Genomic DNA, 45,535 nt, shown 5'->3' on the forward strand with positions numbered 1-45,535 from the left:
AATAAACTTGGCACACTATTGAGTTCTCAAACAACAGGCACATCCGGCCTACTCGGAAAAACCATTCCCAACCGGGAACTTTCTTTTCTTTTCGCACCGCTGTGGTGTTTTACCAGCATATTCCATCTTTTTGTTTTCCGCAATTCGGCGTATTCCGCGAAATTTGCTCGAAACAATCAGATGAAGCCACACGAAAACGAAGCTTTTTCACAGCACAGCCGTGAACAGCTTTTGTTTTTGTGTGGTTTGGCCACCGTCCCGGGATCTCCGGAAGACCTAGCTTCCGGCGCCCCAACCGCGGCGACTCCAATTACTTTACACACCCCCGGGCACCGGTGCAAGCCGGCTTCGGTGTGACATCCTGCACCCGGCAGAGTCGGCTCCCATGCAGTCCCACGGGGTGCGTTAACAGCAGGAGGCCGGCTCCCCAAGGGAACCGGCCTCTCACCTGAACTTACTACTGACCTGTGACTACTGCGGTCGCCAGGTTTCGCTTGCCGCGGCGCAGCAGCAGGTACTTGCCGTGCAGAAGCTCCGACTCGGAGATTGCCGCGTCGATCTCGGCGACCTTGCGGTTGTTCACGTAGGCGCCGCCTTCGGTGATCGTCCGGCGCGCTTCAGAGTTGGTCTTCGACAGCCCGGTAGCCACCAGGAGGTCAATAATCCCAAGACCGCCGGCGCCAACTTCAGCCCGGGGCAGCTCGGCAGTGGCCGCTGTGAGGGTGGCCTCGTCAAGTTCCTCAAGCGATCCCTGACCGAACAGGGCAGCCGAGGCCGCAATGACCTTGTCGGTCGCCTCGGTTCCGTGGACCAGGGAGGTCACGTCGTAGGCCAGGGCGCGCTGGGCTTCCCGCTTATGCGGGGCTTCCTTCACGGACCGCTCGAGTTCCTCGATTTCTGCCTTGGTGCGGAAGGTGAAGACCTTCAGCCGGTCGATCACGTCGGCGTCGGCAGTATTGAGCCAGAACTGGAACATCGCGTACGGGCTCGTCATGGACCCGTCCAGCCAGACGGCATTGCCTTCGCTCTTGCCGAACTTGGTGCCGTCTGAGTTGGTGATCAGCGGGGTGCCCAGTGCGTGCACTGTGGCGCCTTCCACCTTTCGCACCAGTTCAGTGCCGGAGGTGAGGTTGCCCCACTGGTCCGATCCGCCGGTTTCCAGCACGCAGTTGTACTGGCGGAAGAGCTGGAGGTAGTCCATGCCCTGCAGCACCTGGTAGCTGAACTCGGCGTAGCTGATGCCTTCATCGGAGTTCAGGCGGGAGGCAACGATCTCCTTCTTGATCATCGTGCCCACCCGGAAGTGCTTGCCGATATCGCGGAGGAAGTCGATGGCGCTCATCGGCGCCGTCCAGTCCAGGTTGTTCACCATGCGGGCGGAGTTCTCGCCCTCGAAGCTGAGGAAACGCTGCACCTGTCCCTGCAGGTACCCGACCCACTCGCCCACAGTCTCTTTGGTATTCATGGTGCGTTCCGCCGTCGGGCGCGGGTCGCCGACGAGGCCGGTGGAGCCACCCACGAGGGCGAGCGGGCGGTGCCCGGCAAGCTGCAGGCGGCGCATGGTCAGGAGCTGCACGAGGTTGCCGAGGTGGAGGCTGGGCGCGGTGGGATCGAAGCCGCAGTAATAGGTGACCGGATCCCCTGAGAGCAGCTGTTCAAGTTCCGCTTCATCGGTGGACATCTTGATCAGTCCACGCCATTTCAGTTCCTGCCAGATGTTGGCAAAGGTCGGATCGTTCTGCTGGGCGGCAAGGCCCTCGGAGGTCTGGGTATTCTGTGGCACGCCTTCTAAATTATCAGGATTCGGTGCCGTCGATGCCCGCCGGGATGCCGTGCTCCGCAATAAGTCTCAGACGCTGTGTGGGACGGGTCATGGCGACGTACAGATCCCCCACCTTTCCGGCAGCTGCGGTAAGCAGTTCAGACGGTTCAAGGATGACGACGGCGTCGAACTCCAGCCCCTTGGCTTCGCGCGGCGAAATCACCACGATGTCCTGGCTGAGCCCGCCGGCACCGGTCCCCACCCGGTCCCCGTACCGGGCGGTGACTTCGCTGCGGACGGTTTCAAGCCGGTGGTCTTCGGTGATGACAGCCAGCAGGCCGCCCTCGATTGCTGCGAGGTCCTCCGGAAGGGTCTCCAGCAGCCGCGGCAGCAGGCCGCCTTCGGCAACGTTGTCCAGGAAGGGCGCCCACTGTCCCTCGCGGACGGCCTTGGGTGCGGAGACAACCAGTCCGGCCGCGTTGGCCATGCGGACAGCTGCCTCTGCAATCTGCGCCGGGGTGCGGTAGTTGACCGTCAGCTCTTCCAGCGTCCACCGCTCCCCCACGAACGGGTCCAGTGCCTGCTGCCAGGAGGTGGCACCGGCTGCGGAGGAGGTCTGTGCGATGTCGCCAACCACGGTGAAGGACTTCAGCGGGCAGCGGCGCATCAGCAGCCGCCACTGCATGGCGGAGAGTTCCTGTGCCTCGTCCACCACCACATGCCCGAACGCCCAGGTGCGGTCCACTGCTGCGCGGTCCGCGGCGGTGAGGCGCTGCTCCGTGGCCATGTTGTGGTTGGCCAGGTCCTCGGCGGAGAGGATGCCGTGGGCACCGGAGTCTTCCAGGAACCCTTCGGTGTTTTCGATGGCGCGCTCGGCGTTGGCCAGGTCCCGCTTGCGGGCTTCTTCCAGCGCGGCGCTGTCCCGCCCGGCAGACGCGTCCAGTTCACCGAGCAGTTCCGCGGCTTCGTCCAGCAGCGGGACGTCGGCTTCGGTCCAGGGCGCGTCCGGGCTGCGGCGCAGGGCATCGCGTTCGGCATCGGTCAGTTCCGGGGCGGCAGCCTCCAGCTGGCCGGGCTTGCTGAAGAGTTCGCTGATGAGCTTCTCCGGCGTCATCGGCATCCAGCACAGGTTCAGGGCTACCCGCACGTCGCGGGAGCTGCGCACGTCTTCGGCCAGGTACGCGCGGTCGGTGCTGTTGCCGGCTCCGGCCGACTCCTCCAGGATTTCGGTCATCTGGTCGGTGAGTTCGCGCAGCAGGATCTTTACGAACGTCACACGGGCCTCGTTGTGCGGCTTGCCGGTGGCGCGGGCACGGTCCCGGGCACGGGACACCTGCTTGGGCGTCAGAGTGACCCAGGTGCCCTCGATGTTGAGCCGGCGCGGCTCGGTGAAGTTCCGCTGGCGGTTCGCGACGGCGCGGGCAACGACGTCGGCCATTGCCAGGCGGCCCTTGATCTCCGCCGCTGCGGGAGTCTCCTCGCCGGTGGCTGCGATGCCGGGCATCAGCTGGCCGAGGCTGGACATCACGACGCCGGTCTCACCGAGGGAGGGCAGCACACGTTCGATGTAGCGGATGAAAGCGTTGGAGGGGCCCACCAGGAGCACACCGGCGGACTTCAGCCGTTCCCGGTGGGTGTAAAGCAGGTAGGCGGCGCGGTGAAGGGCGACGGCGGTCTTGCCGGTGCCCGGTCCGCCCTGAACCACCAGGGTTCCCGGCAGCGGTGCCCGGATGATCCGGTCCTGCTCGGCCTGGATGGTGCCGACGATATCCGACATCTGCCCGGTCCGCTTGGAATTCAGGGCGGCGAGCAGCGCCCCTTCGCCCTGCAGGTCCTGGCCTTCTTCCAGCATCGAGTAGTCCAGCACGTCGTCTTCCAGGCCCTGGACCTCTCGGCCCTTGAGCATCAGGTGCCGGCGGCGGCGCACGCCCTGCCGCTCGAACGCAGTCGCCTGGTAGAAGGTGCCCGCTTCGGGAGCACGCCAGTCCACCATGAGCCGCTGCAGGTCCGCAGTGGACAGGCCGATGCGGCCGATATACCGGGTTTCGCCGTCGTCGAGGTCCAGCCGGCCGAAGACCAGGCGGTCGTCCACAGCCATGAGCTGCGCCAACCGGTCTTCGTACATGGTGGCGAACGCGTCGCGTTCGGAGCGGTTCTGGTGCGACCCCGCGGAGTGGCTGCGGCGTACCTGGGCCAGCTGCTCACGTTTTTCCTCGCGCAGCTCATCAAGCCGGTGGTACAAGCCAGCCACGTATTGGCGCTCGTTTTCCAGCTCCGTATGGGCCGAAGACACTTCAGGCATATTCGCGTTCCCTCTCGCAAAGGCAGACCGTCAAGTTTACCCCGCTTCGGCACATTTTGTATGCCCTGTCCAGAGTGCGGCCCTGCGGCGGACTGCCGGGGGCCAAAAGGCTAGTACGTGCGCAGCGAATGGACGTTGTAGCCGGCCAGGTTTTCGCGTCCGCCGAGCCCGTCCAGTTCAAGCACGACGCCGATGCCGGCAACGCTGGAACCGGCGCGTTCGATCAGCCGGGCCGTAGCGCCGAGAGTGCCTCCGGTCGCCAGGACATCGTCCAGGACCAGGACCCGGGAGCCGTGCGGGATGTCACCGATGTGCACTTCGAGGCTGTTCGTGGCGTACTCCATGGAGTACGTCTCGTTGTACGTGGGGCGGGGCAGTTTGCCGGGCTTGCGGACGGTGATGACACCGTGTCCGGAGGCGTAGGCTGCGGCAGCGGCCAGCAGGAAGCCGCGGGCTTCGACGCCGGCAACGTAGTCGAAAGTGCCGTCGAACTCGGCCAGCAGGGCATCGACCATGCCGCGCAGCGCCGGTCCGTTAGCGAAGACCGGAGTCAGGTCGCGGAACGTCACCCCCGGCGTCGGGTAATTCGGCACCACTGCGCAGAGGCGGTCAATGGTTTCACGGATGGATTCCGCCGGTACTGCTGAACCGGCAAGGGGGGCTGAAGCTTCGTCTTTCACCCATCCACCTTACCGGGCCGGCGGCCCGGCCGCCCTGTCCCGGACCGCTGCAGGACTGCGCCGCTGGTCACAGGTGTGCCCCACCTAGGCCGTTTTGGCGCTGGCACCGGCCGGCCGGCGGCGTTGGACGGCAGGACGGTATTTGGACACGGTCGGCTCGTCCGTGAGCCAGAAACGCCAGGGATAGGCCTCTCCCCCGCCTTCGCCGCTGACGCCCACCCGCGGGCCGCGCGAGATCCGGGCCGGGTCAGCGGGTTCGTGCGGCAGCTCGAGCCGCAGCGGTCCTGCGAAGACGTCGGCGCCGTTCAGTTCCCGGTCGATGCCGAGGGCCTGGGCCAGGCGGGCCGGCCCCCTGGCCAGGTCCAGGTCCGTTTTGGGTTCCTTTCGGCGCACGCGTGCAACCGGGTGCCCTTCCACGATTTCGCCGGCCCGGAGCAGCAGCCCGGTGGCCTGACCCGGTTCGCCGCAGACAACGTTGGCGCAATAGTGCATCCCGTAGGTGAAGTAGACGTAGAGGTGCCCGGCGGGTCCGAACATGGTGGCATTGCGCGCGGACTGGCCGCGAAAGGCGTGCGAGCCGGGGTCGGCTTCCCCCAGGTAGGCCTCAACCTCTGTGATCCGGACGGCTACCTGGCCTTCGGGTGAATCCCGGTGGAGCACGGCGCCCAGAAGCCAGGGAGCTGCTTCGGTAGCGGGGACGGCTAGGCGGCTGCGGGGGTTGGAAACGTCCATTCCCTCACCGTAACAAGGGCTGCCGGGCGGCCGAAAAACTCAGAGGGCAGCGCGGTAGAGAGCTTCCAGTGCCCGCAGCCGGTGGGAATTAGGGTGCGGTGTGTCGCCTTCCAGCCGTATCGCCGCCGAATCCAGGGCCAGGTGCCAGGCGGCCATCAGCGCTGCGGTGTCTTCGACCGTGCCGCCCTCCACCCGCTGCCGGACGTGCAGTTTCACCAGCCCGCCGTCGTCGCGCACTTCGGTGACCGCTTCCTCGCCGACGCCCAGGTTCCCGCTGGACGCCTCAAGGGCAGCGCTGACGTCCTCCGCCGTTCCCCGGTACCAGCGCTCGAATTCAAGGCCTTTGCCGTCGGGATTCTCCACCACTTTGCCCATCGTGGGGCTGACATCGAATTCCCGTGAATAGGCATCCCGCAGCGCTTCCCAGTCTCCCTGCTCCGCTTCGGGCGGCGGCTCTCCGGCGGCCACGGCAGCGAACGCGTCCATGATGCCCTGCCAGCCGGCGCTGCCTTCGGCCAGGAAATCGGATGTATCCGAATGCGCACGGAAAGCCAGCAGCGCACCGCCGTCGGACTCCAGGACCTGCCAGTCCAGGACAGATTCCTCGCCAAGTTCGTCATCCCAGGTGATCTGGAGGCTGGATCGGGGGTTGAACTGCAGAACGGTGCCGGAGACACCGCTGCCCCCCTTTTCGAGGGTGTACTCCTTGCCCAGCTCCCAGTCGGGATGAATGGGGCCCAGCCACTGCTCCACTTTCTGCGGGTTGGTCAGGACGTCCCAGATGTGGGCGGTGGGGTAATCGAGCTGCTTGTCGAACGCCAGCACCCACCCGTCGGTCACCTTTTCGATCCGGCCTTCTGTAACCGGCCGGGATGCGCTGCTGCTGGACGGTGATGGGCTTTCAGCCATGGCCCGGCCTTCCTGGACGTGGGATGCGGACCATCTCAGGCTAGCGGGGGCGGCCGCCGGACGGGAGGGGGTGCACGCAGCTTGTCCCGGAGGTGCCGAAGAGTGCCTACAGTTCGTACCGGTGGCGGATATGCCGGTTTCCCGGATCGGCCTGCCAGAACTCGATCTCCCGCGGCGCCAGCGCGTAGAGCTGCCAGGACGGGTTCTCCGTACCGTCAGCTCCCGGGCGTTCGTCCCAGTCCCGGGCCGAGGCTTCGGCGCTGAGCTGCACCACGTTTCCGGCCACCCGGACCTGGCGGCCCTGCGCATACCAGTAGAAGTTCATAGCGGCGCGGGGGTTCTGCTCGAGTTCGCGCCCCTTCCGGGAGGAACGTGACGTGGCGAAATGCCAGCCGTCGGCGTCGAGGTCCTTCAGGATGAGCATGCGCGAGGAAAGGTTCCCTGCGGTATCGGCCGTGGCGAGGGAGAAGGCATGCGGCTGGGGCACACCGGCGGCCAGGGCTTCCTCCAGCCAGCTCAGGAACAGCTCGGCGGGGTCCTCCGGTGCCAGCTCAGGGTCGAAGCCGGGCAGTTTATCGGCGAAGTCGGGAAGGGCCCGCAGCGTGCTGCGCAGGTTCGGGTTCGGCATGGCTCCACGCTAACGCCCTTCGGGGAAACGAAAGGCCAGTTACGGCTGGTTTGAGGGCTCAAACCAGCCGTAACTGGCCTCTCGACGGGGTGGGTTAGGCGGAGAAGGCGCGGGCGGCGTCGAGCTGCTTCTTCAGCTCGGCCAGCTGCGACTCAACGGCTGAACGCGCGGTGCCGCCCTGCGAGCTGCGGCTGTTCAGCGACCCCTCGGTGGAGAGCACGGTGCGGACTTCCGGGGTGAGGTGCTCCGAGATCCCGGCATAGTCTTCGTCGCTCAGGTCCCAGAGTTCGACGCCGCGGGATTCGGCCAGCTTCACGGCGGCACCGGAGAGTTCGTGCGCCTCGCGGAACGGAACCCCCTGCCGGACCAGCCATTCGGCGATGTCCGTGGCCAGCGCAAAGCCCTGCGGAGCCAGGGACTGCATGCGCTCGGTGTTGAAGACAAGGGTCGCAATCATGCCGGAGACGGCCGGGAGCAGCAGCTCCAGCGTGTCCGTGGCGTCGAAGACCGGTTCCTTGTCTTCCTGCAGGTCCCTGTTGTACGCCAGGGGCAGGCCCTTGAGGGTTGCCAGCAGCCCGGTCAGGTCACCGATCAGGCGGCCGGCCTTGCCGCGGGCCAGTTCGGCCACGTCCGGGTTCTTCTTCTGCGGCATGATCGAGGAGCCGGTGGAGAAGGCGTCGTCGAGCGTGACGAAGGAGAATTCCTTGGTGGCCCAGAGGATGATTTCCTCGCTGATCCGGGACAGGTCGACGCCGATCATGGCGGCGACCCAGGCGAACTCGGCGTAAACGTCACGAGAGGCCGTGCCGTCGATCGAGTTCCAGGCCGCGGAGTCGAACCCGAGGTCCGCGGCGACGGCGTTGGGGTCCAGGCCCAGGGAGGACCCGGCCAGTGCACCGGAACCGTACGGGGACACGGCGGCGCGCTTGTCCCAGTCGGCCAGGCGCTGCACGTCGCGCAGCAGCGCCCAGGCGTGGGCCAGCAGGTGGTGGCTGAGCAGGACCGGCTGGGCGTGCTGCAGGTGGGTGCGGCCGGGCATGGCCACCCCGAGGTGCTTTTCGGCCTGCTCCACCAGGGAATCCACGGTGGCCAGCACGCCGGCGGCGATGATCCGGGCGTGGTCGCGCAGGTACATACGGCCCAGGGTGGCGATCTGGTCGTTGCGGGACCGGCCGGCGCGGAGTTTTCCGCCCAGCTGCGGTCCGGCGCGTTCGATCAGCCCGCGTTCCAGGGAGCCGTGGACGTCCTCGTCGGAGTCCGCGGGGAGGTAGGCGCCGGAGCGCACATCGGCGTCGAGCGCGTCCAGTGCCTCCAGCATGCCGGCCAGCTCGGCGTCGTCGAGCAGGCCTGCCTTGTGCAGCACCCGGGCGTGCGCCCGGGAGCCGGCGATGTCATAGCCGGCAAGCCGCCAGTCGAAGTGGGTGGACTTGCTCAGGGCTGCCAGTGCGTCGGCCGGACCGCCGGCGAAGCGGCCGCCCCACAGTGCACCCTGGACCGTGGAGCCGCCGGCTCCAGGCGTTTCGATTGACGGCTTGCCGTTGACCATGTGTCTTACTTTCCTTCTGCCAGGCGCAGGTCGCGGGCGGAGGCGACCTTGGAGGACATGCCGAACAGCTCGATGAACCCGCGGGCCATCGACTGGTCGAAGGTGTCGCCGGTGTCGTAGGTGGCCAGGTTGAAGTCGTACAGCGAGGACTCGGAGCGGCGGCCGGTGACGGTGGCGCGGCCGGCGTGCAGGTCCATCCGGATTTCGCCGGAGACGTACTTCTGGGTGTCTTCGATGAAGGCGTCCAGGGAGTTCTTCAGCGGGGAGAACCACTGGCCGTCGTAGACCAGCTCGGTCCAGCGCTGGCCAACGGTCTTCTTGAAGCGGGCCTGCTCGCGCTCGATGGTGACGTTCTCGAGTTCCTTGTGCGCGGCGATCAGGGCCATGGCACCGGGTGCTTCGTAGATTTCCCGGCTCTTGATGCCCACGAGGCGGTCTTCGACGATGTCGATCCGGCCGATGCCCTGGGCGCCGGCGCGGCGGTTCATTTCCTCGATGGCCTGCAGCGGGGTGACGGGCTTGCCGTCGATCGCTACCGGAACGCCTTCCTTGAAGGTGATGACCACTTCGTCAGCGGCAATGCCGGAGGCGGGGTCGGAGGTGTATTCGTACACGTCCGGGGTGGGGCCGTTCCAGATGTCTTCCAGGAAGCCGGTTTCCACGGCGCGTCCCCAGACGTTGGCGTCGATGGAGAACGGGTTCTTCTTGGTGGTGACGATCGGCAGGCTCTTTTCCTCGGCGAAGGCAATGGCCTTGTCGCGGGTCAGGGCCAGGTCGCGGACCGGGGCGATGCACTTCAGGTCCGGGCCCAGGGTCTGGATGCCGACCTCGAAGCGGACCTGGTCGTTGCCCTTGCCGGTGCAGCCGTGGGAAACGGTGGTGGCACCGAATTCGCGGGCAGCGGCGACCAGGTGCTTGACGATCACCGGGCGGGACAGCGCGGAAACCAGCGGGTAGGAATCCATGTAAAGGGCGTTGGCCTTCAGGGCCGGCATGGCGTACTCGGCGGCGAATTCGTCGCGGGCGTCAGCCACGTAGGCTTCCACGGCGCCGCAGTCGAGGGCACGCTGGCGGATGGTCTCCAGGGATTCTCCGCCCTGTCCGACGTCGACCGCCACGGCGATGACCTCGGCGCCGGTTGCCTCGGCAATCCAGCCGATGGCTACAGACGTATCCAGGCCACCGGAGTAGGCCAGAACAATACGTTCGCTCACGAATGTGCTCCTCTTGCGATTGGTGCAGCGCGCACGCTGCGGGTTGGTTGTAAAAGTGGGGGAAAACCTGGTGTGGAACGTCTGCCGGCCCAGGTTCTACAGTATGCGATTGTCAGGGGCCTGCCCGCTGGCGGTTGCCTCGTCCGCGATGGAGAGGAAGCGCGCTGCCAGCTCCGCGCCGCCATCGGGCTCCCGGGTCACCAGCAGCACGGTGTCATCCCCTGCCAGGGTGCCCAGGATGGACGGCATCACGGAGTGGTCGATGGCCAGGGCCAGGAAGTTCGCGGCGCCGGGCGGGGTGCGCAGCACCACGATGTTCCCGGACGCTTCCGCGGTGACCAGCAGCTCGCCGCACAGGCGGGCCAGCCGCGCGTCAAGCACTTCCTGGGTGACCCCGGACTGCGGGGTGCGTTTGCCGCCTTCGGCGGGCACGGCATAGACCAGCACTCCGTCCTTGCCGCGCATGCGCACGGCGCCGAGCTCCACCAGGTCGCGTGAGAGCGTGGCCTGGTTGACCTGCACGCCGTCGTCGGCCAGGAGGGTGGCCAGTTCCGCCTGGGACCGCACCGACAACCCGGTCAGCAGCGCACGGATGCGTGCCTGCCGGGCGGTCTTGGTGGTGGGCATGGTCATGCCGCTTCCTCCGGGATCCCGGTCAGGCCGGACCTCGCCATGAGCCAGACCATCAGTGCCTTCTGGGCGTGCAGCCGGTTCTCCGCTTCGTCCCACACCACTGACTGCGGGCCGTCGATCACGTCGGCGGAAATCTCGTAGCCGCGGTAGGCGGGCAGGCAGTGGAGCACGACGGCGTCGTCCGCGGCCTGTGCCATGGCGTCACTGTCCACGGCGTAGTCGCGGAACAGCTCCTGCCGTTCGGCCTTCTCGTCTTCCTGGCCCATGGAGACCCAGGTGTCCGTGGCGACGACGTCCGCGCCGGCCAGTGCTTCGGCTGCGTCCGTGGTGATCAGTACGGATCCGCCGGTTTCCTCGGCTCGGGCCGCAGCGGCGTCGACGATTTCCGGGTTTGGCAGGTAGCCCACCGGTCCGGCGACGCGCACGTGCATTCCGGCGGTGACGCCGGCCAGCAGGTAGGAGTTGGCCATGTTGTTGGCGCAGTCGCCCAGGTAGGTCAGGGTGAGGCCGGCCAGCGTGCCCTTGTGCTCGCGGATGGTCATCAGGTCCGCGAGCAGCTGGCACGGGTGGTAGTCATCGGAGAGCGCGTTGATGACCGGAACGGAGGAGTTCGCGGCCATTTCCTCCAGCCCGGACTGGGCGTAGGTGCGCCAGACGATGGTGGAGACCATGCGTTCCATGACCTTGGCAGTGTCCGTAATGGACTCCTTGTGGCCCAGCTGGGATTCTCCCGCGCCGATGATCAGCGGCACGCCGCCGAGGTCGGAGATGCCGGCGGCAAAGGAGATGCGGGTGCGGGTGGAGGTCTTGTCGAAGATTACCGCCACGGTCTGGCGGCCGGAACCTTCACCGGCGTAGGGCTGGTATTTCCAGCGGTCCTTTTTCAGGGCGTCTGCAAGGTCCAGGACCTCGGCCTGTTCGGCCTGGGTCAGGTCGGTGTCAACGAGGAAGTGGCGGGTCATGGCTGTCCAATCGTCGTGGCCGCGGCGGCCTGCAGGATGGCGGGAAGCTTGTCCAGGAAGGTTGCGGCCTGGCCGGTGGTGAGGATCAGCGGCGGCGCCAGGCGCAGGGTCGCCGGTCCGGTGGCGTTGATGATGAAACCGGCATCCAGCGCTGCCTGGACGGCGGCCGGGGCTGCGCCGCCAAGTTCCGGTCCCAGATCGATGCCGATCAGCAGGCCGTCGCCGCGGACTTCGGTGACGCCGTCGACGGCGCGCAGGCCCTCGCGGAGGAAGTCGCCGGTGGCGCGCACGTTTGCCAGCACGTCGCCGGTTTCAATGGCTGTCAGCGTCGCCAGTGCGGCGGCGGTGGCCACGGGATTTCCGCCGAACGTGGTTCCGTGCTGGCCGGGGGTCAGCAGGGCGGATACGTCCGGGCCGAAGGTGATCAGCCCGCCGATCGGGAAGCCGCTGCCCAGGCCCTTGGCCACGGTCATGGCGTCGGGCAGCACGCCCTCGGACGCGAACCAGCGTCCGGTGCGGCCGATTCCGGTCTGGACTTCGTCGAAGACCAGCAGCGCACCGGCGTCGCGCGTGATCTGCCGTGCCGCTTCGAGGTAACCGGCGGGCGGCACCTGGACCCCGGCTTCGCCCTGGATGGGTTCGATGAACACCGCGGCTACGGTGTCATCCACCGCGGCGCGCAGGGCATCAACGTCGCCGTACGGGATGTGCTCGACGCCGCCGGGCAGCGGTTCGAACGGCTCGCGGTAGGCGGGCTTGGCGGTCAGTGCGAGGGCTCCCATGGTGCGGCCGTGGAAGGCGCGGTCCATCGCGATGATCCGGGTGCGGTTGCCCGCGGAGTTGCGCCGGGCCAGCTTGAAGGCAGCTTCGATCGCTTCGGTCCCGGAGTTGGAGAAGAAGACCTTGGAACCGGCCGGTGCCTGCGCCAGCTGCAGCAGCTTCTCCGCGAGGGCCACCTGCGTGGGGCTGGTGAAGAAGTTGGAGATGTGTCCCAGGGTGTTCAGCTGGCTGGCGATCACGGAGGTGACAAAGGGGTGGGCGTGGCCGAGTGCGTTGACGGCAATGCCGCCGAGCAGGTCGAGGTAGGCGTTGCCGTCGGCGTCCCAGACGGTGCAGCCGTTGCCGCGCACCAGGACGCGCTGCGGGGTCCCGAACACGTTCATGAGTGAGTCGGTGTAGCGGGCCAGCCATTCGCTGCCGGACCCGGCGGCGTCTACCACTGCCGCGGCGGGCAGCATCTCTGAGGAGGCGGGATTGCTCATGCTTCTGCTCCGTCCGGAATGATCTGGGTGCCGATGCCGGCCGTGGTGAAGACTTCCAGCAGCATGGAGTGCGCCATGCGCCCGTCCACGACGGCGGCGCGGTCCACTCCCCCGTCCACGGCAGCCAGGCAGGCTTCCATCTTGGGGATCATGCCGGATTCAAGGGAGGGCAGCATTTCGCGCAGTTCACCTGCGGTAAGGGCGGACATCAGCGAGGACTTATCCGGCCAGTTGGCGTAGAGGCCCTCGACGTCGGTCAGCACCACCAGGCGGCAGGCGCCCAGCGCCACGGCAAGCGCGGCAGCAGCGGTGTCGGCATTGACGTTGAGCACCTGGCCGGTGGGGTTGCCGTCGGCGCCGATTTCCGGGGCGACCGTGGAGATCACCGGGATCCGGCCTGCTTCGATGAGGTCCAGGATGGCGCCGGGGTTCACGCCCACGACTTCGCCGACCAGGCCCAGGTCCACTTCCTCGCCGTCGATGACGGTTCCGGTGCGGACGGCCTGCAGCAGACCGCCGTCTTCTCCGGAGAGGCCAACGGCGTAGGGGCCGTGGGAGTTGACCAGGCCCACCAGCTCGCGGCCCACCTGTCCGGTGAGCACCATGCGGACGGCGTCCATGGCTTCGGGGGTGGTGACGCGCAGCCCGCCCTTGAACTCGGATTCGATGCCGAGCCGGTCCAGCAGGGCGCTGATCTGCGGTCCGCCGCCGTGCACCACTACGGGGTGGACGCCCACGTGGTGGAGGAAAACGATGTCCTCGGCGAACGCCTGCCGCAGTTCGTCGTTGATCATGGCGTTGCCGCCGTACTTGATCACGATCGTGCTGCCGGCGAAGCGCTGGATCCAGGGCAGTGCCTCGATCAGGGTGGCGGCCTTGTCCTGTGCCGCTGCCTGGTCCTGCTGGGTGGCTGTGCTCATGCTGTTTCGTCCCGCCTAGCTGCTGTACGCCGAGTTTTCGTGGACGTAGTCCGTGGTCAGGTCGTTCGTCCAGATGGTCGCGGACTCGGTGCCGGCGGCGAGGTCGATTTCAACGCTCACGGCCCGGCCGGTGAGGTCCACGCCTTCGCGCGGATCTCCGATGCCGCCGCCTCGGCAGACCTGGACGCCGTTGATGGAGACGTTGATGTTCTCCGGTTCGAAGGCGGCGTCGGTGGTGCCAACGGCGGAGAGTACCCGGCCCCAGTTCGGATCGTTGCCGAAGATCGCGGTCTTGAAGAGGTTGGAGCGGGCGACGGCCCGGGAGGCGTTCTCGGCGTCGGCCACCGTGACGGCGTTGACCGTGGTGACCGCGATGTCGTGGCTGGCGCCTTCGGCGTCGGTGATCAGCTGCTGGGCCAGGGAGTGGCAGACCTCGGTGAGTCCCCGGGTGAACTCTTCGGTGCCCGGGGTGGTGCCGGATGCGCCGGAGGCCATCAGGATCACGGTGTCGTTGGTGGACATGCAGCCGTCGGAGTCGGTGCGGTCGAAGGTGACGGCTGTAGCGGCGCGCAGCGCGGTATCCAGTGCGGCGGCGTCGAGATCGGCGTCGGTGGTCAGGACCACCAGCATGGTGGCCAGGCCCGGCGCCAGCATGCCGGCGCCCTTGGCCATGCCGCCGATGCTGTAGCCGGAGCCGGTGAAGACAGCCTGCTTGGAGACAGTGTCCGTGGTCATGATCGCTTCGGCAGCCAGCGCACCGCCGTCGGCGTCCAGTGCGGCAACGGCGGCTTCGGCGCCCGGGAGGATCTTGTCCATGGGCAGCTGTTCGCCGATCAGGCCGGTGGAGCAGACCAGGACGTCGTTCGCCGAAATGCCGAGCAGGTCAGCGACTTTTTCGGCCGTGGCGTGGGTGTTCTGGAAGCCCTGCGGCCCGGTGCAGGCGTTGGCTCCGCCGGAGTTCAGGAACACGGCGTCGGCCCGGCCGTCCGAGATGGCCTGGCGTGACCAGTGCACGGGGGCTGCGGCGACGCGGTTGCGGGTGAAGACCGCTGCTGCTGCCTTGGCCGGTCCGTCATTGACTACCAGGGCGACGTCGCGTCCCCCGGAGGCCTTCAGACCGGCGGTGATGCCGGCGGCGCGGAACCCGGCCGGTACGGTGATGCCGGCTGCTGCGTTGGTGCTCATTACGGTGCTACTCCCTGCAGGGTGAGCCCGGCGCTCTCTTCGAGGCCCAGGGCGATGTTCATGGACTGGACGGCGCCGCCGGCGGTGCCCTTGGTGAGGTTGTCGATCACGGCGGAGACAATCACGCGGCCGGCGTGCGGATCGTAGGCGAGCTGCAGGGCGGCGTAGTTGGATCCGGCCACCATCTTGGTGGCAGGCCACTGGCCTTCGGGCAGTACACGGACGAACGGTTCATTGGCGTAGGCCGTCTCCCAGGCCCTGCGCAGCGCGGCGGCGTCGACGCCGGGGCGGACCTTCGCCGTCGCGGTGGTGAGGATGCCGCGGGCCATGGGGGCCAGCGTCGGGGTGAAGGAAATGGAGACCTGCTCCCCCGCTGCGGCGGAGAGGCCCTGTTCGATTTCGGGGGTGTGCCGGTGTCCGCCGCCAACGCCGTAGGGGCTCATGCCGCCCATCACTTCTGATCCGAGCAGGTGCGGCTTCGCGGCCTTGCCCGCTCCGGAGGTGCCGGACGCTGCGACGATGACGACGTCGTCGGGCTCCAGCAGGCCGGCTGCGAAACCGGGGGTGAGCGCCAGCAGCGAGGACGTGGGATAGCAGCCGGGAACTGCGATCCGGCGTGCGCCGCGGAGCAGGTCGCGGTGCCCGGGCAGCTCGGGCAGGCCGTAGGGCCAGGAGCCGGCGTGCGGGGAGCCGTAGAACTTTTCCCACGCCGCGGGGTCGGTGAGCCGGTGGTCGGCGCCGGCGTCGATTACCAGGGTTTCTTCGGGCAGCTGGGCGGCGATCTCGGCGCTGGCGCCGTGCGGCAGGGCGAGGAAGACGACGTCGTGTCCGGCAAGGTTTTCGACGGTGGTGTCCACCAGGATGCGGTCGGCCAGGGAATGCAGGTGGGGCTGGAGTTCGCCGAGCCGGGAACCGGCGTTGCTGTGGGCGGTGATGGCTCCAATTTTCACGCCGGGGTGGCCGGCGAGCAGGCGCAGGACCTCGCCGCCGGCATAGCCGCTGGCACCTGATACAGCTACGGAAATCGTCATGCCATCCACCCTACAGCAGTTTTATGCATGAGGCTTCATAATTATGCAATGTGACTTCGGGGGGCCTGGCCCCGTGCCTCCCGGCCGCTGCCGCCCTACGATGGGTTCGCGAACCCGTTTACCGCAGCCCATCCACCGGAAGAGGCATTCCATGCATAAGGCCATTGTCGTCCCGAAGGCGGGCGGACCCGAAATCCTGCGCTATGAAGACGTGGATCTTCCGGTTCCCGGCCCCAACGAGCTGCTGGTCAAGGTCGCGGCTGCTGGCGTGAACTTCATTGACACCTACCAGCGCAGCGGCGTCTACAAGATGAACTACCCCTTCATTCCCGGTTCCGAGGCCGCGGGAACCGTAGTTCAGGCGGGCATCGATGTGGCGGCATTCAGCGACGGAGACCGGGTGGCGACCGCGGAAGGCGGCGGCGCCTACGCCGAATACATGCTGCTGGACGCCTCCAAGGCCCTGCCCGTGCCTCGCGATGTCAGCAGCGAGGTAGCTGCTGCACTTCCGCTGCAGGGCATGACGGCGCATTACCTGTGCAACTCCACGTACCCGGTCCAGTCCGGGGAAACCGTCCTGACCCACGCCGGTGCCGGCGGCGTCGGTCTGCTGCTGACCCAGCTGCTGAAGGCCAAGGGCGCCACCGTGATCACCACTGTCTCCACTGATGACAAGGAGGCGCTCGCCTCAGCCGCCGGGGCGGACCACGTGCTGCGCTACGACGGGTTCGCCGACCGGGTGCGGGAACTGACCGATGGGCGCGGCGTGGACGTGGTGTTCGACGGCGTCGGCAAGGCTACATTCGACGGCTCCCTGGCCAGCCTGCGCCCGCGCGGCATGATGGTGCTGTTCGGCGGCGCGTCGGGCCAGGTGCCCCCGTTCGACATCCAGCGGCTCAACGCCCTGGGCTCGCTGTACCTGACCCGGCCGACCATAAGGGATTACCTGCTCAGCGCGGAGGAACGGCAGTGGCGTGCCCGCGAACTGTTCGAAATGGTGGAGGCCGGGACCCTGGACGTGCGGATCGGCGCAACCTATCCCCTTGCCGAAGCTGCCCGCGCGCACGAAGACCTGGAAGGCCGCAAGACGACCGGCAAGGTGCTGCTGGTTCCGTAGGGTTTGCGCTGCCGCTTAGGACTTCTGCTGCCAATTTGCGCTTCTGCTGCCGGTTCCAAGGGGCAGCAAAAGTGCGAACCAGTCGAATTTTCCCGAACTCACACCGAAATGGCCCTGCCGCGAGACACGAAACCCTCCGCACGTTCCAGCCCACGGGCAAGCGCCTGGCGGGAACCCTGGCGTTGCTGGGAGTAGTCGTCGTCCCGGCAGCTCTTTACGTCAGCTCGATTCCGGAGCACGGTTGGATAGCGACCGGGTATCTGCTGATTGGCATGGGGCTGACCGCCCCGCTCCTGGTGGCGAATCGGAAACCAGTTCGGCAGATCCCGTGGACAACCGTCCTTACTGAAAGGCGGCAGGATTATGCAGCCTGACCCGGCACAGGAAGCCCTGGCCCAGCGCATCCGGGCGAGCCTTGCCTCACATCCGGACATCCGGGAGAAACGTATGTTCGGGGGCGTGTCCTTTATGGTGGACGGTCAGCTCGCGGTAGCTGCCGGCAAGGACGGAGACCTGCTGGTGCGGGTTGACCCGGCGCAGTACCAGGATCTGCTGACTGCCGGCGGGCAGCCTGCCTACATGGGAGTGGGCCGCCCGATGGGCGAGGGCTGGATGAACGTGCCCATGGAAATTATTACGGACGACGAGGCGCTGGCCTGGTGGATCGCCGTCGGACGCACGTCCCGGAACGTCTAGCGCTCCGCGGAAAGGGAAAGCTCCTGCCGCAGGTCGGTGTCTTCGGTATGCCGGACCGCCTGAATCCCCAGTGCCTGGGCAGCGTCGATGTTGGCTGCATTGTCATCGATGAAGACCACGTCCTCCGGGGCAGCGCCAAGGTCCGCCAGCACATGCTTGTAGATCCGGGAATCAGGCTTCACCATTCCCAGCCGGCCGCTGAAGTACAGCTTCCGGAAGTACGTCACCCAGGGCGCGCCTGCCTCGTACCGAAAAGACATTTCCGCCGGCATGTTCGACAGCAGGGCCAGCTGCGCACCCTCGTCAGCCAGGTCCTGCAGCACCTGCATGGTGCGGGGATTGACGCGGGACCACTGCCGGGCATCCAGCTCTTCGAGCCGCGCCACCTCATCGGCTTCGGCGTCCCGTCCAAGCACCCCCGCCCAGTACGCCGCAGGACTCAGCGCGCCGCCGTCGAACTCCAGCCGGGTGGCCCAGTAAGGACTCGATGCGTTCTGCAGGTCCAGTCCAGTGGCCTCGCGCAGCGCGTCCCAGTCCGCTTGGAGGGGCGCCGCGGAGATCACCATGCCGTAGTCGAAGAGGTACCAGGTGCCGGGGCGGGAGAGAGTGCTCACGCACCACAAGCTAGCAAAAAGCAGCAGGTCCCGCCCGGAAACCGGACGGGACCTGCTGCGTCGCTCGTTGCGTTACCGCTGCACGGCACCAAAACGCTCGGCAGCCAGCGCGACGGCGGCGGCCCGGGATTCGGAGGCCTCATCGGCGGTCAGCGTGCGGTCCGGCGCCCGGAAGCGAAGGGCGAAGGCCAGGGACTTGTGCCCCGGTTCGATGCCCTTGCCCGTATAGACGTCGAACAGTGCGATGTCTTCTAGCAGCTCGCCGGCACCCTCGCGCAGGGTTTCCAGCACAGCTTCGGCCGGGATCTCCGAGGCCACGATCAGCGCCACGTCCTGCGTCGTGGCCGGGAAGGTGGAGATTTCCTTCGCCACGATCACGTCCGGTGCGGCGTCGAAGAGGGCATCGGCGTTGAGCTCCAGTGCCACCGTGCGGGCCGGCATGTCCCGGGCTGCGAGCAGCTTCGGGTGCAGTTCGCCCGCGTAGCCGACGGTTTCACCGCTGCGCAGCGAGATCTTGGCGGTGCGGCCCGGGTGGAAGGCCTGGTGCTCGCCCTGGCTGATGACCAGTTCGACGCCGAGCACGTCGCCCATGAGCCGGGCGGTGTCGACGGCGTCGGCCCAGTCCCAGGTGCGTGGGGTGTGGCCCGCGCCGGCCGGTGACTCATGGCCGGTGAACAGCACACCGATGTGCAGCGGCTGGTCCGGAATGCCGTTGTACAGGCCGTCCAGGACCTCCTCGGACGGCTTGATGCCCAGCGGCGGAATCGACTCCGTGCCGTTCTGCTCCCCGGGGAGGAACACGAGTGCGGATTCGAAGAGCGCCAGGTCGCGGAAGCCGCGCGAAAGGTTCCGCTTGGCGACGTCGAACAGGCCCGGCAGCACCGAGGTGCGCAGGCAGCCGAACTCGGCAGACAGCGGGTTGGCCAGCTTGACCGCCGGGCGCTCTTCGCCGGCAACCGGGGTGCCGAAGGTGTTGTTGTCCGCTTCGGTGACGAAGGGGTAGGACAGCACTTCGGTGAGGCCCGACGCCGCGAGGGACTGGAGCAGGCGGCGCCGCTGCTGCTGGATGCGGGTCAGGCCGCGTCCGGGAGGAGCCACCGGAAGGGTGGAGGGAATCTTGTCGTAGCCCACCAGCCGGATGATCTCCTCGGTCAGGTCCTCACGGGTTTCCAGGTCGGTCCGCCAGCTCGGAGGAAGAACCCGGTAGCCGCCGTCGGCCTTTTCAACGTCCGCACCCAGGTCGGTGAGGGTGCCGGTGATCTGTTCTTCGGTGAAGTCCAGGCCGATCAGCTTGGCCGGGAAGTCCGCAGGCAGGAAGATGCTGCGGGTTTCCGGGGCGGTGCCGGCGTCGGTGATGGACTCGTCGGCGATGCCGCCGGCCAGTTCCACCAGCAGATCGACGGCGCGCTGGGCAGCGATGTCCGCGACGTACCAGTCAACGCCGCGTTCGAAGCGCTTGGAGGCTTCGGACGGGAGCTTGTGGCGGCGGCGCGAGCGGCCAATCGAGACTTCCTCGAAGTGTGCTGCCTCGATGAGCACGTTTTGCGTGGCGTCGGAGACCTCGGTGGCGGCCCCGCCCATCACGCCGGCGATGCCAATGGCACCGGAGCCGTCAGTGATCAGGAGGTCCTCGGGGTCCAGGGTGCGGACCTTGTCATCCAGGGTCTTCAGCGTCTCGCCCGGGTTGGCGCGGCGGACAGTGATTTCGCCGGTGAGCTTGTCCAGGTCGTAGAAGTGCAGCGGCTGGCCGAGCTCGAGCATCACGTAGTTGGAGATGTCCACGACCAGGGAGATGGAACGCATTCCGGCCAGGCGCAGGCGTGAGGACATCCACGGCGGCGTCGGGCGGGTCGGGTCCACGCCGCGGACGGTGCGGGCGACGAAGCGGTCGCATCCGGCCTTGCCGTAGATCGGGGCTTCGTCGGCCAGGCGCACCGGGAACCCGGCGCCGTCGGCTTCCGGAACCTCCACCGTGGCGGCGGGGTCGGTGAACTTGGTGCCGGTTGCGTGGGCGTACTCGCGGGCAGCGCCGCGGATGGAGAAGACGTAGCCGCGGTCCGGGGTGACATTGATTTCCGCGGCCTGGTCGTAGAGACCGAGCAGCTCCATCGCGTCCGTGCCGACCTCGGGATCGAGTCCCAGGGTGGAGAGCACCAGGATGCCGTCGTGGTCTTCGCCAATGCCGAGTTCACGCACGGAGGCGATCATGCCGGCGGAGACGTGGCCGTAGGTCTTGCGCGGGCTGATCCGGAAGTCCCCGGGCAGCACGGCGCCGGGCAGGGTAACAACTACCTTGTCCCCTACCTCGAAGTTGTGCGCACCGCAGACGATGCCCTGCACGCCGGACGGGTCAATGCCGTCGCCGGTGAGTGTCTGCTCGGCGCCCTCGGGCACCACACGGACGGAGCACCAGTTGATGGTCTTGCCGTTCTTCTGCGGCTCGGGCTCCTTGGAGAGCACCTGGCCTACAACGATTGGGCCGGAGAGTTCGTCGGTGGGACGGTGGACGTCCTCTTCCTCCAGGCCAACCTTGACCAGCTCTGCCATGACGTCTTCGGCGGTTGCGTCCGCCGGAACCTGGGCATACTCGCGCAGCCAGGAAAGTGGGATTCTCACTTAGATCTCCATCCCGAAGTGTTCGCTGAAACGTACGTCGCCTTCGATCATGTCCCGCATGTCGGATACTTCGTTGCGGAACATGAGGGCACGTTCAATGCCCATGCCAAAGGCAAAACCTGAATAGACCTCGGGGTCGATTCCCGCGGCGCGCAGCACGTTGGGGTTGACCATGCCGCAGCCGCCCCACTCGATCCAGCGCGGGCCGCCCTTGGCACCGGGGTGCCAGATGTCCAGCTCGGCGCTCGGCTCGGTGAACGGGAAGTAGTTCGGGCGCAGCCGAACCTTGGCTTCGTCGCCGAAGAGCACCCGGGTGAAGTGCTCCAGGGTGCCGACCAGGTCTGCCATGGTCAGGCCCTTGTCGATGGCCAGGCCTTCGAACTGGTGGAACACGGGGGTGTGCGTGGCGTCGAGCTCGTCGGTGCGGAACACCTTGCCCGGGCAGAGCACGTAGATCGGCAGGTCGCGCTCGAGCATGGAGCGGACCTGTACCGGGGAGGTGTGCGTGCGCATCACCAGGTGTGCCTCGGGAGGCTCCACGAAGAAGGTGTCCTGCATTTCGCGGGCGGGGTGGTCCGGCTTGAAGTTCAGCGCGTCGAAGTTGAACCATTCGGATTCAACCTCGGGGCCTTCGGCGATTTCCCAGCCCATGCCCACGAAGATGTCGCTGACGCGGTCCTGCAGGGTGGAAAGCGGGTGGCGTCCGCCCATGCTGCGGCGGCGCGGCGCGGCGGTGACGTCGACGGCTTCCTCGACGAGGATCCGGGCGTCGCGCTCGGCTTCCAGCTCCACGGTGCGGGCGGCGAGCGCCTGGTTGATTCGTCCGCGGGCCGGGCCGACTACCTTGCCGGCTGCTGCCTTCTGGTCCTTGGGGAGTCCGCCGATCTGGCGGTTCGCCAGGGACAGCGGAGACTTCTCGCCGGTGACGGCGATGCGGACGTCCTTGAGGGCATCCAGGTCCGCTGCAGCTGCGATGGCTGCGAGCGCTGAATCAACGGCAGCCGCGATGGCTGACTCGTCGAGCGGATTGGGTGCCGCGTTGTCTGGGGAGTCCGTCCCCGGTATGGAATTCGACATGTACCGTTCTTACCTGTTTCCGGCCGTGTTGATGTGGATGATGAGCTCAGGGTGCTGCAGGCAAAGGCAGACAGCCTGCGGCTACCAGTCTAACCAACTCATCTTCCCCGCCCGGGCAGTGTGAAGACGCGCCTCTCCCCTAGCATGGGCGCATGAGCCCATCCCTGCCCCGTCTGCAGTCCCTGCGCCGCGCGGCGAACCTGGTCAACGGCACGACGGCGGCAGGGCTGCTGGCTGCCCGGCTCGGCCGGGTTCGGGTGCGCCCAGGCCCCGGAGGCCTGCTGCTCGGAGAGGGCTGGAATCTTCCCCTCCCGCATGCTGCGGCGTTCACCCTGGGCAACGTGATTCTCTACCGTTCCCGGGTTGCGCGGGCGTTCGACGCCGGACCCTCCTCGGCGCTGCTGCGGCACGAGGCCCGGCACAGCTCCCAGTACGCAGTGCTGGGACTGGCTTTCCTGCCGCTGTACTTTGCGGCCGCCGGGTACTCCAGACTGCGTGCCGGCGACCCGGCGTCGTCGAACATCTTCGAAATCATGGCCGGACTATCCGACGGCGGCTACCGTCCCAGCCGCCGCCTCTCCCGCCGTCGAAAGGGGGGAAGAGGGTAGGCGCTGATTAGAACATATGTTCTAATGAGTGCATGAGGTGGCAGGAACAGGAACCAAAGGCAGCACCGTCCGCAGACGCGCTGCTCCCCCTGCAGGGACTCGTCCGGTCGGTCCAGACGCCGGGGTTCGCGGGAGTGACCTTCCATGAGGTCCTCGCCAAGTCCGTGCTGAACAAGGTTCCGCGCACCTCCTCCATGCCCTTCGGCTGGACTGTGAACCCGTACCGCGGCTGCAGCCATGCCTGTGTGTACTGCTTTGCCCGCAAGACGCACAGCTACCTGGACCTGGATACCGGCGCCGATTTCGACAGCCAGCTGGTCGTGAAGACGAACGCCGCCGAAGTGCTGCGGCGCGAACTGGCCCGCCCCTCCTGGCAGTACGAGCACGTGGCCATGGGCACCAACACCGACCCGTACCAGCGGGCGGAGGGCCGCTACAAGCTCATGCCCGGAATCATCCGCGCCCTGGCGGACAGCGGAACGCCCTTCTCGATCCTGACCAAGGGAACACTGCTGGCACGCGACCTCCCGCTCCTGGCCGAAGCATCGCAGCAGACCAGCATCAGCATGGGTATTTCCCTGGCCCTGCTTGATCCGGACCTTGCACACCGGGTTGAGCCAGGCACCCCGTCGCCGAAGGCCAGGCTGGACCTGATCCGGCGCATCCGGGATGTCGGCATGGACTGCAATGTGATGGCCATGCCGATCCTGCCCTGGCTGACCGACGGCGACGAGTCGCTGGACGCGCTCTTCTCCGCGCTGGCCGACGCCGGTGCCACCTCGGTCACGGCCGGCGCCCTGCACCTCCGCCCTGGAGCGCGCGAGTGGTACCGGGAATGGCTCGCCCGCGATTATCCGCAGCTTTCGGCGCGCTACGACAAGCTGTACAACGGCGGCACATATGCCGCCAAGGATTACCGCCAGTGGCTCGCGGGACGCATCACCCATTTCAAGAAGCGGCATGGCTTCGCCGGCAAGAACCAGTTCCTCGCCACCCGCGGCGCCGCCCGGCCGGCTCCGAAGACAGCGGCAGGCCTGCCGGTCGCTGCCGGAACCCTTTTTTAGTTCCCGCCAGGCCTTGACCGATGCGGCGGCGAGTCCTAAGTTACAACCAAATGGTTGTAGATGCGTTGTCAGATGAAGCCGTGAACCGCCTGTTCCATGCCTTGGCGGACAGCACGCGCAGGGATATCCTGCGACGTGCGGCCGCCGGCGAGCTGTCGGTATCGCGGCTGGCCGAGGCCTATCCCATGAGTTTCGCGGCGGTGCAGAAACACGTTGCGGTCCTTGAAGCGGCAGGCCTGGTCTTCAAGGTTCGCCGCGGGAGGGAACAGCTCGTGAGCACCGCACCGGACGCCGTCGACCAGGCACACCGCGCGCTGGACGCGCTGGCTGAGGCCTGGGAAGGCCGGCTGAACCGGATGTCAGACCTGCTGCGGCAGGAAACGCCGGGGAATCCACCCGGAGGCAGGAAGAGACGCCATGAGCGTGAAGAGCATTGACAAGGATTATGAGGCCCTGACCATTACCGCACTCGCCGAGTTCGAGGCAGCACCGGAAAAGGTCTGGGAGCTCTGGGCGGATCCGCGCAAGCTGGAGGGCTGGTGGGGGCCGCCAACCTACCCGGCCACGGTCCGGGAGCACGAGCTGTCCCCCGGCGGCACCGTCACTTACTTTATGACCGGCCCGGATGGGAAGACGTATCACGGCTGGTGGCACGTGCTGGCCGTCGATCCGCCCAGGCAGCTCAGTTTCCGGGACGGGTTTGCGGACGAAGACGGGACCCGGCGGGAAGACATGCCGGTCACGGGCGTGAGCGTCACGCTTACTGCCCGGGACGGCGTAACAGCTGTAGAAGTTGTGACGTCCTTTGCCGACCGCCCGCAGATGGATGAACTGATCTCCATGGGCGCGGTGGAAGGCGCCGCCGAGGCGATGTCCCAGATGGACGCGGTCCTCGCGGGCTAAAACCCGGGCACCCCGGCCGGATCAGCTCAGGCGGATCCTGCCGGGGGCTGCCCCGCGGCCGCGCGGACCGCCGTGACAATTGGAAGGTCAGCCGGAATCCACGGCAGTTCAGCCAGCTCCGGGGAATCCAGGCCGACCCAGCGCAGCTCATCGTGATCCTCAAGCGGCTGCGGCTCCCCGGCCTTCACCTCCACCAGCCAAACCCGCATGGCTGCTTTCGGATTCAGCGGCCAGCCCTGGTCCAGCGGTCCGGTAACCTCAGCTCCCAAAAACACTTCGACGCCGAGTTCCTCGCTGAGCTCACGGTGCAGCGCTGCTTCACAGGTCTCCCCCGGCTCAACCTTGCCGCCCGGGAACTCCCACATGCCCGCGTAGGCTTCCGGAGCGGTACGGCGGGCAGCAAGCAGGCTCCGCGGCTGGCCCAGGTCATCCACGATCGCGGCTCCGACTACCTGCTTCAGTTCTGAATTCGACACAGATCGAGTCTACGGGGCGTGCTGGCCTAGACTTGGAAGGAACGGCATCGTGGCCGTTTGGCCCCCGGCCAGCGGCAGCATTCGTCCTTCCGTACCGGCCCCGGGTCCGCCAGACGCGCCCGTGCCTCATCCACGGCTCCGCGGCAACCGCTGATCCGAAAGCACCCCCAGCACATATGCCTTCCCTGCGCGTAGCGACGCCCAAAACCCGCCACGTATCCCTGGCCATCACGGCCCTTGCCGCCGGTGGTTTTGCCATCGGCACCACCGAGTTCGCCATCATGGGCCTGCTGCAGGAGATGGTCGCCGAACTCGGTGTGTCCGTCCCTGAAGGCGGCCATGTCATCTCTGCCTACGCCCTCGGCGTGGTCGTCGGCGCACCGCTGCTGGCTGCGGCCGGTGCCAAAATGCCCCGCAAGTGGCTGGCCCTTGGACTGATGGCGTTCTTCGCCGTCGCCAATCTTTCGTCCTTCATTGCCCCGGACTACGGCTGGCTGCTGGTCACCCGGTTCCTCTCCGGGCTGCCGCACGGCGCGTTCTTCGGCGTCGCGGCCGTCATCGCCGCGTCCCTGGTTGCGCCCACGAAGCGCGGCTGGGCAATCTCCATGGTCATGCTGGGCCTGAGCATCGCCAACGTGATCGGGGTGCCGTTTGCGACCTGGCTGGGACAGCTGGCCGGCTGGCGCTGGATGTTCGTCCTCGTCGGTGCCATCGCGCTGCTGACAGTCGCCCTGGTGGCCTGGTTCGTGCCCTTCCAGGCCGCACACCCGGATGCCAGCATCCGCCGCGAGCTCAGCGCCCTGCGCCGCATGCAGATGTGGCTGGCCCTGCTGGTCGGCACCGTCGGCTTCGGCGGATTCTTCGCGGTTTACACCTATATCTCCCCCACCATGACCGAGGTGGCCGGCTTCTCCATGGGCGTGCTGCCGCTGATCGTTGGGCTCTACGGCGTAGGACAGGTGGTGGGCAACATCGTGGGAGGCCGGATCGCCGACCGCTCCGTGATGGGCAGCATCTACGGCGTCCTCGCCGGCACCGTGGTCATTCTGGCGGTCTACGCCTGGGGTGTGCAGTACAAGGCCGGCGCGATCATCCTGGTCTTCCTGGTCGGCGCTATTGGCTCCGCTCTGACGCCGGCACTGCAGACGCGCCTGCTCGACGTCTCGCCCGGCGCCGCGTCGCTGGCCTCATCGCTCAACCACGCCGCACTGAACATGGCCAACGCACTGGGCGCCATGGCCGGAGGCCTTGTCATCGCCTGGGGCTGGGGCTTCCGCTCACCGGCAATCGTCGGTGCCGTCCTGGCACTTCTCGGGCTGGGCGTGGCCCTGCTCAGCGGCGCCTTGGACCGCCGTCGTCCGGGCAGCTCGTCTGGCTCCGCTTCAGCAGCCGAACACGCGCCGTCGGCCTCCCGCTGACGGCGGCCAGGCGGACATACAAACGCGCTCACAGCGCAGGACGGCAGCCCGGACCACGCACGCCGGAGCGCGCTGCCCCGGGCCTGCTTTAGCGGTTCTGCGCGCGGGCGGAGGCGTAGAGGCAGACGGTTGCCGCCGTGCCCACGTTCAGGCTCTCAGCCTGCCCGTAAACAGGCACCGCTACGCGGTAGTCGGCGGCTTCAAGCTCGTCCTCGGCCAGGCCCTGGGCTTCATTGCCAAACAGCCAGGCGGAAGGGTCTTCAAGCCGCGGACCGGCCTCACCAGGCGCGTCGGCGGCGGATGACAGGCGGCGCAGCGCGGAGGAATCCTGGAGTGCGTCCAGGTCCTGGCTGCCGTAGCCGTCCGCGGCGAGGATTGTGATGCCGGCTTCGTGCAGCCGGGAGGAAAGTTCAGCGAAGTTCACGCCCGATACGACGGGCAGGTGGAACAGTGAGCCGACGGTGGACCGTACGGCCTTGGGATTGTGGATGTCCACGCTGGAGGCAGTGAGGATCACGGCATCCGCGCCGGCTGAGTCCGCCGCACGCAGGATCGTTCCGGCGTTGCCGGGGTCCCGTACCTCGCACATGACGGCGAGGAGTTTGGGCCGGGCGGCCAGTACGTCATCCAGCGACGGGGACTGGATACGGCACACGGCCACAATCCCCTGCGGGGTAACGGTGTCTGCCATGGCGGCCAGGACTTCGTCCGTGGCCAGGCGCAGGGTGGTCTGTTCGGCAAGTTCGGCCAGTTCGGGGAGGCGGTCCAGGCAGGCCTGGGTGGCATAGGCCTCGACCACGACGCCGTGGCGCCCTCCCGTGAGAGCGGCGCGGTGCGCAATCAGGGCCTCGCGGACAGCCTGCGGACCTTCGGCCAGGAAACGGCCGGTCTTTAAACGCGCCGAACGCCCCGCCAGCTTCGCTGCTTCCTTTACCCGATCGGCTCGGGGATTGGACATCAGCGGCGCTGGGGAGCGTCCGGCGTCAAACATGTTCAGCAGGTACCGAAATTAGCCCTGGAACTTCTGGCGGGCTTCGCCGCCAGCAGGCTCCAGGCCGGCAGCCTTGGCTGCTTCCACGGAGTTGAACCAGTACTCAGCTTCAGTCTGCTCGTACCAGGTGGAACCCGGAACGTGGTACTTGCCGGTTGCGGCACCCTTGATGACGTAGCCCTCGGGAGCTTCGCCTTCGGAGGCCTTGAAGCCGCCGTCGGCAACAGCAGCAGTGGCAGCCGGGGCGGCCTTTGCAGCGGGAGCAGCCTTGGCGGGAGCCTTCTTGGCAGCCGGAGCTGCAGCAGCAGCGGCCGGAGCGGAGGTGTCGGACGGCAGTGCGTCCTTGGCAACCTGAACCAGGGTGGCGAATGCGTTGGCGTCGTTCACGGCCAGCTCGGCCAGCATGCGGCGGTCAACCTCGATCTCAGCAGCCTTCAGGCCTTGGATCAGACGGTTGTAGGTGAGGCCGTTAGCGCGGGAAGCAGCGTTGATGCGCTGGATCCACAGGCGGCGGAAGTCGCCCTTGCGCTTGCGGCGGTCACCGTAGCTGTACACGTACGAGTGCAGCAGCTGCTCTTTGGCCTTGCGGACCAGGCGCGAACGCTGTCCGCGGTAGCCCTTGGCGCGCTCGAGGATTACCCGACGCTTCTTATGGGCGTTAATCGCCCGCTTCACACGTGCCACGTGCGTACTCCTTAGAAATAGTCCCGCGCACACTACCGGTGCTGCGGCCCGTCCTGGGCCGCGGGAAAGTTAGTTGATTGGTGGAGCAGTCCTTTGCAAGACCGTCCGAAAAGATCAGATCGGTTACTTGCCGAGCATCTTCTTGATGACCTTGGCCTCGCCCGGGGTGACGATCTTGTCACCGGCGAGACGGCGGGTCAGGCGGGAGGACTTGTGCTCCAGGTAGTGGCGGCGGTTGGCCTGCTGGCGCTTGAGCTTGCCGGTACCGGTCAGCTTGAAGCGCTTCTTGGCGCCACTGTGGGTCTTCATCTTCGGCATGGGAACCGATCTCCTTTGGTTTCCGCGGTACGAACCCGCGGGGATATGGGCACCTGCATCAGGTGCCAGGGTTTCCTAGGGACGCCTGGGCGTTCTAGCGGTGTTGCGCGGTGGCCTACTCCGCTGTGCCAGGCTTTTTCTGGCCTGCACCGGATGCCGGTGCCTTGCCAGCAGGCTTGGGTGCAGCTGCCGGCTTCGGCCGGGCAGCGGGCTTCGGCGCAGACGGCTTCACAGCTGTCGGCTTCGGCACTGCCATCGGCTTGGGCGCTTCTGCCGGCTTTGCAGCGGCAGGTGCCGCAGCAGGCTTGGCAGCCTGTGCCGGCTTGGCGGCAGCAGCCTTCGCTGCTTCCTCGGCACGGCGGGCATCGGCAGCAGCCTTGTCCGCAGCAGCCTTGGCGGCCTGTGCTGCCTTTGCCTTCTCTGCCTGCTCCTGCTCAGCTCGGGCCTTGTCGGCCTCCGCAGCGGAGGAACCAAGGCGCAGGCCGTCCGGCAGCAGATCTGCCAGGCTCTGCGTCATGGGCGCCTTGTCGGCACTGGTATCAACCCGTGCCGGAGCTTCGCCCTTCTTGGCGGCTTCGTTGGCAGCCTTGGCCTCGGCGCGCTGTGAGGCGCGGCGGGCTTCAGCCTTGGCCTCGGCCTTGTTCTTCAGGGGGCCGATCACCATGACCATGTTCCGGCCGTCGATGCGGGGGCTGGACTCAACCACACCCACCTCGGAGACGTCCTCAGCGAACTTCTGCAGCAGACGGATACCCATCTCCGGGCGCTGCTGCTCACGTCCACGGAACTGGATCATGGCCTTGACCTTGTCACCCGCGGCGAGGAAGCGAAGCGCGTGTCCGCGCTTGGTCTCGTAGTCGTGGGTGTCGATCTTGAGGCGGAAACGGATTTCCTTCAGGACCGTGTTGGTCTGGTTCTTGCGTGCCTCACGGGCCTTGACTGCGGCTTCGTACTTGTACTTGCCGAAGTCCATTAGTTTGCACACCGGAGGCTTGGCCTGCGGTGCTACCTCTACAAGATCCAGGTCGGACTCCGCTGCCAGGCGAAGGGCGTCCTCGATCCGGACCACACCTACCTGTTCCCCAGCCGGTCCTACCAACCGCACCTCAGGGACACGGATCCGATCATTGATTCTTGGCTCGCTAATGTTGCAGCTCCTGTTTGACTCAAAACGGCTACCGCCTGCAACTGAAGAAGGCCCCCAATTGCACGCGCAATCGGAGGCCTCGAGGATCGGCCGGCACTGCGAAACAGTGCGCTTCCAGCGGTCATCCGAAGATGCTGCCCCGGAAGGGCCGACCAGAACCCGGCAACTCTGATCCTGCCGTGAGGCTGGATTAATCAGGCTGACGCGGGTGGGAGAGTCTCCGCTTGCATACCGGTGCCGTTACCTGCAACAGCAGCCCACTGATTTTCATCATGTCGGTGAGCTGGGCGCAAATAACGTCTACCGGTCGGTCTGTGACAAGCTTACCAGTATGAGTACCCCACAGAGCAATCCGGCTGGCGATTCTGCCCGCCATTCCTTCCCCGGAACCTCCGAAGAAGAAACCCACGCCCACTCCCAGAGCCCCGTTTCGGCGCAGGTCCGCGACATCGCCGAAGTACCAGCGGTTGAAGTCATCACCACCGCTGCCGTGCACCTGATGAGCGCTGCAGCCGTGAAGTGCGGCCTTGCCGACGGCGCTGACGCCGAAGAACTCAAGGACCTGGATGAGGCCCGCAAGCTGATTACCGCCCTGGCCGGCTTCGTTACCGCCGCCGCTCCGGAGATCGGCAGCCAGCACGCCGGACCGTTGCGCGATGGCCTGCGGTCCCTGCAGCTCGCTTTCCGCGAAGCTTCCTCCGTCCCGGATGCTCCGGGCCAGGGCCCCGGCGAGAAGTTCACCGGCCCCGTTAACTAGTTTCCCGCGCAACGGACGGGGCCCGAAGAGTTCGCTCTTCGGGCCCCGTCCGGCTTTAAGGCAGCTGCCGGCTTAGACCAGGGTGCGCCGGGCGTTGACCACGGCGCGGGTCCCCAGCGTGAGGAGCACCATCAGCGCGGCGGCAGATCCGGCGAAGGCAAAGCCTGCCCACGGACCCACCAGGTCGATCGCGGCACCGGCCAGCGGTGCGCCGATGGCGGTTCCCGTGGTCAGGGCGGAGCCGTACCAGCCCATGGCCTCGCCGCGGCGTTCTTCCGGAACGAGGTCGGCCACACGCTCGGAAGCGGCGGAGAGCACCGGAGCGCACAGCAGGCCGCCGGGGATGGAGAGCAGCGCCAGGCTGAGCGTGTCAGTCGCCAGGGACATCGGCAGGGTAAGGACGGCCATTGCGAGCAGGAGCAGCATCGGGGAAACCCGCCGCTTCATGGCGCCGTAGATGAGGCCGCCTACCAGCGAGGCGAAGCACCAGACGGCAAAGACGATGCCCAGCTGCCCGGGGTTTCCGGAGGCTTCAACGAGGGCAACGATGCCGACGTCGCTGCTCGCCAGTAGCAGGCCCGCACCGGCCGCAACAACAAAGACCACGGCAACGCTGAGCGTCATCCAGGAGAATCCTGCCTGGATCCGGGCGAGCAGCCCGCCGCGCAGCTTCGGGTCCTCAGCCTCTGCGGCAGCGCCGGCTGCCTGTGCCAGCTCGGCTGCCGGTTCGCCCAGATGCGCCGGAGCCGAGGAGACGACCGCCGCCGTGGCGGCCTCGACGTCGTGCTCCGGCGCTTCCAGGGAGTCAGAACGGGTGGGCGGGTTGAACCACATCAGGAACAGGCCGGCACCGGCCGTGCACAGACCCACCAGGGTGAGCCCGACGGCGGTGGAAACGGAGGTCGCGAGGACCGCGCCTACGGCGGGGCCGCCCATGAACACCACTTCCGTGGCAATCGAATCCAGGGTGAACGCCGTCCGCCGCTTGTCCCCCGTCGCGAGGATGCCCAGCGACTGGCGGACAACACTGAATACCGGCAGCGTGAAAACGCCGCCGATCAGGGCCAGCACTAGCAGCCATTCATAGCTCACGTGCGGGGCAACGGACCAGATAACCGCTTCGGAGATCACCGACGGGATCAGCGCCCTGCGCAGTCCCACGTTATCCACCCGCCGGCCGCGCCAGGGAGCGCCGACAGCGATGCCGATGGTCACCAGCGCCGCTACCGCTCCGGCGGCGGCATACCCCTTGTCCAGGGTGAGCACTACGTGGAGGGTCAACAGCACACCGGCCGCAGCGTGCGGGAAACGCGCGATCATACCGACCAGGAGCAGACGGCGGACTGGGACGATGGCCAGCAGGTCCCGGTAGACACTAAAGTTCACTGCACTTCTCTTCTGGCCGTTTCGGCCGGTCAGCGCGTGATTTTCAGTTCCAGGGAATCAACGCGCTCAACGAATTCAGGATGGCTGGCAAGGCGCTGCTGCAGCGCTGCTGCGAGGAACTGGACACCTGCCGCATCCAGTCCCGGTGCCAGCTGGAGGATGATCCTCAGTTCCGGCCCGGCGCCCCCGCCGGAAACCAGCGTACCCTCTGCCGTGCGGGAGGCTACGCCGCCGCCTGCGGTGAGGCGCACCTGGCGCACTGCGGACTCCTGGGCGGCTGCCCCGGTAACGATCCCGGCCAGCGCCGGGTCCTCATAGGAGGGAACCCAGGCCCGCTGCTGCGCCAGGGCCCACATGGCCGGCCGGCGGACCACGAAGGTCACATCGCTCCCGGGGTCGATGACCAGCAGCTGGGCTTCCTCCGAGACGGCGGACAACGCCGCCCGCGGCGCATACACCGCCACCGGGCGGGCCTCGGGATGCCAGCGCGAGAGCGCATCAACGGAGGAGAAAACCGGCAGTGCCTTGCGGCCGTCGGGGGCCGTGAGGGTCACCAGGGCAAGGTCTGCTTCCTTGTCCGCGGTGAGCCCGTGCTCCGACGCCGTTTCCTCGCCGAGGGTCGCCACGATTGCCACATAGACGCGGGCTGTGGCCAGTGATTCGATCACACCCGCTTCGGTACCGGTCCCCGCCACGAGCGCCTGGACGGCGCTGGCGTACCCGGCATCGGGCTGTCCGTCGTCCTTGTCGAACTGGTGCAGCGGGTTGCCCTCGCCCTCCAGGCTGCGCCCGGCCCAGGGTACACCGGCGGAGTCCGCCGGCCCGCCGGCTGCGGCCAGTGCTGCGGCAATATGCCCGGGCAGTTCGCGCTTAGCCACCGGAATTAGCGCTCCGGGTGACCGGCGACGTCGAACGCCTGGGGAAGCGTGAAGGCACCGGCGTACAGCGCCTTGCCGACGATGGTTCCTTCCAGGCCCAGCGGTACCAGTTCGCGAAGGGCAGCCAGGTCGTCCAGGCTGGAGATGCCGCCGGAGGCGACGACCGGACGGTCGGTGCGTGCCAGCACGTCGCGGAGCAGGTCCACGTTCGGGCCGCGGAGGGTTCCGTCCTTGGTGACGTCGGTGACGACGTAGCGCGGGCAGCCGGCGTCTTCCAGGCGGGCGAGAACCTCCCAGAGGTCCCCGCCTTCCTTGGTCCAGCCGCGGGCGGCCAGCGTGGTGCCGCGGACATCCAGCCCGACGGCGATTGCGTCGCCGTAGCGGGCGATGGCGCTGGCGGTCCATTCCGGGTTCTCGAGGGCGGCCGTGCCAAGGTTCACCCGGCGGGCACCGAGTTCCAGTGCCTTCTCCAGCGAGGCATCATCCCGGATGCCGCCGGAGAGCTCCACCTTGATGGACAGTTCCTCCACCACGCGCTTGAGCAGCGGCAGGTTGCTGCCCCGGCCGAAGGCTGCGTCCAGGTCCACCAGGTGCACCCACTCGGCGCCGTCGTTCTGCCAGGCCATGGCAGCATCCAGCGGATCGCCGTAGCTGGTCTCGGAACCTGCTTCGCCCTGGACCAGGCGGACGGCCTGGCCGTCGGCTACGTCCACGGCAGGGAGCAGTTCGAGGATGGGTGTTTCAGTGAGGGACATGGTCCTGCTTTCAGTGATTAAGCCGGCTCAGAGGCCGAGGGTAAGGACGTAGGCGCCGAGCAGGGACATGCCTGCCAGGATCCAAAAACTGATGGAGATCAAACGCGGCATGCCCTGCCGGCGGAAGGAGATGGCTCCGCCGATCAGCAGGCCGGCCAGACCCATGAGGACAACACTCCACATGGCCTAGCCCAGTCCCTTCAGCCAGTTCTCCAGCAGCGCCGCTCCGGCGTCCCCGGACTTCTCCGGGTGGAACTGGGTGGCGCTGAGCGGACCGTTCTCCACTGCGGCAACAAACGGCCCGCCGTGGTTGGCCCAGGTCACCAGCGGCGGCTGCATGGCAGGCTGCGTGACGTCGAAGTCCCACTTCTGCACGCCGTAGCTGTGCACGAAGTAGAAGCGTTCGTCCTCGATTCCGGCAAACAGGCGCGAACCGGCGGGTGCCTCGACCGTGTTCCAGCCCATGTGCGGTACGACGTCGGCGGCCAGACGCTCCACGACTCCGGGCCATTCGCCCATGCCCTGCGTCCGGACACCGTGCTCCACTCCTTCATCGAACAGGACCTGGAGGCCCACGCAGATGCCGAGCACGGGGCGGCCGCCGGCAACCCGGCGTCCGATCATGCGGATCGCATCAACATCCTTGAGCCCCTGCATGACCGCAGCGAACGCACCGACGCCGGGAACAACCAGGCCGTCGGCTTCCAGGACGTCCGAGGACTTGGAGCTTAGGGTGACGTTCGCGCCCACCCGTTCCAGTGCACGGACGGCGGAGTGGATGTTCCCCGATCCGTAGTCAAGGACCGTGACGTTCCGGCTCACAGCGCACCCTTCGTGGAGGGAATGCCCTCAACGCGGGGATCCGGCTCCACGGCAGCGCGGAGCGCGCGGGCGAAGGCCTTGAACTGGGCCTCCACAATGTGGTGCGGATCCCTGCCGCCCAGCACGGTCATGTGCAGGCAGATCTGGGCGTGCAGGGTGATCGCTTCGAAGACATGGCGGGTCAGCGAGCCGGTGAAGTGGCCGCCGATCAGGTGGTATTCCTGCCCGGCAGGTTCGCCGGAGTGCACCAGGTAGGGGCGGCCGGAGATATCGACGACGGCGTTGGCCAGCGCCTCATCCAGCGGAACAGTGGCTTCGCCGAAGCGGCGGATGCCGGCCTTCGAACCCAGCGCAGTCTTCAGTGCTTCGCCGATGCTGATGGCCACGTCCTCCACGGTGTGGTGGACGTCGATGTGGATGTCGCCGGTCGCCTTGACTGTGAGGTCGATCAGCGAGTGCTTGGCCAGCGCGGTAAGCATGTGGTCGTAGAAGGGCACGGACGTGCTGATATCCGAACGGCCGGTGCCGTCCAGGTCCAGTTCCACGAGGACGGATGATTCGCTGGTGGTCCGCTCGAGGCGGGCCGTACGGCCGGTGGCGGTCTCCACGGTCATGAAAGGTTCCTTTGGAAGAAGTGGGCTCTGGTTACCAGTCTAGTGTTTTCGCACCCTGCCGGTGCTGACGGGTGCGCTAGGCGGAAAGCAGTTCGCGCAACGCGGTGAGGAAGGCAGTGGTTTCAGCTTCGGTGCCGGCGGTGACCCGCAGATGACCGGGAATTCCGACATCCCGGATCAGCACGCCTGCGTCGAGCAGACCCTGCCAGATCTTCCGGGGATTCCCGAGTCCGCCGAAGAGCACGAAGTTGGCATCCGACTCCGCGGGCTTCAGGCCCATCTCAGTCAGCTCGGCGACGATCCGGTCACGCTGGCCCTTGATGTCCTCCACGTTGGCCAGCAGCGCATCGGCGTGGTCCAGTGCGGCGTTTGCAGTGGCCTGCGTTACGGCAGAGAGGTGATACGGCAGGCGGACGAGGCGGAGCGCATCGGTGACCTCCGGCGCCGCGGCCATGTACCCGAGCCGGGCCCCGGCCAGGGCGAAGGCCTTGCTCATGGTCCGGGAAACGATCAGCCGCTCCCGGCCCGGGAGCAGGGACAGCGCACTGGGAGCGCCGGCATGCGAGAACTCGGCGTAGGCCTCGTCCACAATCACGATGGCGCTGCTCGCCTCACCTGCCTCGTAGACAGCTTCCACTACGTCCAGGCCGAGGGCGGTGCCGGTCGGGTTGTTCGGGGTGCACAGGAAAACGATGTTAGGCCGCGCCGCCCGGACCTGTTCGGCGGCCGACGAGGCGCTAAGCGTGAAATCGGCAGCACGGGTGCCGGTGATGTACTCGGTGCCCGTCCCGCTGGAAAGCAGCGGATACATGGAATAGGTGGGCGGGAAGCTCATGGCGGTGCGTCCCGGTCCGCCGAACGCCTGCAGGATGTGCTGCAGCACCTCGTTGGATCCGTTGCCTGCCCAGATATTCTCCACACCCAGCCCGTGGCCAAGATAGGCGGCCAGGCGTTCACGCAGTTCCGTGAACTCGCGGTCGGGGTACCGGTTAAGCCCGGTTACGGCTTCGCGCACTGACGCCGTGATCGCCTGTGCGACTTCCGGTGGCAGCCCATGAGTGTTTTCGTTGACGTTCAGCAGGATCGGCACTTCCAGCTGCGGAGCCCCATAGGGGGTCTGGCCCCTCAGGTCGTCACGCAGGGGAAGTCGGTTGAGTTTTTCCAGCTGTTCGCTCACCCGTCCAGCTTAAGGCGCAGCCCTGCGGGGCGCAGAATCGGCCGTAAAGGTGACGGGCCGCTGCGGGCGCCCGAGTGATGCTGAAAGGGCTAGCCGGCGACCGGAATGTACAGCTGGACGCCGGCGGGAACCACGGCATCGGAGAGGTTGTTGAGCTCCATGATGTCCGCGACGACGGCACGGGGGTCGCGCTCGGGTGCGTACTGGCTGGCGAGGCTCCAAAGGCTGTCTCCGGTGCTCACGCTGACCTGCTGGGTCCGCGTCACCTCCGCCCCGTCGCTGGAGGCCAGGGCCGGAGCGGTGAAGAAGCCCACGAAGGTCAGCAGCGCAGCTCCACCGAGCAGGATCGGAGCGCCGACCAGCAGGAGGCGGCCGCGGCGGGTGAGCTTCAGCGGACCTTCCGGCGTCTGGCGCCCTTCGCCTGCGGGGCGGTCAGCAGACGGCCGGGCCTGGACGGAACGCGCTCCGGAACGTGACGGAGCGGAGATGGAACGGATGGAGCCCAGTGAAGTGCGGGCTGCCGCAAACTGAACGGACATGGCAAAACCTTTCCGGTCCGAGTCCTCTCCGTACCGGCACACACCCGGCTTCGAAACTGGATTCGAACTGTTGGCATCTTCGAATCGAATATGTATTCGATTCCTGCTGTTTCCTTTTCTAGCATCTATCTACGAACGCTGTCGAGACTCACTCGAACAAATGTTTGAAAATGACCTGCCGCTCCCCTAGCGTGGGTATCGGCGGAAACCTTCGAATACTGCCGGTTCGGTCCGCTCTGCTGGGCAGGCCGCTCCGGCATCACCGTTCGACCTAAAGGAAAACACCCGCCACTGACATTGCCGCCTCTCCGGGACGTCCGGAACGCTTGAAGGGAAGCCGAAGTGCCCCGTAGGACTGACTCCGAAGGCCGCCCGGCTGCCGCTGCTGCGGCCGATTCCCCCCGTCCCCGGGCACTGACCCCGCGGCAGAAGAAGATCCTGGAAACCATCCAGGCGTCGGTGAGCGCCAACGGCTATCCGCCGTCGATGCGCGAAATCGGTGACACCGTGGGCCTCGCCAGCCTCTCCAGCGTCACGCACCAGCTGAGTCAGCTGGAGAAGATGGGCTACATCCGACGCGATCCCAAGCGCCCGCGCGCGATGGAAATCCTGGTACCGCTGCTGATGCACAAGGAACAGCCGGATTCCGCAGACACCCCGGCCGGCGCCGGAACACCGGCTTCCGTCACCGAACTGACGACGGCAGTGGACACGGCAATGGTTCCGCTGGTTGGACGCATCGCCGCAGGCGGTCCGATCCTCGCCGAGCAGGTCGTGGAAGAAATGGTGCCGCTCCCCCGCCAGCTGGTGGGCCACGGGGAACTGTTTATGCTCCGGGTCTCCGGCGACTCGATGGTCGACGCCGCGATCTGCGACGGCGACTGGGTAGTGGTCCGGCGGCAGCAGACGGCAGAGAACGGGGACATTGTGGCGGCCCTGCTGGATGATGAAGCCACAGTCAAGACGTTCCGCCAGCGCAACGGCCACACCTGGCTGCTGCCGCAGAACACCCGCTACGAACCGATCATGGGCGACCACGCCACCATCATGGGCAAGGTCGTTTCGGTGATGCGCTCCCTCTAGGAACTCTGCGGGACGCCGGGACCCGGGATTACGACAGGTAGCCGGAGGCTACGCTCCGGTGCGCTGTCCCGCATTCAGCCGTTCCAGGATGCCCAGTGCCACGGACTTGTCCGTAGTTGGCCAGAACGGCGGCAGCGCGGCGCGCAGGAAACCGCCGTAACGGGCTGTCGCAAGCCGGGAATCAAGCACGGCCACCATGCCGCGGTCCCCCGCGGCGCGGATCAGCCGGCCGGCGCCCTGGGCCAGGCGGACGGCAGCGTGGGTCGCCGAGACGCTCATGAATCCGTTACCCCCTGCCTTGGCCACGGCACGGGTCCGCGCCGTCATCAGGGGATCGTCGGGGCGCGGGAACGGGATGCGGTCAATGATCACCAGCCGGCAGGCTTCGCCCGGGACGTCCACTCCCTGCCACAGGGACATGGTGCCGAACAGGCACGTGGCGTCGTCCTCGGCGAACTCCTTCACCAGGGCGGACATGGAGGACTCACCCTGGCACAGGATGGGGAAATCCACCTTGTCGCGCAGGGCGGCCGCAGCCTCTTCCGCCGCGCGCCGCGAGGAGAACAGACCCAGCGCAGCGCCCCCTGAGGCTTTCAGCAGCGCTTCCAGCTCATCCAGCTGCGCTGGCGAGGTGCCGCGGTCCGGTTTGGGCAGGTCCTTGGCAACGTACAGGACACCCTGGCGCGGATAGTCGAAGGGACTGCCGACGTCGGTGCCGGTCCAGGCCGGTGCGCCGGCACCAACAAGGCCCAGCCCTCCTGCCACCGGACCGAACTCGGACCCGATCGCCAGGGTGGCTGAGGTGAGCACCACGGTGTGCCCGTCGAAGAGCCCGTCCCGCAGCCGTCCGGCCACGGAGATCGGTGCGACGTTCAGTGTCGCCGGAGCTGAGTCATCGGGCGGGGAGTATCCCTCCCCCGGCGAAAACGTGCTGGGCCGGGAAGACCAGAGCACCTCACCGGAGTCCGGTGCCTCAAGCAGCCGTTCGCACAGTTCAAGCACTGCGAGCAGCCGGGAGCGTGCCATCTGCCGTCCGCCGTCGCCGGCGTCCCCGCCCTCCGGCTTGGAATCGGAGAGCGCGACCCGGGAGGCTTCGCGGACGCGGGAGACCGCCAGCTGCTGTTCTTCGTTCAGGCCGGAAGGCATCAGGCCCGCAGGCAGACCCTCTACGGAGGCGTCGAACGCGCGGCCCGCAGCAGCCAGCTCCTCCACTGAGGCGGAGGTGTGCTTGCGTGCTGCGGTGACAGCGGTGCTGATGACCGTGCCGGAGAGCTGTCCGGTGACTGCACCGGTTACACGGTCCTGCAGCTCGTGCGCTTCATCGATGACTACGACGTCGTAGTCCGGCAGCACTGCGAGGCCTTCGAAGGCACTAATGGCGAGCATTGCGTGGTTGGTGATGACCAGGTCTGCGACGGCAGCCTTGGCACGGGCCTGTTCACTGAAACAGTGTTCCGCCACCGGGCAGCGCTGGGCCCCGAGACACTCCATCGCGGTCACGGATACCTGCCGCCAGGCGCGGTCGCTGACGCCGGGCAGGAGTTCATCCCGGTCGCCGGTTTCGGTTTCCTCCGCCCACTCGCGCAGCCGCACGACTTCGCGGCCAAGGGCCGACGTCGGGCCCGCCGCCGGCGCAGGATGCGAGACGGCCTTTTCCTCACCAAGGGTGAACAGCGCCCCGGGATCGTCGTCGTCGGGGAAGCCCCCGCCGGTCTTGTGCACGCAGACGTAGTTGCTGCGCCCCTTCAGGAGGGCAACGTCGACGTCACGGGGCAGTTTGGGCTTGAGCGCCGCCAGCAGGCGCGGGACGTCCCGCCCCACGATCTGCGCCTGGAGCGCCAGGGTAGCTGTCGAGACCAGGGCAGGCTTGCTGCTCTCCAGTGAGTGCTGGATCAGCGGCACCAGGTAGGCCAGCGATTTTCCGGTGCCGGTTCCGGCCTGGACCAGCAGGTGCTTGCCGGACTCGATCGACTCGGCAACTTCGCGTGCCATTTGCTGCTGTCCGGGACGCTGCTGGCCGCCCATGGCTGTAACGGCCGTCTGCAGCAGCTCCAGGACCTCAGCGGCGGTGTCTTTCTTAGGCATGGCTGAGGAACGGCTCCAGCTCCGGAGCCAGCGAATCGCGGACCTTGACCCGCATCCGGGTTCCGTTTTCCTCGTGGTCCAGGCGCAGGATCTCGGCATCCTGGCTGTGCAGGCGGGAGACAACGTCGCCGCGCTCGTAGGGAACCAGCAGTTCAAGTTCAACACCGGGCCTGGGGATGCCATCGGAGATCGCCTGGAGCAGTTCCTCTATGCCTTCGCCGGTGCGGGCAGAGACGACGACGGTGCGCGGTTCGCGCTGACGCAGGCGCTCGATGACGAACGGGTCTGCTGCGTCCGCCTTGTTCAGCACGATGATCTCCGGGATCCGGCGCGCATCGACGTCGGCCAGCACGGAACGGACCGCTGCGATCTGTCCCTCGGGATCCGGGTGGGAGGCATCGACCACGTGCAGGATCAGGTCCGAGTCGGCGACTTCCTCCAGCGTGGAGCGGAAGGCTTCCACCAGCTGGGTGGGAAGGGAGCGCACAAAACCCACTGTGTCCGCCAGCGTGTACCCCAGCCCGTCCGGAGTCTCGGCACGGCGGATGGTCGGGTCCAGCGTGGCGAACAGGGCGTTCTCCACCAGCACCCCGGCGTCCGTGAGCCGGTTCAGCAGCGAGGACTTGCCGGCGTTGGTGTAGCCGGCGATCGCCACGGAGGGGATCTGGTTGCGCTGGCGGTTGGCCCGCTTGGTTTCACGGGCAGGCTTCATGCCGGCAATCTCGCGGCGCAGCTTCGCCATGCGGGTGCGGATCTTCCGGCGGTCCAGCTCGATCTTGGTTTCGCCGGGTCCGCGCGAGCCCATGCCCGCTCCGGCGCTGCCCACCTGCCCGCCGGCCTGGCGGGACATGGATTCGCCCCAGCCGCGCAGCCGCGGAAGCAGGTATTCAAGCTGCGCCAGTTCAACCTGGGCCTTGCCCTCACGGGACTTCGCATGCTGGGCGAAGATGTCCAGGATGAGGGCGGTGCGGTCAATGACCTTCACCTTGACGATGTCTTCCAGTCCGCGGCGCTGGGACGGCGAGAGCTCGCTGTCCACAATGACGGTGTCCGCGCCGGTGGCCATCACAACGTCCTTGAGTTCCTGGGCCTTGCCGGAGCCGAGGAAGGTTCCGGGGTCCGGCTTGAGGCGCCGCTGGATCATTCCGTCCAACACCTCGGACCCGGCGGTTTCAGCCAGGGCGGCAAGTTCGCGCAGGGAGTTTTCAGCGTCAGCCGCAGTGCCTTCCGTCCACAGCCCGGCGAGCACAACACGCTCAAGCCGCAGCTGCCGGTATTCAACCTCGGTGACGTCCTCGAGTTCCGTGGACAGTCCGGCCACACGGCGCAGGGCACGGCGGTCCGCGAGGTCCTGCTGATCCCCGTCGTAGTCAGAGTGCTCCGCTTCCTGCGCGGACAGTGCCTGTGCCTGTCCGCGGAATCCGGCAGGGGTTACGCTCTGCTTGGCGGCAGCTGCGTCCTCCTTGGCCAGGATCCGGTCGATCACACCCTGAATCTCTTCGGGCTTCAAATCTGTGGGCGTCGAGCCGGCAGCGGGACGGGAATTGTTGATGGTCATAATCTCCTTAGAAGCGGTGTTAACCATGGTAGGCCAGCGGACCCACATTGTGGCGGGCATCCGGCGGGTTGTGCAATAAGCGCATTCCGGGGCCGCCGGGCCGGATGGGGCCCGGATGCCGTACAGCCACTAATCTTGGTAGTTATGGGTTCAGAGCATTACTTCAGTTCGCAGCCGGCGACGCCGGAGGTCCGCAGGCCGCTGCGCGTCACCTTGGCAGGACGCGAGGTCACTCTCGCAACGTCCGGAGGGATCTTCTCTCCCGACGGCGTTGATAAGGGAACGCAGGTACTGCTCTCCGGTATTCCCGATCCGGCTTCGTCGGGCAACCTGCTGGACATTGGCTGCGGGTGGGGACCGATCGCGCTGACCATGGCGCTGAAGTCGCCCGCCGCGCAGGTGTACGCCGTCGACGTCAACGAACGGTCCCTGGGCCTGACCCGGGACAATGCTGCCACGCTGGGACTGGGCAATGTCCACGCATTCCTGCCCGGCGACGTCGACCCCTCCCTGCGTTTCGACACCATCTGGTCCAACCCGCCGATCCGGATCGGCAAGGATGAACTGCACGCCCTGCTGCTGCTGTGGCTTCCCCGCCTGGCTCCGGATGGAACCGCGTGGCTGGTAGTTCAGAAGAACCTCGGCTCTGATTCCCTCCAGCGCTGGCTGGACGAAAACCTGGGCGCGGACTTTGATGTGACGAGGCACAGCACGGCGAAGTCATTCCGCATCCTGAAGGTGCAGCGCAGCGCCTAAGCCGCCGAACGGAAGTTGTCTGAGGCGCCGTTCTGCTAGAGCAGGGTTCCGCGGGCCACCAGCACTGCCGGTCCGCTCAGTTCGACGTGTTCGCGGCCTTCCGGCCCGGTGAGGAAACGGACGCCAAGGACGCCGCCGGGGACGGCAACGCTCCAGCTGTCCGGTGCCCCGGCCCCGGCCCAGAAGCGGGTGGCGACGGCGGCGGCGCATGCACCGGTGCCGCAGGACAGGGTCTCCCCCACCCCGCGTTCGTGCACCCGCATGGTCAGCTGCCCGATGCCGTCGACCACCAGCGGCTCCGCGGGAACCACAAACTCAACGTTGGTGCCCTCTTCCGGCACGGGCTCCACGGAGGGCGCCTTCGCCAGGTCGGTGGCCGCGAGTTCGGTCAGCTCAGCCAGCGCCACGACGGTGTGCGGGTTGCCCATGCTCACTGAAAGTCCCGGCCGGGGCACTTCAAGTCCGCCCGCGTTGACCACGGTGTCCATGGCTTTGGCGGCTGCGTGGTCCGGGAAGATGAACTCCCAGGGACCCATGTCCACGGCGTAGCCGTTCCCGGTCCGCGTCACGGTCTTCAGGCCGGCGCGGGTGCCGATCGGCAGTGCCTGGCCTTCGGCGAGCTGCGCGAGTCCCTCTTCCAGCAGGAAGTGCACAAAGACGCGCACGCCGTTGCCGCACATCTCCGAGATGCTGCCGTCCCCGTTGCGGTAGTCCATGAACCACTCTGCGTCCGGGTTGGTCTGCAGCAGCGCCTGGCCTTCCGGCAGGTGCTCCGAACGCACGGCGCGGATGAAGCCGTCGGCACCGATGCCGTTGTGGCGGTCGCAGACTGCGGCCACCTCGGCGGCGTCGAAGTCCCGCAGCCCGTCAGGGTCGGCGACCAGGACAAAGTCGTTGCCGGTACCGTGTCCCTTCGCGAAGGCGAGACCGGCAAGGCCGGACGGCAGGCCGGAGGCGGACAGGGCGGCGGGGGATGTTGTGCTCACTGATCCAGAATAGCGGTGAGCGCCGACTGAAGCAGGTTGGGATCCTGGGCGTTCAGCCACGTGACACGCGGATCGGCACGGAACCAGGTGAGCTGGCGGCGGGCAAACTGGCGGGTGGCCACCACTGTGTCTTCCACTGCCTGCTCGGTTGTCCAGAGCCCGTCGAGGACTTTCAGGAACTGGGCATAGCCGAGTGCGCGGGGGGCGGTCCGTCCGGTGCGCAGCCCGGCAGCGTCAAGGGCGCGGACCTCCTTCAGCAGCCCGAGGCTGACCATCCGCTCCACGCGCAGGGCCAGGCGTTCGTGCAGCAGGGGGCGTTCGACGTCGAGCCCCAGCTGGATGGCGGGCTGATGATAGGTGCGGTCGGGCATAAACGAGCTGAAGGGCCGTCCGGTGAGTTCGTGGACTTCCAGCGCCCGCACCACGCGCCGGGCGTCGCCGAGACGGCCGGCGGAGACGGGATCGACTTTCCGCAGCCGTTCGCGCAGGGCTTCGAGGCCCTCGCTTTCCAGTTCTGCTTCGATCCGGTTCCGCAGCTGCGGATCCGTGCCCGGGAATTCAAGGACGTCCAGCGCGGCGCGGACGTAGAGTCCGGAGCCGCCCACCAGGATCGGGTATTTGCCGCGGGCGCGGATTTGGTCGATGGCCTCCCGCGCCTGGGCCTGGAAAGCCGAGACACTGGCCTCTTCGGTTACATCCAGGATGTCCAGCAGGTGGTGCGGAATCCCGCCGCGTTCGGCTTCGGGCAGTTTCGCGGTGCCGATGTCCATCCCGCGGTAGAACTGCATCGAGTCGGCGTTGATGATTTCCCCGCCCAGCCGCTGGGCAAGGGCCACACCGAGGTCGGATTTCCCGGTTCCGGTGGGGCCGACGACGGCGATAACGGGCAGCGGTGCGGCAGTCACCGGCGCGGCGGCAGGGCAGGCATGCCGAGCGAGACGCCTGCACGTGCAGCGCCGTCGGCCGCGGGTGCCGGGACGCCGCAGGATTCGGCCTGCGACCGGTCCCAGGCATCCCCGGCGCGGGAACGGCGCAGCGAGTAGTCGGCTGCCGTTGCCGGGTCGGCAACGAGGTGGAAGGCCGCGGCGGACGTCACCGGGACGGTGACAAGGTCTCCCGGACGGGGAACGGGCGCTCCTTCGGGCACGGAGAAGTGCACCAGGCGCTGGTCGCGGGACCGGCCGGAAAGCCGTCCGGTTTCCTCGGACTTGCGGCCTGCTGCCGCGGTGACCATCACCTCGACGGTGGTGCCGACCTGCTTGGCGTTTTCCTCGGCAGCAATGCGGTCCTGCAGTGCGGTGAGCCGCTCGAAACGCTCCTGCACCACAGCCTTGGGCAGCTGGTCCGGTAGCTCAGCAGCGGGGGTGCCGGGCCGCTTGGAGTACTGGAAGGTAAAGGCGGTGGCGAACCGGGCCTGCTCAACGACGTCGAGCGTTGCCTGGAAGTCCTCTTCCGTCTCCCCCGGGAACCCGACGATGATGTCCGTCGAGATGGCGGCGTGCGGCATCTGCCGCCGGACCTTTTCGAGGATGCCGAGGAATTTCTTTGACCGGTAGGACCGGCGCATGTCCTTAAGGACCTTGTCCGAGCCGGACTGCAGCGGCATGTGCAGCTGGGGCATCACGTTGTGGGTCTCGGCCATGGCGTCGATGACGTCGTCGGTGAAGGCAGCCGGGTGGGGGCTGGTGAAGCGGACCCGCTCGAGCCCTTCGATGGACCCGCAGGCGCGCAGCAGCTTTGCGAAGGCGCCGCGGTCGCCGAACTCAACACCGTAGGAGTTCACGTTCTGGCCCAGCAGGGTGACTTCGATGGCGCCGTCGTCCACCAGTGCCTGGACTTCGGCGAGGATCTCCCCCGGGCGCCGGTCGCGTTCCTTGCCGCGCAGGGACGGGACAATGCAGAACGTGCAGGTGTTGTTGCAGCCCACGGAGATGGACACCCAGCCCGAGTAGACCGAGTCCCGCTTAGTGGGCAGCGTGGAGGGGAAGACCTCCAGGGATTCAAGGATCTCGAGCTGGGCTGCGTCGTTGTGCCGGGCCCGCTCGAGCAGGGCGGGCAGGGCGCCGATGTTGTGGGTGCCGAAGACGGCATCGACGAACGGTGCCTTGGCCAGGATGGTGTCGCGGTCCTTCTGGGCCAGGCAGCCGCCAACGGCAATCTGCATGCCCGGACGGGATTCCTTGACCCGGGCCAGCTGGCCGAGGTTGCCGTAAAGCTTGTTGTCCGCGTTCTCGCGCACGGCGCAGGTATTGAAGACAACGACGTCGGCGTCGCCCTCCTGGGCCGGGACATAGCCGGCGCCTTCCAGGAGGCCGGAGATTCGCTCGGAGTCGTGGACGTTCATCTGGCAGCCGAAGGTCCGCACCTGATAGGTGCGCTGGTGCTCTTCAGCGTCCAGGCCGGCTAGCGGTTCTGATGCGGGACGGGATACAGACAGGCTCACCCTACAAGGGTACGTCCCGCCGGGCGCCGCTCCCCAATTTCCCCCGAGAGGCCAGTTGCGGCTCTTTTGAGCGCGGTGAAGTCATATGGTCGTTGCAACGTTCTGATTGATGGAGCGTTTGATGGTCAAGGTCTTTGCCTCACATGTCCGAACGGATTTTGTGGACTTGGTGTGTTCGGGTGTCCCTGTTGGCGAAGCGGC

The 45,535-nt window shown here is 67.1% G+C and carries 46 protein-coding genes; 11 read left to right on the forward strand and 35 right to left on the reverse strand.

From position 1 onward, the window contains the following. A partial coding sequence (locus tag NGB94_RS15730; RefSeq protein WP_325791639.1) for a hypothetical protein occupies window positions 1-357 on the forward strand: 357 nt, incomplete at its 5' end. A 100-nt stretch (window positions 358-457) separates the two neighbouring features. On the opposite strand, the gene tyrS is transcribed toward NGB94_RS15730, so the two are convergent. From tyrS to argC, 14 genes are all read right to left on the reverse strand, one after another. Beyond that, a complete protein-coding gene (tyrS, locus tag NGB94_RS15735) occupies window positions 458-1,783 on the reverse strand; it encodes a tyrosine--tRNA ligase (RefSeq protein ID WP_325791640.1) in 1,326 nt (441 codons plus the stop codon). Between the two features lie 13 nt (window positions 1,784-1,796). Then, window positions 1,797-4,064: a UvrD-helicase domain-containing protein gene (locus NGB94_RS15740; protein WP_325791641.1), complete on the reverse strand. Its 2,268-nt coding sequence runs from the start codon at window positions 4,062-4,064 to the stop codon at window positions 1,797-1,799. Between the two features lie 110 nt (window positions 4,065-4,174). Further along, entirely contained in the window at window positions 4,175-4,744 is a 570-nt protein-coding gene (locus tag NGB94_RS15745) for an adenine phosphoribosyltransferase (protein WP_325791642.1), read from the reverse strand. An 84-nt stretch (window positions 4,745-4,828) separates the two neighbouring features. After that, on the reverse strand, window positions 4,829-5,476 hold the full coding sequence (locus tag NGB94_RS15750; RefSeq protein WP_325791643.1) for a DNA-3-methyladenine glycosylase: 648 nt from the start codon (window positions 5,474-5,476) through the stop codon (window positions 4,829-4,831). Window positions 5,477-5,515: 39 nt separating this feature from the next. Next, the gene (locus tag NGB94_RS15755) at window positions 5,516-6,385 is read right to left on the reverse strand and encodes an SRPBCC domain-containing protein (protein WP_325791644.1); all 870 of its coding nucleotides are present in this window, start codon (window positions 6,383-6,385) and stop codon (window positions 5,516-5,518) included. Window positions 6,386-6,491: 106 nt separating this feature from the next. Further along, complete coding sequence (locus NGB94_RS15760) at window positions 6,492-7,013, reverse strand: pyridoxine/pyridoxamine 5'-phosphate oxidase (protein ID WP_325791645.1); 522 nt, start codon at window positions 7,011-7,013, stop codon at window positions 6,492-6,494. A gap of 94 nt (window positions 7,014-7,107) precedes the next feature. Continuing rightward, window positions 7,108-8,559 carry an argininosuccinate lyase gene (gene argH / locus NGB94_RS15765; protein WP_325791646.1) on the reverse strand — a complete coding sequence of 484 codons (1,452 nt, stop codon included), beginning with the start codon at window positions 8,557-8,559 and terminating at the stop codon, window positions 7,108-7,110. A 5-nt stretch (window positions 8,560-8,564) separates the two neighbouring features. Then, window positions 8,565-9,773, reverse strand: coding sequence for an argininosuccinate synthase (locus NGB94_RS15770; protein WP_325791647.1), 1,209 nt, complete (start codon window positions 9,771-9,773; stop codon window positions 8,565-8,567). Window positions 9,774-9,869: 96 nt separating this feature from the next. After that, window positions 9,870-10,406 carry an arginine repressor gene (locus NGB94_RS15775; protein WP_325791648.1) on the reverse strand — a complete coding sequence of 179 codons (537 nt, stop codon included), beginning with the start codon at window positions 10,404-10,406 and terminating at the stop codon, window positions 9,870-9,872. Then, a complete protein-coding gene (gene argF / locus NGB94_RS15780) occupies window positions 10,403-11,368 on the reverse strand; it encodes an ornithine carbamoyltransferase (protein ID WP_325791649.1) in 966 nt (321 codons plus the stop codon). The genes NGB94_RS15775 and argF overlap by 4 nt, the downstream gene beginning before the upstream one ends. Next, a complete protein-coding gene (locus tag NGB94_RS15785; RefSeq protein WP_325791650.1) occupies window positions 11,365-12,630 on the reverse strand; it encodes an acetylornithine transaminase in 1,266 nt (421 codons plus the stop codon). The genes argF and NGB94_RS15785 overlap by 4 nt, the downstream gene beginning before the upstream one ends. After that, window positions 12,627-13,550, reverse strand: a complete 924-nt coding sequence (gene argB / locus NGB94_RS15790; RefSeq protein ID WP_325791651.1) for an acetylglutamate kinase — start codon at window positions 13,548-13,550, stop codon at window positions 12,627-12,629. The genes NGB94_RS15785 and argB overlap by 4 nt, the downstream gene beginning before the upstream one ends. Before the next feature lie 15 nt (window positions 13,551-13,565). Then, window positions 13,566-14,735, reverse strand: a complete 1,170-nt coding sequence (gene argJ, locus NGB94_RS15795; protein ID WP_325791653.1) for a bifunctional glutamate N-acetyltransferase/amino-acid acetyltransferase ArgJ — start codon at window positions 14,733-14,735, stop codon at window positions 13,566-13,568. Then, on the reverse strand, window positions 14,735-15,766 hold the full coding sequence (argC, locus tag NGB94_RS15800; RefSeq protein WP_325791654.1) for an N-acetyl-gamma-glutamyl-phosphate reductase: 1,032 nt from the start codon (window positions 15,764-15,766) through the stop codon (window positions 14,735-14,737). The genes argJ and argC overlap by 1 nt, the downstream gene beginning before the upstream one ends. A gap of 151 nt (window positions 15,767-15,917) precedes the next feature. Here argC and NGB94_RS15805 point away from each other — a divergent pair, with 151 nt between their 5' ends. Together NGB94_RS15805 and NGB94_RS15810 are read left to right on the forward strand one after the other, a co-directional pair. Next, window positions 15,918-16,883, forward strand: coding sequence for a quinone oxidoreductase (locus NGB94_RS15805; protein ID WP_325791655.1), 966 nt, complete (start codon window positions 15,918-15,920; stop codon window positions 16,881-16,883). A 363-nt stretch (window positions 16,884-17,246) separates the two neighbouring features. Next, window positions 17,247-17,579, forward strand: a complete 333-nt coding sequence (locus tag NGB94_RS15810) for a TfoX/Sxy family protein (RefSeq protein WP_325791656.1) — start codon at window positions 17,247-17,249, stop codon at window positions 17,577-17,579. Here the strand turns inward: NGB94_RS15810 and NGB94_RS15815 are convergent. The 3 genes from NGB94_RS15815 to pheS form a co-directional block, all read right to left on the reverse strand. Beyond that, window positions 17,576-18,193 carry an HAD family phosphatase gene (locus NGB94_RS15815; protein ID WP_325791658.1) on the reverse strand — a complete coding sequence of 206 codons (618 nt, stop codon included), beginning with the start codon at window positions 18,191-18,193 and terminating at the stop codon, window positions 17,576-17,578. The two genes, NGB94_RS15810 and NGB94_RS15815, sit on opposite strands and share 4 nt — an antisense overlap. Before the next feature lie 72 nt (window positions 18,194-18,265). Further along, entirely contained in the window at window positions 18,266-20,809 is a 2,544-nt protein-coding gene (gene pheT, locus NGB94_RS15820) for a phenylalanine--tRNA ligase subunit beta (RefSeq protein WP_325791659.1), read from the reverse strand. Next, window positions 20,810-21,886, reverse strand: a complete 1,077-nt coding sequence (gene pheS / locus NGB94_RS15825) for a phenylalanine--tRNA ligase subunit alpha (protein ID WP_325791661.1) — start codon at window positions 21,884-21,886, stop codon at window positions 20,810-20,812. Window positions 21,887-22,038: 152 nt separating this feature from the next. Here pheS and NGB94_RS15830 point away from each other — a divergent pair, with 152 nt between their 5' ends. From NGB94_RS15830 to NGB94_RS15845, 4 genes are read left to right on the forward strand one after another with little or no spacing between them, the layout of a single operon-like run. After that, complete coding sequence (locus NGB94_RS15830; protein ID WP_325791662.1) at window positions 22,039-22,494, forward strand: hypothetical protein; 456 nt, start codon at window positions 22,039-22,041, stop codon at window positions 22,492-22,494. A gap of 32 nt (window positions 22,495-22,526) precedes the next feature. Next, window positions 22,527-23,558, forward strand: a complete 1,032-nt coding sequence (locus NGB94_RS15835) for an Rv2578c family radical SAM protein (protein WP_325791664.1) — start codon at window positions 22,527-22,529, stop codon at window positions 23,556-23,558. 50 nt (window positions 23,559-23,608) lie between these two features. Then, window positions 23,609-23,995: a metalloregulator ArsR/SmtB family transcription factor gene (locus NGB94_RS15840; RefSeq protein WP_325791666.1), complete on the forward strand. Its 387-nt coding sequence runs from the start codon at window positions 23,609-23,611 to the stop codon at window positions 23,993-23,995. Then, on the forward strand, window positions 23,976-24,461 hold the full coding sequence (locus tag NGB94_RS15845) for an SRPBCC domain-containing protein (RefSeq protein ID WP_325791668.1): 486 nt from the start codon (window positions 23,976-23,978) through the stop codon (window positions 24,459-24,461). The genes NGB94_RS15840 and NGB94_RS15845 overlap by 20 nt, the downstream gene beginning before the upstream one ends. A 26-nt stretch (window positions 24,462-24,487) precedes the next feature. On the opposite strand, the gene NGB94_RS15850 is transcribed toward NGB94_RS15845, so the two are convergent. After that, window positions 24,488-24,937, reverse strand: coding sequence for a (deoxy)nucleoside triphosphate pyrophosphohydrolase (locus NGB94_RS15850; RefSeq protein ID WP_325791669.1), 450 nt, complete (start codon window positions 24,935-24,937; stop codon window positions 24,488-24,490). A gap of 176 nt (window positions 24,938-25,113) precedes the next feature. Here NGB94_RS15850 and NGB94_RS15855 point away from each other — a divergent pair, with 176 nt between their 5' ends. Then, complete coding sequence (locus NGB94_RS15855) at window positions 25,114-26,355, forward strand: MFS transporter (RefSeq protein WP_325791670.1); 1,242 nt, start codon at window positions 25,114-25,116, stop codon at window positions 26,353-26,355. A gap of 88 nt (window positions 26,356-26,443) precedes the next feature. Here the strand turns inward: NGB94_RS15855 and NGB94_RS15860 are convergent, their stop codons facing one another. The 4 genes from NGB94_RS15860 to infC all read right to left on the reverse strand — a co-directional run bounded on the left by NGB94_RS15860 (window position 26,444) and on the right by infC (window position 29,453). Then, on the reverse strand, window positions 26,444-27,346 hold the full coding sequence (locus tag NGB94_RS15860) for a TrmH family RNA methyltransferase (RefSeq protein ID WP_418910669.1): 903 nt from the start codon (window positions 27,344-27,346) through the stop codon (window positions 26,444-26,446). 18 nt (window positions 27,347-27,364) lie between these two features. Continuing rightward, window positions 27,365-28,030, reverse strand: coding sequence for a 50S ribosomal protein L20 (gene rplT, locus NGB94_RS15865; RefSeq protein WP_325791674.1), 666 nt, complete (start codon window positions 28,028-28,030; stop codon window positions 27,365-27,367). A 123-nt stretch (window positions 28,031-28,153) separates the two neighbouring features. Continuing rightward, window positions 28,154-28,348 carry a 50S ribosomal protein L35 gene (rpmI, locus tag NGB94_RS15870; RefSeq protein ID WP_055240480.1) on the reverse strand — a complete coding sequence of 65 codons (195 nt, stop codon included), beginning with the start codon at window positions 28,346-28,348 and terminating at the stop codon, window positions 28,154-28,156. 115 nt (window positions 28,349-28,463) lie between these two features. Continuing rightward, the gene (gene infC / locus NGB94_RS15875; protein ID WP_418910670.1) at window positions 28,464-29,453 is read right to left on the reverse strand and encodes a translation initiation factor IF-3; all 990 of its coding nucleotides are present in this window, start codon (window positions 29,451-29,453) and stop codon (window positions 28,464-28,466) included. A gap of 373 nt (window positions 29,454-29,826) precedes the next feature. Here infC and NGB94_RS15880 point away from each other — a divergent pair, with 373 nt between their 5' ends. Beyond that, window positions 29,827-30,252, forward strand: coding sequence for a DUF1844 domain-containing protein (locus NGB94_RS15880; RefSeq protein WP_325791676.1), 426 nt, complete (start codon window positions 29,827-29,829; stop codon window positions 30,250-30,252). 72 nt (window positions 30,253-30,324) lie between these two features. Here NGB94_RS15880 and NGB94_RS15885 read toward each other — a convergent pair whose 3' ends face one another. From NGB94_RS15885 to NGB94_RS15920, 8 genes are all read right to left on the reverse strand, one after another. Then, window positions 30,325-31,638: an MFS transporter gene (locus tag NGB94_RS15885; protein WP_325791677.1), complete on the reverse strand. Its 1,314-nt coding sequence runs from the start codon at window positions 31,636-31,638 to the stop codon at window positions 30,325-30,327. Between the two features lie 29 nt (window positions 31,639-31,667). Further along, window positions 31,668-32,516: an SseB family protein gene (locus NGB94_RS15890; RefSeq protein WP_325791678.1), complete on the reverse strand. Its 849-nt coding sequence runs from the start codon at window positions 32,514-32,516 to the stop codon at window positions 31,668-31,670. Window positions 32,517-32,521: 5 nt separating this feature from the next. Beyond that, window positions 32,522-33,271 carry a bifunctional 1-(5-phosphoribosyl)-5-((5-phosphoribosylamino)methylideneamino)imidazole-4-carboxamide isomerase/phosphoribosylanthranilate isomerase PriA gene (priA, locus tag NGB94_RS15895; protein ID WP_152275249.1) on the reverse strand — a complete coding sequence of 250 codons (750 nt, stop codon included), beginning with the start codon at window positions 33,269-33,271 and terminating at the stop codon, window positions 32,522-32,524. A 27-nt stretch (window positions 33,272-33,298) separates the two neighbouring features. Beyond that, window positions 33,299-33,454 carry a hypothetical protein gene (locus tag NGB94_RS15900; RefSeq protein ID WP_325791680.1) on the reverse strand — a complete coding sequence of 52 codons (156 nt, stop codon included), beginning with the start codon at window positions 33,452-33,454 and terminating at the stop codon, window positions 33,299-33,301. Between the two features lie 3 nt (window positions 33,455-33,457). Then, window positions 33,458-34,093, reverse strand: a complete 636-nt coding sequence (gene hisH, locus NGB94_RS15905; protein WP_325791681.1) for an imidazole glycerol phosphate synthase subunit HisH — start codon at window positions 34,091-34,093, stop codon at window positions 33,458-33,460. After that, complete coding sequence (hisB, locus tag NGB94_RS15910) at window positions 34,090-34,707, reverse strand: imidazoleglycerol-phosphate dehydratase HisB (protein ID WP_325791682.1); 618 nt, start codon at window positions 34,705-34,707, stop codon at window positions 34,090-34,092. The genes hisH and hisB overlap by 4 nt, the downstream gene beginning before the upstream one ends. Window positions 34,708-34,783: 76 nt before the next feature. Beyond that, window positions 34,784-35,884, reverse strand: a complete 1,101-nt coding sequence (locus NGB94_RS15915; protein ID WP_325791684.1) for a histidinol-phosphate transaminase — start codon at window positions 35,882-35,884, stop codon at window positions 34,784-34,786. Between the two features lie 89 nt (window positions 35,885-35,973). Next, complete coding sequence (locus tag NGB94_RS15920; protein WP_325791686.1) at window positions 35,974-36,423, reverse strand: LysM peptidoglycan-binding domain-containing protein; 450 nt, start codon at window positions 36,421-36,423, stop codon at window positions 35,974-35,976. Window positions 36,424-36,837: 414 nt separating this feature from the next. Here NGB94_RS15920 and lexA point away from each other — a divergent pair, with 414 nt between their 5' ends. Continuing rightward, complete coding sequence (lexA, locus tag NGB94_RS15925; RefSeq protein WP_325791693.1) at window positions 36,838-37,506, forward strand: transcriptional repressor LexA; 669 nt, start codon at window positions 36,838-36,840, stop codon at window positions 37,504-37,506. Between the two features lie 48 nt (window positions 37,507-37,554). Here the strand turns inward: lexA and NGB94_RS15930 are convergent, their stop codons facing one another. After that, window positions 37,555-39,591: an ATP-dependent DNA helicase gene (locus NGB94_RS15930; RefSeq protein WP_325791687.1), complete on the reverse strand. Its 2,037-nt coding sequence runs from the start codon at window positions 39,589-39,591 to the stop codon at window positions 37,555-37,557. After that, entirely contained in the window at window positions 39,584-41,149 is a 1,566-nt protein-coding gene (gene hflX, locus NGB94_RS15935; protein ID WP_325791688.1) for a GTPase HflX, read from the reverse strand. The genes NGB94_RS15930 and hflX overlap by 8 nt, the downstream gene beginning before the upstream one ends. Before the next feature lie 144 nt (window positions 41,150-41,293). Here hflX and NGB94_RS15940 point away from each other — a divergent pair, with 144 nt between their 5' ends. After that, window positions 41,294-41,905, forward strand: coding sequence for a class I SAM-dependent methyltransferase (locus tag NGB94_RS15940; RefSeq protein ID WP_325791689.1), 612 nt, complete (start codon window positions 41,294-41,296; stop codon window positions 41,903-41,905). 35 nt (window positions 41,906-41,940) lie between these two features. On the opposite strand, the gene dapF is transcribed toward NGB94_RS15940, so the two are convergent. Genes dapF through miaB form a run of 3 tightly spaced genes read right to left on the reverse strand, consistent with a single transcriptional unit; the run spans window position 41,941 to window position 45,328 of the window. Continuing rightward, window positions 41,941-42,891: a diaminopimelate epimerase gene (gene dapF, locus NGB94_RS15945; protein ID WP_325791690.1), complete on the reverse strand. Its 951-nt coding sequence runs from the start codon at window positions 42,889-42,891 to the stop codon at window positions 41,941-41,943. After that, the gene (gene miaA, locus NGB94_RS15950) at window positions 42,888-43,796 is read right to left on the reverse strand and encodes a tRNA (adenosine(37)-N6)-dimethylallyltransferase MiaA (protein ID WP_325791691.1); all 909 of its coding nucleotides are present in this window, start codon (window positions 43,794-43,796) and stop codon (window positions 42,888-42,890) included. Before miaA ends, dapF begins: the two co-directional genes overlap by 4 nt. Next, window positions 43,793-45,328 (reverse strand): tRNA (N6-isopentenyl adenosine(37)-C2)-methylthiotransferase MiaB, encoded by a 1,536-nt coding sequence (miaB, locus tag NGB94_RS15955; RefSeq protein ID WP_325791694.1) that lies wholly within the window; start codon window positions 45,326-45,328, stop codon window positions 43,793-43,795. Before miaB ends, miaA begins: the two co-directional genes overlap by 4 nt. Between the last annotated feature and the right edge of the window lie 207 nt (window positions 45,329-45,535).

This window comes from Arthrobacter koreensis, from assembly GCF_035792275.1.
Lineage (GTDB): Bacteria > Actinomycetota > Actinomycetes > Actinomycetales > Micrococcaceae > Arthrobacter_B > Arthrobacter_B koreensis_A.

Coding starts and splice junctions, on each gene's coding strand:
- NGB94_RS15810 (WP_325791656.1), top strand. CDS start 17,247: ATGCAGCCTGACCCGGCACAGGAAGCCCTGGCCCAGCGCATCCGGGCG.
- NGB94_RS15760 (WP_325791645.1), bottom strand. CDS start 7,013: ATGCCGAACCCGAACCTGCGCAGCACGCTGCGGGCCCTTCCCGACTTC.
- NGB94_RS15775 (WP_325791648.1), bottom strand. CDS start 10,406: ATGACCATGCCCACCACCAAGACCGCCCGGCAGGCACGCATCCGTGCG.
- NGB94_RS15835 (WP_325791664.1), top strand. CDS start 22,527: ATGAGGTGGCAGGAACAGGAACCAAAGGCAGCACCGTCCGCAGACGCG.
- NGB94_RS15740 (WP_325791641.1), bottom strand. CDS start 4,064: ATGCCTGAAGTGTCTTCGGCCCATACGGAGCTGGAAAACGAGCGCCAA.
- argB (WP_325791651.1), bottom strand. CDS start 13,550: ATGAGCACAGCCACCCAGCAGGACCAGGCAGCGGCACAGGACAAGGCC.
- hflX (WP_325791688.1), bottom strand. CDS start 41,149: ATGACCATCAACAATTCCCGTCCCGCTGCCGGCTCGACGCCCACAGAT.
- hisB (WP_325791682.1), bottom strand. CDS start 34,707: ATGACCGTGGAGACCGCCACCGGCCGTACGGCCCGCCTCGAGCGGACC.
- NGB94_RS15880 (WP_325791676.1), top strand. CDS start 29,827: ATGAGTACCCCACAGAGCAATCCGGCTGGCGATTCTGCCCGCCATTCC.
- NGB94_RS15860 (WP_418910669.1), bottom strand. CDS start 27,346: ATGTTTGACGCCGGACGCTCCCCAGCGCCGCTGATGTCCAATCCCCGA.
- NGB94_RS15755 (WP_325791644.1), bottom strand. CDS start 6,385: ATGGCTGAAAGCCCATCACCGTCCAGCAGCAGCGCATCCCGGCCGGTT.
- priA (WP_152275249.1), bottom strand. CDS start 33,271: ATGTCCCTCACTGAAACACCCATCCTCGAACTGCTCCCTGCCGTGGAC.
- NGB94_RS15840 (WP_325791666.1), top strand. CDS start 23,609: ATGGTTGTAGATGCGTTGTCAGATGAAGCCGTGAACCGCCTGTTCCAT.
- NGB94_RS15785 (WP_325791650.1), bottom strand. CDS start 12,630: ATGAGCAATCCCGCCTCCTCAGAGATGCTGCCCGCCGCGGCAGTGGTA.
- NGB94_RS15750 (WP_325791643.1), bottom strand. CDS start 5,476: ATGGACGTTTCCAACCCCCGCAGCCGCCTAGCCGTCCCCGCTACCGAA.
- NGB94_RS15855 (WP_325791670.1), top strand. CDS start 25,114: ATGCCTTCCCTGCGCGTAGCGACGCCCAAAACCCGCCACGTATCCCTG.
- NGB94_RS15940 (WP_325791689.1), top strand. CDS start 41,294: ATGGGTTCAGAGCATTACTTCAGTTCGCAGCCGGCGACGCCGGAGGTC.
- argC (WP_325791654.1), bottom strand. CDS start 15,766: ATGACGATTTCCGTAGCTGTATCAGGTGCCAGCGGCTATGCCGGCGGC.
- NGB94_RS15845 (WP_325791668.1), top strand. CDS start 23,976: ATGAGCGTGAAGAGCATTGACAAGGATTATGAGGCCCTGACCATTACC.
- NGB94_RS15805 (WP_325791655.1), top strand. CDS start 15,918: ATGCATAAGGCCATTGTCGTCCCGAAGGCGGGCGGACCCGAAATCCTG.
- NGB94_RS15930 (WP_325791687.1), bottom strand. CDS start 39,591: ATGCCTAAGAAAGACACCGCCGCTGAGGTCCTGGAGCTGCTGCAGACG.
- NGB94_RS15920 (WP_325791686.1), bottom strand. CDS start 36,423: ATGTCCGTTCAGTTTGCGGCAGCCCGCACTTCACTGGGCTCCATCCGT.
- NGB94_RS15830 (WP_325791662.1), top strand. CDS start 22,039: ATGAGCCCATCCCTGCCCCGTCTGCAGTCCCTGCGCCGCGCGGCGAAC.
- rpmI (WP_055240480.1), bottom strand. CDS start 28,348: ATGCCGAAGATGAAGACCCACAGTGGCGCCAAGAAGCGCTTCAAGCTG.
- argH (WP_325791646.1), bottom strand. CDS start 8,559: ATGGTCAACGGCAAGCCGTCAATCGAAACGCCTGGAGCCGGCGGCTCC.
- argF (WP_325791649.1), bottom strand. CDS start 11,368: ATGACCCGCCACTTCCTCGTTGACACCGACCTGACCCAGGCCGAACAG.
- pheS (WP_325791661.1), bottom strand. CDS start 21,886: ATGTCGAATTCCATACCGGGGACGGACTCCCCAGACAACGCGGCACCC.
- NGB94_RS15900 (WP_325791680.1), bottom strand. CDS start 33,454: ATGTGGAGTGTTGTCCTCATGGGTCTGGCCGGCCTGCTGATCGGCGGA.
- argJ (WP_325791653.1), bottom strand. CDS start 14,735: ATGAGCACCAACGCAGCAGCCGGCATCACCGTACCGGCCGGGTTCCGC.